At 67.6% G+C, this 55,450-nt stretch carries 51 protein-coding genes (2 of these 51 running past the window's edge); 19 read left to right on the top strand and 32 right to left on the bottom strand.

Annotated elements, in window-relative coordinates; translation table 11 throughout:
- Both YWC_RS31565 and YWC_RS0112220 read left to right on the top strand, forming a co-directional pair.
- Positions 1–1,088 carry the end of a bifunctional diguanylate cyclase/phosphodiesterase gene (locus tag YWC_RS31565; RefSeq protein WP_156923623.1) on the top strand. It extends 1,573 nt beyond the left edge of the window, so 1,088 of the gene's 2,661 nt are visible here — the last part of the coding sequence; its start codon lies off the left edge, out of view; the stop codon is at positions 1,086–1,088.
- Positions 1,089–1,183: 95 nt separating this feature from the next.
- Positions 1,184–2,503 carry a DUF2254 domain-containing protein gene (locus tag YWC_RS0112220; protein ID WP_036214194.1) on the top strand — a complete coding sequence of 440 codons (1,320 nt, stop codon included), beginning with the start codon at positions 1,184–1,186 and terminating at the stop codon, positions 2,501–2,503.
- Positions 2,504–2,555: 52 nt separating this feature from the next.
- Here the strand turns inward: YWC_RS0112220 and pcaF are convergent, their stop codons facing one another.
- Genes pcaF through YWC_RS0112275 form a run of 11 tightly spaced genes read right to left on the bottom strand, consistent with a single transcriptional unit; the run spans position 2,556 to position 12,046 of the window.
- Positions 2,556–3,758 (bottom strand): 3-oxoadipyl-CoA thiolase, encoded by a 1,203-nt coding sequence (gene pcaF, locus YWC_RS0112225; protein WP_027865631.1) that lies wholly within the window; start codon positions 3,756–3,758, stop codon positions 2,556–2,558.
- A gap of 8 nt (positions 3,759–3,766) precedes the next feature.
- Complete coding sequence (locus tag YWC_RS0112230) at positions 3,767–4,429, bottom strand: CoA transferase subunit B (RefSeq protein WP_027865632.1); 663 nt, start codon at positions 4,427–4,429, stop codon at positions 3,767–3,769.
- An 8-nt stretch (positions 4,430–4,437) separates the two neighbouring features.
- Positions 4,438–5,103, bottom strand: a complete 666-nt coding sequence (locus tag YWC_RS0112235) for a 3-oxoacid CoA-transferase subunit A (RefSeq protein WP_027865633.1) — start codon at positions 5,101–5,103, stop codon at positions 4,438–4,440.
- A gap of 37 nt (positions 5,104–5,140) precedes the next feature.
- The gene (gene pcaD / locus YWC_RS0112240; RefSeq protein WP_027865634.1) at positions 5,141–5,917 is read right to left on the bottom strand and encodes a 3-oxoadipate enol-lactonase; all 777 of its coding nucleotides are present in this window, start codon (positions 5,915–5,917) and stop codon (positions 5,141–5,143) included.
- A gap of 10 nt (positions 5,918–5,927) precedes the next feature.
- Positions 5,928–6,713 carry a 1,6-dihydroxycyclohexa-2,4-diene-1-carboxylate dehydrogenase gene (locus YWC_RS0112245; protein WP_027865635.1) on the bottom strand — a complete coding sequence of 262 codons (786 nt, stop codon included), beginning with the start codon at positions 6,711–6,713 and terminating at the stop codon, positions 5,928–5,930.
- The gene (gene benC, locus YWC_RS0112250) at positions 6,710–7,735 is read right to left on the bottom strand and encodes a benzoate 1,2-dioxygenase electron transfer component BenC (RefSeq protein ID WP_027865636.1); all 1,026 of its coding nucleotides are present in this window, start codon (positions 7,733–7,735) and stop codon (positions 6,710–6,712) included. The genes YWC_RS0112245 and benC overlap by 4 nt, the downstream gene beginning before the upstream one ends.
- A 38-nt stretch (positions 7,736–7,773) precedes the next feature.
- Complete coding sequence (benB, locus tag YWC_RS0112255) at positions 7,774–8,277, bottom strand: benzoate 1,2-dioxygenase small subunit (protein ID WP_371846288.1); 504 nt, start codon at positions 8,275–8,277, stop codon at positions 7,774–7,776.
- Positions 8,274–9,644 carry a benzoate 1,2-dioxygenase large subunit gene (benA, locus tag YWC_RS0112260; RefSeq protein ID WP_027865638.1) on the bottom strand — a complete coding sequence of 457 codons (1,371 nt, stop codon included), beginning with the start codon at positions 9,642–9,644 and terminating at the stop codon, positions 8,274–8,276. The genes benB and benA overlap by 4 nt, the downstream gene beginning before the upstream one ends.
- Positions 9,645–9,654: 10 nt before the next feature.
- Positions 9,655–10,575 carry a catechol 1,2-dioxygenase gene (gene catA / locus YWC_RS0112265; RefSeq protein WP_027865639.1) on the bottom strand — a complete coding sequence of 307 codons (921 nt, stop codon included), beginning with the start codon at positions 10,573–10,575 and terminating at the stop codon, positions 9,655–9,657.
- Positions 10,576–10,604: 29 nt separating this feature from the next.
- Positions 10,605–10,895 (bottom strand): muconolactone Delta-isomerase, encoded by a 291-nt coding sequence (gene catC / locus YWC_RS0112270; RefSeq protein ID WP_027865640.1) that lies wholly within the window; start codon positions 10,893–10,895, stop codon positions 10,605–10,607.
- A 32-nt stretch (positions 10,896–10,927) separates the two neighbouring features.
- Positions 10,928–12,046 (bottom strand): muconate/chloromuconate family cycloisomerase, encoded by a 1,119-nt coding sequence (locus YWC_RS0112275; protein WP_036214197.1) that lies wholly within the window; start codon positions 12,044–12,046, stop codon positions 10,928–10,930.
- A gap of 101 nt (positions 12,047–12,147) precedes the next feature.
- Between YWC_RS0112275 and YWC_RS0112280 the strand changes: the two genes are divergently transcribed.
- The gene (locus YWC_RS0112280; RefSeq protein ID WP_027865642.1) at positions 12,148–13,062 is read left to right on the top strand and encodes a LysR family transcriptional regulator; all 915 of its coding nucleotides are present in this window, start codon (positions 12,148–12,150) and stop codon (positions 13,060–13,062) included.
- On the opposite strand, the gene YWC_RS0112285 is transcribed toward YWC_RS0112280, so the two are convergent.
- The 3 genes from YWC_RS0112285 to YWC_RS0112295 form a co-directional block, all read right to left on the bottom strand.
- On the bottom strand, positions 13,059–14,150 hold the full coding sequence (locus tag YWC_RS0112285) for a porin (RefSeq protein ID WP_027865643.1): 1,092 nt from the start codon (positions 14,148–14,150) through the stop codon (positions 13,059–13,061). The genes YWC_RS0112280 and YWC_RS0112285 overlap by 4 nt on opposite strands.
- Positions 14,151–14,260: 110 nt before the next feature.
- Positions 14,261–15,616: an MFS transporter gene (locus tag YWC_RS29190; protein WP_036214199.1), complete on the bottom strand. Its 1,356-nt coding sequence runs from the start codon at positions 15,614–15,616 to the stop codon at positions 14,261–14,263.
- A gap of 27 nt (positions 15,617–15,643) precedes the next feature.
- Positions 15,644–16,882, bottom strand: a complete 1,239-nt coding sequence (locus tag YWC_RS0112295; RefSeq protein ID WP_051306420.1) for a benzoate/H(+) symporter BenE family transporter — start codon at positions 16,880–16,882, stop codon at positions 15,644–15,646.
- A 210-nt stretch (positions 16,883–17,092) separates the two neighbouring features.
- On the opposite strand from YWC_RS0112295, the gene budC reads away from it, so the two are divergent.
- The gene (budC, locus tag YWC_RS0112300) at positions 17,093–17,854 is read left to right on the top strand and encodes a meso-2,3-butanediol dehydrogenase (RefSeq protein WP_027865645.1); all 762 of its coding nucleotides are present in this window, start codon (positions 17,093–17,095) and stop codon (positions 17,852–17,854) included.
- On the opposite strand, the gene YWC_RS0112305 is transcribed toward budC, so the two are convergent.
- Positions 17,832–18,761, bottom strand: coding sequence for a LysR family transcriptional regulator (locus tag YWC_RS0112305; protein WP_027865646.1), 930 nt, complete (start codon positions 18,759–18,761; stop codon positions 17,832–17,834). The two genes, budC and YWC_RS0112305, sit on opposite strands and share 23 nt — an antisense overlap.
- A gap of 118 nt (positions 18,762–18,879) precedes the next feature.
- Here YWC_RS0112305 and YWC_RS0112310 point away from each other — a divergent pair, with 118 nt between their 5' ends.
- Positions 18,880–19,290, top strand: coding sequence for a RidA family protein (locus YWC_RS0112310; protein ID WP_027865647.1), 411 nt, complete (start codon positions 18,880–18,882; stop codon positions 19,288–19,290).
- Between the two features lie 66 nt (positions 19,291–19,356).
- Positions 19,357–19,869: a hypothetical protein gene (locus YWC_RS0112315; RefSeq protein WP_156923625.1), complete on the top strand. Its 513-nt coding sequence runs from the start codon at positions 19,357–19,359 to the stop codon at positions 19,867–19,869.
- Positions 19,870–19,892: 23 nt separating this feature from the next.
- On the opposite strand, the gene YWC_RS0112320 is transcribed toward YWC_RS0112315, so the two are convergent.
- The 3 genes from YWC_RS0112320 to queC form a co-directional block, all read right to left on the bottom strand.
- Positions 19,893–20,099 carry a hypothetical protein gene (locus YWC_RS0112320; RefSeq protein ID WP_027865649.1) on the bottom strand — a complete coding sequence of 69 codons (207 nt, stop codon included), beginning with the start codon at positions 20,097–20,099 and terminating at the stop codon, positions 19,893–19,895.
- A gap of 114 nt (positions 20,100–20,213) precedes the next feature.
- A complete protein-coding gene (locus YWC_RS0112325) occupies positions 20,214–20,675 on the bottom strand; it encodes a hypothetical protein (RefSeq protein ID WP_027865650.1) in 462 nt (153 codons plus the stop codon).
- A gap of 71 nt (positions 20,676–20,746) precedes the next feature.
- Positions 20,747–21,457: a 7-cyano-7-deazaguanine synthase QueC gene (gene queC, locus YWC_RS0112330; RefSeq protein WP_027865651.1), complete on the bottom strand. Its 711-nt coding sequence runs from the start codon at positions 21,455–21,457 to the stop codon at positions 20,747–20,749.
- A 149-nt stretch (positions 21,458–21,606) separates the two neighbouring features.
- On the opposite strand from queC, the gene YWC_RS0112335 reads away from it, so the two are divergent.
- The 3 genes from YWC_RS0112335 to YWC_RS0112345 are packed head-to-tail and all read left to right on the top strand — an operon-like array spanning position 21,607 to position 28,317.
- A complete protein-coding gene (locus tag YWC_RS0112335) occupies positions 21,607–23,457 on the top strand; it encodes an autotransporter assembly complex protein TamA (RefSeq protein ID WP_036214205.1) in 1,851 nt (616 codons plus the stop codon).
- On the top strand, positions 23,457–27,905 hold the full coding sequence (locus YWC_RS0112340; RefSeq protein ID WP_027865653.1) for a translocation/assembly module TamB domain-containing protein: 4,449 nt from the start codon (positions 23,457–23,459) through the stop codon (positions 27,903–27,905). Before YWC_RS0112335 ends, YWC_RS0112340 begins: the two co-directional genes overlap by 1 nt.
- A gap of 28 nt (positions 27,906–27,933) precedes the next feature.
- On the top strand, positions 27,934–28,317 hold the full coding sequence (locus tag YWC_RS0112345) for a hypothetical protein (protein WP_027865654.1): 384 nt from the start codon (positions 27,934–27,936) through the stop codon (positions 28,315–28,317).
- Positions 28,318–28,344: 27 nt separating this feature from the next.
- Here YWC_RS0112345 and YWC_RS0112350 read toward each other — a convergent pair whose 3' ends face one another.
- Together YWC_RS0112350 and YWC_RS0112355 are read right to left on the bottom strand one after the other, a co-directional pair.
- Positions 28,345–30,414 carry a catalase gene (locus YWC_RS0112350; protein WP_027865655.1) on the bottom strand — a complete coding sequence of 690 codons (2,070 nt, stop codon included), beginning with the start codon at positions 30,412–30,414 and terminating at the stop codon, positions 28,345–28,347.
- 98 nt (positions 30,415–30,512) lie between these two features.
- Positions 30,513–31,406, bottom strand: coding sequence for a LysR family transcriptional regulator (locus YWC_RS0112355; protein WP_027865656.1), 894 nt, complete (start codon positions 31,404–31,406; stop codon positions 30,513–30,515).
- Between the two features lie 92 nt (positions 31,407–31,498).
- On the opposite strand from YWC_RS0112355, the gene YWC_RS0112360 reads away from it, so the two are divergent.
- Positions 31,499–32,497 (top strand): sodium-dependent bicarbonate transport family permease, encoded by a 999-nt coding sequence (locus tag YWC_RS0112360; protein ID WP_027865657.1) that lies wholly within the window; start codon positions 31,499–31,501, stop codon positions 32,495–32,497.
- A 3-nt stretch (positions 32,498–32,500) separates the two neighbouring features.
- On the opposite strand, the gene YWC_RS0112365 is transcribed toward YWC_RS0112360, so the two are convergent.
- Positions 32,501–32,698, bottom strand: coding sequence for a hypothetical protein (locus tag YWC_RS0112365; protein WP_036214207.1), 198 nt, complete (start codon positions 32,696–32,698; stop codon positions 32,501–32,503).
- A gap of 121 nt (positions 32,699–32,819) precedes the next feature.
- On the opposite strand from YWC_RS0112365, the gene YWC_RS0112370 reads away from it, so the two are divergent.
- Positions 32,820–33,341, top strand: a complete 522-nt coding sequence (locus YWC_RS0112370) for a CcdC protein domain-containing protein (protein WP_027865659.1) — start codon at positions 32,820–32,822, stop codon at positions 33,339–33,341.
- Here YWC_RS0112370 and YWC_RS0112375 read toward each other — a convergent pair whose 3' ends face one another.
- The 4 genes from YWC_RS0112375 to YWC_RS33335 are packed head-to-tail and all read right to left on the bottom strand — an operon-like array spanning position 33,342 to position 39,739.
- Positions 33,342–36,659: a CHAT domain-containing tetratricopeptide repeat protein gene (locus tag YWC_RS0112375; RefSeq protein ID WP_027865660.1), complete on the bottom strand. Its 3,318-nt coding sequence runs from the start codon at positions 36,657–36,659 to the stop codon at positions 33,342–33,344.
- Positions 36,656–38,491 (bottom strand): caspase family protein, encoded by a 1,836-nt coding sequence (locus YWC_RS0112380; RefSeq protein ID WP_027865661.1) that lies wholly within the window; start codon positions 38,489–38,491, stop codon positions 36,656–36,658. The genes YWC_RS0112375 and YWC_RS0112380 overlap by 4 nt, the downstream gene beginning before the upstream one ends.
- Positions 38,491–39,126: a hypothetical protein gene (locus YWC_RS0112385; RefSeq protein ID WP_156923627.1), complete on the bottom strand. Its 636-nt coding sequence runs from the start codon at positions 39,124–39,126 to the stop codon at positions 38,491–38,493. Before YWC_RS0112385 ends, YWC_RS0112380 begins: the two co-directional genes overlap by 1 nt.
- Entirely contained in the window at positions 39,119–39,739 is a 621-nt protein-coding gene (locus tag YWC_RS33335; protein WP_027865663.1) for an RNA polymerase sigma factor, read from the bottom strand. Before YWC_RS33335 ends, YWC_RS0112385 begins: the two co-directional genes overlap by 8 nt.
- A gap of 235 nt (positions 39,740–39,974) precedes the next feature.
- Here YWC_RS33335 and YWC_RS33340 point away from each other — a divergent pair, with 235 nt between their 5' ends.
- The 5 genes from YWC_RS33340 to YWC_RS31575 all read left to right on the top strand — a co-directional run bounded on the left by YWC_RS33340 (position 39,975) and on the right by YWC_RS31575 (position 42,998).
- Positions 39,975–40,775, top strand: a complete 801-nt coding sequence (locus YWC_RS33340; RefSeq protein WP_027865664.1) for a hypothetical protein — start codon at positions 39,975–39,977, stop codon at positions 40,773–40,775.
- Positions 40,776–40,807: 32 nt separating this feature from the next.
- Positions 40,808–41,578 (top strand): hypothetical protein, encoded by a 771-nt coding sequence (locus tag YWC_RS0112400; RefSeq protein ID WP_156923633.1) that lies wholly within the window; start codon positions 40,808–40,810, stop codon positions 41,576–41,578.
- Positions 41,579–41,636: 58 nt separating this feature from the next.
- On the top strand, positions 41,637–41,942 hold the full coding sequence (locus YWC_RS0112405; protein WP_027865666.1) for a hypothetical protein: 306 nt from the start codon (positions 41,637–41,639) through the stop codon (positions 41,940–41,942).
- Between the two features lie 123 nt (positions 41,943–42,065).
- Positions 42,066–42,602 (top strand): DUF4755 domain-containing protein, encoded by a 537-nt coding sequence (locus tag YWC_RS31570; protein WP_051306421.1) that lies wholly within the window; start codon positions 42,066–42,068, stop codon positions 42,600–42,602.
- An 81-nt stretch (positions 42,603–42,683) separates the two neighbouring features.
- Positions 42,684–42,998, top strand: coding sequence for a hypothetical protein (locus YWC_RS31575; RefSeq protein ID WP_156923635.1), 315 nt, complete (start codon positions 42,684–42,686; stop codon positions 42,996–42,998).
- A 70-nt stretch (positions 42,999–43,068) separates the two neighbouring features.
- Here YWC_RS31575 and YWC_RS0112420 read toward each other — a convergent pair whose 3' ends face one another.
- The 5 genes from YWC_RS0112420 to YWC_RS0112440 form a co-directional block, all read right to left on the bottom strand.
- Positions 43,069–45,891 carry an ATP-binding protein gene (locus tag YWC_RS0112420; protein WP_027865667.1) on the bottom strand — a complete coding sequence of 941 codons (2,823 nt, stop codon included), beginning with the start codon at positions 45,889–45,891 and terminating at the stop codon, positions 43,069–43,071.
- A gap of 9 nt (positions 45,892–45,900) precedes the next feature.
- On the bottom strand, positions 45,901–46,605 hold the full coding sequence (locus tag YWC_RS0112425) for a hypothetical protein (protein WP_027865668.1): 705 nt from the start codon (positions 46,603–46,605) through the stop codon (positions 45,901–45,903).
- Positions 46,598–47,968, bottom strand: coding sequence for a hypothetical protein (locus YWC_RS0112430; protein WP_027865669.1), 1,371 nt, complete (start codon positions 47,966–47,968; stop codon positions 46,598–46,600). Before YWC_RS0112430 ends, YWC_RS0112425 begins: the two co-directional genes overlap by 8 nt.
- A gap of 165 nt (positions 47,969–48,133) precedes the next feature.
- A complete protein-coding gene (locus YWC_RS0112435) occupies positions 48,134–48,886 on the bottom strand; it encodes a DUF3108 domain-containing protein (protein WP_027865670.1) in 753 nt (250 codons plus the stop codon).
- Between the two features lie 2 nt (positions 48,887–48,888).
- On the bottom strand, positions 48,889–49,995 hold the full coding sequence (locus tag YWC_RS0112440; protein ID WP_027865671.1) for a DUF3108 domain-containing protein: 1,107 nt from the start codon (positions 49,993–49,995) through the stop codon (positions 48,889–48,891).
- Between the two features lie 124 nt (positions 49,996–50,119).
- Between YWC_RS0112440 and YWC_RS29205 the strand changes: the two genes are divergently transcribed.
- Entirely contained in the window at positions 50,120–50,827 is a 708-nt protein-coding gene (locus YWC_RS29205) for a PhaM family polyhydroxyalkanoate granule multifunctional regulatory protein (protein ID WP_051306423.1), read from the top strand.
- Between the two features lies 1 nt (position 50,828).
- The gene (locus YWC_RS0112450) at positions 50,829–51,242 is read left to right on the top strand and encodes a GFA family protein (RefSeq protein WP_027865672.1); all 414 of its coding nucleotides are present in this window, start codon (positions 50,829–50,831) and stop codon (positions 51,240–51,242) included.
- Here the strand turns inward: YWC_RS0112450 and YWC_RS0112455 are convergent.
- Entirely contained in the window at positions 51,220–51,519 is a 300-nt protein-coding gene (locus YWC_RS0112455; RefSeq protein ID WP_027865673.1) for a hypothetical protein, read from the bottom strand. The two genes, YWC_RS0112450 and YWC_RS0112455, sit on opposite strands and share 23 nt — an antisense overlap.
- Before the next feature lie 163 nt (positions 51,520–51,682).
- On the opposite strand from YWC_RS0112455, the gene YWC_RS29210 reads away from it, so the two are divergent.
- Positions 51,683–54,946: a patatin-like phospholipase family protein gene (locus tag YWC_RS29210; RefSeq protein WP_084416412.1), complete on the top strand. Its 3,264-nt coding sequence runs from the start codon at positions 51,683–51,685 to the stop codon at positions 54,944–54,946.
- Position 54,947: 1 nt separating this feature from the next.
- Here YWC_RS29210 and YWC_RS29215 read toward each other — a convergent pair whose 3' ends face one another.
- Positions 54,948–55,450, bottom strand: the final stretch of a protein-coding gene (locus YWC_RS29215; RefSeq protein WP_036214210.1) for a tetratricopeptide repeat protein. It continues 1,198 nt past the right edge of the window; the window shows 503 of its 1,701 coding nt (coding positions 1,199–1,701); its start codon lies off the right edge, out of view — the gene reads right to left on this strand; it ends in the stop codon at positions 54,948–54,950.

The following is a 55,450-nucleotide window of genomic DNA, read 5'->3' on the forward strand; positions in this document are numbered from 1 at the left end:
CCTGCGGCCAGGGTGACGAGGGCGCCGTGGCGGCGCGCATCCGCGGCGGCGAGTTCGCCTTCGTGCTCGATGCCGGCGGCGGGAGCCAGCAGGTGGAAAGCTTCGCCCTGAAGCTGCACGCACTGATGTCGGGACCGCTGCACGTGGACGGGCGAGATTTCTTCCTCGACCCGGTGCTGGGCGTGGCCCTGTATCCGCACGACGGCCGCAACGCGGACGAGCTGTACCGCAGCGCGCAAGGCGCCGCCAGCGGCGCCGGCATCGAGCTCGACGAAGCGGTGCACTTCTTCTCGGCCAGCCGGCACACCGAACTCGGGCAGCGCCTCACCGTCGAGGCGCACCTGCGCCGCGCGCTCGAGCGCGGCGAGCTGCGCCTGGTGTACCAGCCCAAGGTGACAGTGCGCGAGCAACGGCTGGTCGGTTTCGAAGCCCTGCTGCGCTGGACCAACCCCGAACTGGGCGCAGTCTCGCCGCTCGTTTTCGTGCCGATCGCCGAGCGCACCGGCCTGATCATCCCGATCGGCGCCTGGGTGCTGGAGCAGGCCTGCCGCCAGATGGAGGAGTGGGCGGCGCGCTTCGGCCGTCCCGTGAAGGTGGCGGTCAACCTGTCGCCGCGCCAGTTCCACCAGAAGTCCTTGCTCGACACCATCCGGCGCTGCCTGGCCCAGTACCGGGTGCCTGAAGGCAGCCTGGAACTGGAGATCACCGAGACCGCCCTGATGAGCCGCGAGCAGGAAGTGGACCAGCTGATGCGCGAGATCCGCAGGTTGGGCGTGGACCTGGCGATCGACGATTTCGGCACCGGTTACTCGAGCCTGGCTTACCTGAAGCGTTTTCCGGTGTCGCGCCTGAAGGTGGACCGGGCGTTTGTCCGCGACCTCGGGCGCGACGAGGACAGCGCCGCGATCGCGCTCTCGATCGTCAACCTGGCGCGCGGCCTGAAGCTGCAGGTGGTGGCCGAGGGCGTCGAGACCGAGGCCCAGCTGGCGGTGCTGCGCGAGATGGCCTGCGACGAATACCAGGGTTTCCTGTTCAGCAAACCGCTGGAGGTGAACGAGGTGGCGGGGATGCTGGCGCGTGCCGGTTAGCAGCCCGAGCGCCTGCGTGCTCCAGCGTACATTCCCTCCGGTGTTCCTGGACTACAGTAGAGACAAGCTTCCCTTTCCGGCATCAATCGATCCTCATGCAAGCTGCCGCAACAAACAGCCGCTTCCAGCAGTTGTGGGTCCAGGTCCATTCGAGCCTGTGGTTCGTTCCCACCTTCGTCATCCTCGGCCTGATGCTGCTGGCGCTCGGCCTGGTGGAGCTCGACCGGCAAGCCGGCGACGCTTTCCGGCAGCGCTGGCCGGAGCTGTTCATGGTGAAGGCCGAAGAGGCGCGCAGCCTGCTGTCCACCATCGCCGGCTCGATGGCCACCGTCGCCGGCGTCACGTTCTCGATCACCATGGTTGCCCTGACCCTGGCCTCGGCCCAATACACCTCGCGCGTGATGCGCAACTTCATGCGCGACAGAGGGACCCAGGTCGTGCTCGGCATCTTCATGGGCATTTTCCTGTATTGCCTGCTTGTGCTCCGGGCGATCAATGCGGAGCCGGACTCCTTCGTCCCGGCCTGCGCCGTGCTGGGCTCGATCGTGCTGTCGATGCTCGGGAGCGGCGCTTTCATCTTCTTCATCCACCACATTTCAGCGAACATCCAGGCCGCCGAAATGGCCCAGGCCATCACTCGCGAAACCCTGGACATGGTCGACAAGTACTTCCCCGAGCAGGCTGGCGAAGGCAAGCCGTCCCCCGCCGGCCACCTCGATGTCAGCGCCTGGTATCCCGTGCCCGCCCGGCAGTGGGGCACCGTCCAGACCGTCGACGAGATGCGCCTGCTGGCATGGGCGTGCCAACACGACGCGGTCGTGCGCATGGAATACAAACCCGGCGAGTTCGTCGCCATCGGCGAAACCCTGGTGTCGGTGGCCATGCGCGCCCCTCCGGACGAAGGCATGATCGCCGCCCTGAACGGTGCCTACGGCATCGACGCCTTCCGCACGCTCGACCAGGATCCCACCTTCGGCGTGCGCCAGCTGGTCGACATGGCCCTGAAGGCCCTGTCGCCGGGCATCAACGACAGCACCACGACAGAGACCTGCCTCGACCACATCGGGGTGATCCTGGCCTGCTGCGGGCAGCGCAAGCTCCAACCGCGCGACCACTACGACAGGCAAGGCAAGCTGCGCGTACTGTCCATCGACATCGATTTCGCGCAGCTCACCAGGCTGGCCTTCCACCAGGTCGCGGAGAGCGCCGAAGGCAACTCGGCAGTGCTGTTGCGGATCATGGACACGATCTGCAAGGCGGGCAAGGCATGCGCAGGGAGCGCGCAGCGCGGTGCGCTGCTCGACCAGGCCGAGGTGGTGGGCGAGATCGCGCTGCGCACCGCGAAGTCGGACGCCGCACGCGCCGAGCTCGGAGCCAGGCTGAACGCACTCAGGGAACTGCTTGCTTCACCCTGACACGCTTGTTGGAAACGTCGACACCCGCAGCGCTCGGAGCGGCGCCGCCGGCTTACACGCGCTCGATCATCAAGGCGATGCCCTGGCCGACCCCGACGCACATGGTGCACAGGGCGAAGCGGCCCTTGGTGCGCTGCAGCTGGTAGGTCGCGGTCGTCACCAGGCGCGCGCCCGACATGCCGAGCGGATGGCCGAGCGCGATCGCGCCGCCGTAGGGATTCACGCGCGGATCGTCGTCGGCGACGCCCAGTTCGCGCAGCACGGCCAGCCCCTGGGACGCAAACGCCTCGTTCAGTTCGATGAGGTCGACCTGGTCGAGCGTCATGCCCAGCTGGTGCAGCAGTTTCTGTACCGCCGGCGCCGGACCGATGCCCATCACGCGCGGCGCCACGCCGCTCGCGGCCATGCCGACGATGCGGGCGCGCGGCACCAGGCCGTAGGCCTGCGCGGCTTCCGCGTTCGCCAGCAGCAGCGCGCACGCGCCGTCGTTCACGCCCGAGGCATTGCCCGCAGTGACGCTGCCGTCCGCGCGCACCACGCCCTTGAGCCGGCCCAGCGCTTCGAGGCTGGTCTCGCGCGGATGCTCGTCACGTTCGAAGCTGATTGCCTCGCCTTTCTTCTGGGGCACCAGCACCGGCACGATTTCTTCCGCAAACAAGCCGTCGCGCTGCGCCTGGGCCGCCTTCTGCTGGCTCCTGAGGGCGAACAGGTCCTGGTCGGCCCGCGAGACGCCGTAGTCGACGGCGACGTTTTCCGCCGTCTCCGGCATCGCATCGAGGCCGTGCAGCTCCTTCATGCGCGGGTTCGGGAAGCGCCAGCCGATCGTCGTGTCGTAGATCGCCGCATTGCGCGAGAAGGCGCTGTCGGCCTTGCCCATGACGAAAGGCGCGCGCGTCATCGACTCGACGCCGCCGGCGATCATCAGGCGCGCTTCGCCGCTGCGGATGGCGCGCGCGGCGCTGCCTACCGCGTCCAATCCCGAGCCGCACAGGCGGTTGACGGTGGAACCCGGCACCTCTTGCGGCAGGCCCGCCAGCAGGAGCGACATGCGCGCCACGTTGCGGTTGTCCTCGCCGGCCTGGTTGGCGCAGCCGAGGATCACGTCGTCGATGGCGCTCCAGTCCACGCCCGGGTTGCGGCGCATCAGTTCGCGCAACGGCACCGCCCCCAGGTCGTCGGCGCGCACATCTTTCAGGGCGCCGCCGTAGCGGCCGATCGGGGTGCGGATTGCATCGCAGATGAATGCATCGCTCATTTCCGTGCTCATGCTCGTCCTCCTTGTTCGCTGTTCGGCGGCAGCAGGCGGGCCGCGGTCACCGCCTGCAGGTCATTGAAGGTCAGGCCCGGGGCCATCTCGCGCACCTGCAGCCCCTGCGGGGTGACGTCGAGCACCGCCAGGTCGGTATAGATGCGGCTCACGCAGCCGATGCCGGTCAGCGGATAGCTGCAGGACTCGACGATCTTCGGTTCGCCGGTCTTGGTGAGGTGCTCCATCATCACGAACACCTGCTTGGCGCCGATCGCCAGGTCCATGGCGCCGCCCACGGCGGGAATCGCGTCCGGGGCGCCGGTATGCCAGTTGGCCAGGTCGCCACTGCCCGACACCTGAAAGGCGCCCAGCACGCAGATGTCGAGGTGGCCGCCGCGCATCATCGCGAACGAGTCGGCGTGGTGGAAATAGGCGCCGCCGGTCAGCAGGGTCACCGGCTGCTTGCCGGCGTTGATCAGGTCTTCGTCTTCCTCGCCGGGCGCCGGCGCCGGGCCCATGCCGAGCAGGCCGTTCTCGCTGTGCAGGAACACTTCGCGTTCCGGCGGCAGGAAGTTGGCGACCTTGGTCGGCAGGCCGATGCCGAGGTTGACGTAGGCGCCTTCCGGGATGTCCTGGGCGACGCGCGCGGCCATCTGGTCGCGGCTCATTTTATCCATTACGCGGCTCATGCTGCCTCCCGGACGACACGTTGAACGAAAATGCCCGGGGTGACGACCGTTTCCGGATCGATCGCGCCGAGCTCCACGACCTCGGCCACCTGGGCGATGGCGACCTTGGCCGCCATCGCCATGATCGGGCCGAAGTTGCGCGCCGTCTTGCGGTACACGAGGTTGCCCCAGCGGTCGCCGCGCAGCGCCTTGATCAGGGCGAAGTCGGCATGGATCGGCGACTCCAGCACGTAGTGGCGGCCGTCGATGACGCGGGTTTCCTTGCCCTCGGCCAGCAGGGTGCCGTAGCCGGTGGGCGTGAAGAAGCCGCCGATGCCGGCGCCGGCGGCGCGGATGCGCTCGGCCAGGTTGCCCTGGGGCGTCAGCTCGAGCTCGATGCCGCCGGCGCGGTAGAGCGCGTCGAAATGGTGCGAGTCGTGCTGGCGCGGGAAGGAGCAGATCATCTTGCGCACGCGCTTTTCACGGATCAGCGCCGCCAGGCCGGTTTCGCCGTTGCCGGCGTTGTTGTTGACGATGGTGAGTTCGCGCGCGCCCTGGGCCAGCAGCGCGTCGATCAGCGCGGACGGCATGCCGGCGTTGCCGAAGCCGCCGATCATGATGGTGGCGCCGTCGGGGATGCCGGCCACGGCCTGCTCCAGCGATGCGCATGTCTTGTCGATCATGGTGTCCTCTGTATGGTTGGTCGGGTGACGCGCCGGGTCAGGCCGCCAGGAAGCGGCGTAGGCAGGCGCTGAAGTCCTCGGGGCATTCGATGTTCGAAAGATGCGAGGCCGCCAGCTCCTCGACCTGCGCGTCCTGCGCCTGCGCGGCCAGCCAGTTGGCGTCCTCCACGGTCGTGACGGGGTCGTAGCGGCCGGCGATCACGAGCAGCGGATTGGCGATGGCGGAAACCTCGCCACGCAGGTCGGCCACGGCCAGCGCCTCGCAACAGGCCGCGTACCCATCCGGCGCGGTGGCGCGCAGCCCCTGCACCAGGCGGTCGACCGCGGCCGGCTCGCGGTCCATGAAGCCGGGGGTGAACCAGCGTCCGGCGGCGCTGCCGGCCACGCCCTTCATGCCATCGGCGCGCACCTGGGCGGCGCGTGCCACCCAGCCTTCCCGCGTGCCGATGCGCGCGGCGGTATTGGCCAGCACCAGCTTGCCGATCCGGTCCGGGGCATGAATGCCCAGCCATTGCCCGGTCAGGCCGCCCATCGAGATGCCGCAGAAATGCGCGCGCTGGATGTCCAGGTGGTCCATCAGGCCCAGCACGTCGCGGCCGAGCAGGTCGATCGTCACAGGGCCGGCGCTGCCGGAGCGGCCATGGCCGCGGGTGTCGTAGCGCACGACGAAGAAGTGCGCCGCCAGGGCCGTCGCCTGCCGGTCCCACATGCTCAGGTCGGTGCCGAGGGAATTCGACAGCAGCAGACAGGGTTTGCCGCGCTTGCCGTCGAACTGGTAATACAGCTCGATATCGTCGAGGTGTGCGAATGCCATGATGTTCCCCTTAGCCCTGGTCGCCGCCGCCCACGGGCAGCACGGTTCCGGTGATGTACGAAGCTTCGCGCGAGGCCAGGAACAGGATCGCGCCGACCTGTTCGTCGATCGTGCCGTAGCGCTTCATCTGGCTGCTCGAGCGGGTCTGCTCGACGATGCCGGCATACCAGAGCTGTTCCATCTCGCTCAGCGGCTGCGGGTTGCGCGGGACCTTGCGCGGCGGCGCCTCGGTGCCGCCGGTGGCCACCGCGTTCACGCGGATGCCGCTGCCGGCGTGTTCGAAGGCCAGGCTCGCGGTCAATGCATTGACGCCGCCCTTGGCCGCCGAGTACGGAATGCGGTAGATGCCGCGCGTGGCCACCGAGGAGACGTTGACGATGGCGCCCCCACCTCCTTCCAGCATGGCCGGCAGCACCGCCCGGCACCCCCACAGGGTCGGGAACAGCGAGCGCCGGATCTCGGCCTCGATCTGCGCCTCGTCGTATTCCTGGTAGGGTTTGGCCCAGATGGTGCCGCCGACGTTATTGACCAGGATGTCGATGCGCCCGTAATCTTCGAGCGCGCGGGCCGCCATGTGGCTGGCCCCGGCCCAGGTTTCCAGATCGACCTCGACCACCACCACCTGGGCCCCGAGCGCGACGGCTTCCTGCGCCACTTCATGCACCAGCGGCGAGCGGTCGGCCAGCAGCAGCTGGGCGCCTTCGCGCGCCGCCGCCAGGGCGACGCCGCGGCCGATGCCCTGGGCGGCGCCCGTCACGACCATTACCTGGTCCTTGAACCGGTCCGGATGGATCATGCTGCGCCTCCGCTGCTGGCCGAGAATTTCTCGAAGTAGAAGTTGGCCGGCTTGACGCCCAGGCCATCCAGCCAGCCGCGCACTGCCTCCACCATCGGCACCGGGCCGCACAGGTAGACGTCGACGTCGCCCCCGTTGACCCAGCCGGGTTCCACGTGCGCCGTGGCATAGCCCTTGCGCAGGTGGCAGCTGGCGTCGCTCGAGACGCAGGTGAGGTATTCGAACTGCGGATGCGCGGCGGCGATGCGGTCCAGGTGTTCCAGCTCGACCAGGTCGTGGTCGTTGGTGACGGCGTAGACCAGTTTCACCGGCTGGGTGAAACCCTGCTTGTCGAGCACGTCGAGCATCGACAGGAAAGGCGCGATGCCGGTGCCGCCCGCCAGCAGCAGCAGCGGACGCTGGAGCGGACGCAGGTAGAAGCTGCCGAAGGGACCGGCGAAGCTGATTGCGTCGCCCACCTTGGCCGCGCCGCCCAGGTAACCGCTCATCAGGCCGCCCGGCACGTTGCGCACCACGAAACTGGCCAGCGACGCGCCCGGCGCCGAACTGAACGAATACGAACGGGTTTCCTGGGTGCCGGGCACGGTGACGTTCACGTACTGCCCGGGCAGGAAGTCGAGTGCGTCCGGCGCGTCCAGCGCCACCGAGAAGCGGAAGCTCGACGGCGACAGCGCGGTCACTTCAGCGATCTTGCCGCCGAAGCTGTGCACGCCGGTCTTGCAGGCGCTCGAGGTGGCCGGGATGCGCACCACGCAATCCGAGGTGGGACGCATCTGGCAGGCCAGCACGTAGCCGGCTTGGGCATCCTGGGGCTCGAGCGCATCCTCGATGTAGCTCTCCGGCGGCATCTCGTACTGGCCGGATTCGCACAGCCCGCGGCAGGTGCCGCAGGCGCCATCGCGGCAGTCGAGCGGAATGTTGACTTTCTGGCGGTAAGCGGCGTCCGCCAGTTTCTCGTTGGGGTTACAGCTGATGAAACGGGTCACGCCGTCCTCGAACTGCAGTGCGATGGTATGGCTCATCAAGGTCTCCTGCTTATGTGTTGCTGCTTGCTTGTCAATCAGATGTGGTACACGTCGATGACCTGGCTGATGTAGTCGTTCTTCAGGACCACATACTTGTCCAGGATCTTCGGCGTTGCGCCGCCGAACTCGATCACGTAGCGCGACATGCCGAAATGGCTGTAAGTCGTCTTGTAGCGGTGGCTCAGCGTGTGCCAGTTGAAGCGCACCGTCAGGCGCGTTCCCTCAAGCTTCTCGACTTCCACGTTGGCGATGTTGTGGCTGGTGCGGGTGTCCGGCATGGTGGCGCTGGAGCGCTCGGTCTTGATGCGGAACACGCGGTCTTCCAGGCCCTGGCGGGTCGGGTAGTAGATCAGCGAGATCTCGCGCTGCGGGTCGGTGACCAGCTTGCCGTCGTCGTCCCAGGCCGGCATCCAGAACTGCGCCTCCGGGTCGTAGCACTCCAGCCACTCGTCCCACTGCTCGTCGTCGAGCAGGCAGGCCTCGCGGTACAGGAAGGCGCACAGCTTTTCCATGGTGACCGGGTTCATTTCCGTGTTCATTTCGATTCCCCTTCCTTGGCCAGGGCGTCCTTCATCACTTCCAGCCAGTAGCGGTGCTGCACCGTGTACAGGCCCTCGTCCTCGGTGCGCACGCCGCTCATCACCGGCTGCAGGCCGATCTCCTTGGCCGCCTCGTCCGGGCCCTTGATCCAGTGGGTGGCGCCGCGGCACATGTCGTTCCACTGCATGGCGCCGCCGGCATAGCCTTCCTGGCAGGCGCGGAACTCTTCCAGGTCGTCGGGCGTGGCCATGCCGCTGACGTTGAAGAAGTCCTCGTATTGGCGGATGCGGCGCGCGCGGGCTTCATCCGATTCGCCTTTCGGGGCGATGCAGTAGATCGTGACCTCGGTCTTGTTCACTGCCAGCGGACGCAGCACGCGGATCTGCGAGCCGAACTGGTCCATCAGGTAGACGTTCGGATACAGGCACAGGTTGCGCGAGCGCTCGACCATCCAGTCGGCGGTGCTCTTGCCGTACTGCTCGGCGTACTCGGCATGGCGTGCGAAGTTCGGCCGGTCTTCCGGATTCGCCCACTTGGTCCACAGTAGCATGTGGCCGTGGTCGAAGGCATAGAAACCACCGCCCTGGCGGCCCCACTTGCCGGCATCCATGGCGCGGATCTTGTCCTCGCGGATCGCCTGCTCTTCCTTGCGGCGGCTGGTGGTGGCCGCGTAGTTCCAGTGCACCGCGCTCACGTGGTAGCCGTCGGCGCCGTTCTCGGCCTGCAGCTTCCAGTTGCCCTCGTAGGTATAGGTCGAGGAGCCGCGCAGCACTTCCAGGCCATCCGGCGACTGGTCGACGATCATGTCGATGATCTTGCCGGCGTCGCCCAGGAACTCTTCCAGCGACGGCACGTCCGGGTTCAGGCTGGCGAACAGGAAGCCCTTGTAGTTGCCGAAGCGCGCCACCTTCTTGAGGTCGTGCGAGCCTTCCTTGTTGAAGCACTCCGGATAGCCGGCGTCTTCCGGGTCCTTCACTTTCAGCAGCTTGCCGCTGTTGTTGAAGGTCCAGCCGTGGAACGGGCAGGTGTAGGTCGCCTTGTTGCCGCGCTTGTGGCGGCACAGCTGGGCGCCGCGGTGGCTGCAGGCGTTGATGAAGGCGTTCAGCTCGCCCTGGCGATTACGCGCTATGAACACCGGCTGGCGGCCGATGTGCGTCGTGTAGTAGTCGTTGACGTTCGGGACCTGGCTTTCGTGGGCCAGGTAGATCCAGTTGCCCTCGAAGATGTGCTTCAGCTCGAGTTCGAACAGGGCTTCGTCGGTGAAGGCGTTGCGGTGCAGGCGGTAGTCGCCGCTGGCTTCGTCTTCGATCAGGTAGTCGTCGATGCGCTTCGGTGCGAAAGCGCTGACCGGACGGATCGGGATCATGGCGTTCTCCTCAGGCGGCGGCGCGGGCACGCTCCACCAGCGGGCTCGGGGCGCCGGCGGTATCGCGGTACAGGCGGAAATCGAAGTCGATCGAGGCGAAGGGCGCGCTCACGCGTTTCGCATCCATCTGGGCCGGGTCGTCGATGCGGCTGACTGCCGGCACCAGGCCTTCGCGGCTGGCGAAGGCGAAGTCGTCCCACAGGTACTCGTCGCCGTCGATGTTGATCTGGGTGGTCAGCTTGCGGTGGCCGGGCGCGGACACGAAGAAGTGGATGTGCGCCGGGCGCTGGCCGTGGCGGCCCAGCTTGTCGAGCAGCTGCTGGGTGGTGCCGTTCGGCGGGCAACCGTAGCCCTTGGGCAGGATGCTGCGGAAGGCGTAGCGGCCCTGCTCGTCGGTGACGATGCTGCGGCGCAGGTTGAAGTCCGACTGGGTGCGGTCGAAGAAGGAATAGTTGCCCAGCAGGTTGGCGTGCCAGACCTCGACCTTGGCGCCGGCCAGCGGTTTGCCGTCCGCGCCGAACACGGTGCCCTGCATGAACAGGGTTTCGGCCTGCTCGGATTCAGTGCCGTCGTCGAGGCGGGCGAAGCCCACGCTTTCCGGGGCGCCGGCCACGTACAGCGGGCCTTCGATGGTGCGCGGGGTGCCGCCTTCCAGGCCGGCCTTCGCTTCGGCTTCGTCGGCGCGGATATCCAGGAAGCGCTCCAGGCCCAGGCCGGCGGCCAGCAGGCCCAGCTCGTTGGCGGCGCCGGCAGCCGACATGTAGGACACGCCGCTCCAGAATTCGCTCGGGCTGATGTCGAGGTCTTCGATGGCCTTGCACAGGTCGCCCAGCAGGCGCACGACGACTTGCTGCACACGGGGGTCGGCGGGTTTCGATGCGGCGTCCACGACCCAGTTCTTCGCCAGGGTTTCGATGTCTGCGTGGTTCATTTCAGTCTCCTTTAGGTATGGGTGGTGGGTTAGCGATCGTCAAGCCGGATCGAGGACGGGTGCCGGCACAGGGGCGTCACCTCGATCTGCATGTAGGGGAACAGGGGCAGCGACATCAAGAGCGCGTGCAGCGCCTCGTTGCTCTCGACGTCGAAGATGCTGACGTTGGCGTACTGGCCGGCGATGCGCCACAGGTGGCGCCAGGCGCCCTCTTCCTGCAGGCGCTGGGCCAGCGCTTTTTCGTCGGCCTTCAGGCGGGCGGCTTCGTCAAGCGGCATCGATGGGGGCAGCTGGACGTTCATGCGTACGTGGAACAGCATGTCTGGTCTCCTCGTGGCTTATTTAAAACTCGTTAGCGGCGCTGCATCGCGTGCAGCTTGTCCAGGTCGGGCTCGACTCCGAGGCCAGGGCCGGTCGGCACCTGCAGCATGAAGTCGCGGTAGACCAGGGGTTCGGCCAGGATTTCCTGGGTCAGCAGCAAGGGGCCGAACAGTTCGGTGCCCCAGGCCAGTTCGGCGAAGGTGGCGCAGACGTGGGCGGTGGCGGCGGTGCCGATGCCGCCTTCGAGCATGGTGCCGCCGTACAGGCCGATGCCGGCCAGGCGCGCCACGGTCGCCACCTCGAGCGCCGGGGTCAGGCCGCCGGACTGGTTGATCTTGACGGCGTAGACGTCGGCGCCGTCGGCGCGGGCAATGGCCATCGCGTCGTCCGGGCCGTGCAGCGCCTCGTCGGCCATGATCGCCACGTCGAAGCGGGCCTTCAGCCTGGCCAGCGCTCCGACGTTGCCGGCCTTGACCGGCTGTTCGATCAGATCGACGCCGCCGGCTTCCAGCGCGGCGATGCCGCGCACCGCATCGAGTTCGCTCCAGGCCTGGTTGACGTCGACCCGCACGCTGGCGCGATCGCCCAGCGCGCGCTTGATGGCCAACACGTGCTTGACGTCCTGGTCGACCTCGCGCAGGCCGATCTTGAGCTTGAAGATGCGGTGGCGGCGCAGCTCGAGCATCTGCTCGGCTTCCTGGATGTCGCGGCTGGTGTCGCCGCTGGCCAGGGTCCAGGCCACCGGCAGCGCGTCGCGCACCCGGCCGCCCAGCAGCTCCGACAGCGGCACGCCGAGGCGGCGCGCCTGGGCATCCAGCAGCGCGGTCTCGATCGCGCATTTGGCGAAACGGTTGCCCTGCACCGCCTTGCGCACTGTCGCCATCGCCTTGGCCACGCCGCCCGCGTCCATGCCGATCAGCAGCGGGGCGATGTAGGTGTCGATGTTGGTCTTGATGCTTTCCGGGCTCTCTTCGCCGTAGGCCAGGCCGCCGATGGTGGTGGCCTCGCCCCAGCCGGTGATGCCGTCCTCGCAGCGCACCCGCACCAGCACCAGGGTCTGGGTGTTCATGGTGGCAACCGACAGCTTGTGGGGGCGGATCGTCGGGACGTCGACCAGGAAAGTTTCGATGTTGGCGATGTTGGTTTTCATATTCAATGCGTATAATTCTATCGGTAGAAGCACGATAATCCCGCTTGAAAGCGTCGTCCAAGACTAAGTTGGTATCACTTCGATACCTGGGAGGTATAATGTTGGAACTGCGTCACCTGCGTTACTTCGTCGCCGTGGCGGAAGAACGCAACTTCACGAGGGCGGCCGAGCGCCTGCATATCGCGCAGCCGCCGCTGAGCCGCCAGATCCAGCAGCTCGAGGAATACCTGGGCGTGGCCCTGATCGAAAAAGGCACGCGTCCACTGCGCCTGACCGAGGCCGGCCAGTTCTTCCTGGCGCATGCCAAGCCGCTGCTCGACCAGGTGCGCGACCTCAAGAGCATGACCCAGCGCGTCGGCAAGGTGGAACGCATCATCAACGCCGGTTTCGTCGCCTCGACCCTGTACGGCCTGCTGCCGGACATCATCCGCCGCTACCGCGCGGCGCATCCCGAGGTGGAGGTGGTCATGCACGAGATGACCACCGTCGAACAGATGAAGGCCCTGAAGGAAGGCCGGATCGACGTCGGCTTCGGGCGCCTGAAGAGCGAAGACCCGAGCATCCGCCGCATCCTGCTGCGCGAGGAGCGCATGGTGCTGGCGCTGTTTCCCGGCCATCGCCTGGCCTCCGGCGACGCGCCGCTGCGCCTGGTGGACCTGGTGCACGAGCCGCTGCTGGTCTACCCGAGCACGCCGCGCCCGAGCTTCGCCGACCAGGTGCTGGGCCTGTTCAGCGAAGCCCACCTGACCCCGGACCACGTGGTCGAAGTGCGCGAACTGCAGATCGCGATGGGCCTGGTGGCGGCCGAACAGGGCCTGGCCATCGTGCCCGCCAGCGTGCAGGGCATGCACCACCGGAACGTGGTGTACCGCCCCATCGAGGACAAGCATGCGTTCTCGCCGATCTTCTTCAGCGTGCGCCACATGGAGCGCACGCCGGAGCTGGAACAGATGCTGGCGGTGATCTACGAGATCTACGACGATTACGGGCTGCCGCACACGAAGGAGACGCTTTAAAACGCGTGGCGCAAGCCCGCCATGACGCCGTTCTGCGCCCCTCCCGGCGCCACCGTGCCGCCGAGATCCAGGCCCACGGCGGCCACGCCATCGTTGTCCATCCGCCCCACCGCTCCGTACACCGCGGTGCGCTTCGAGAACGCATAGGTGAGCCGCGCCACCGCCATCTTCGTATCGTCCGCCGAGCGCTTGAGGTCACGGCGCGCCACCTGCGCATCCAGGGTCAGGCCGGGCGCCAGCGGATGGCTGATGCCGAGATAGACCAGGTCGGATTCGGCGACGCCGGTGGCGGCGTCGAGTTTGCGGTCGATGATGCCCGCACCGATCCTGGTCGCGCCCAACATGGCGTAGCCGTTGACGGTGACGCGCCGGTCGAAGCGCTCGCTGCTGGTGAGGCCGCCGGCGGCGCCGGCGTTCCCGTACAGCTTGTCGTAGCTCACGTTCACCCCGTAGGCCGCAGCGTCATAGCCGAGCAGCGCCGTCACCTGGCGGCAGGCCTTGCTGTTGCCGGCCACCTCGCCGCCGCAATTGGTGGCCGCGGGACCGCCGGCGGCCGAGGCGTCGCGCCCCAGGCTGTAGGTGGCGCCCACGGTGAAGCCCTGGAAGCTGCCCAGGTAGCCGACCGCATTGTCGCTGCGCGCATTCGGCAGGTAGAGGTCGATGCTGCTGATCGAGAACAGGTTCGGTCCCAGCACGTCGCTCTTTGCGGTGGCGAGGAAGCTCATGTTGACGATGCGTCCGACCTGCAGCGTGCCCCAGTCCCCCTTCAGGCCGATCCAGGCCTGGCGCCCGAACAGCCGTCCGCCCTGACCCGAGACGCCGCTGTCCGGGTTGAAACCGCCCTCCAGCGCGAACACGGCGGACAAGCCGCCGCCCAGGTCTTCGCTGCCGCGAAAACCGATGCGCGAGGGCACGCTGCCGGACAGCGCGGAAACCTTGGTGACGGCATTGCCGGCGGCGTCGGCGTTGGTGGTGCGGGATACGGCGGCATCGACGAGGCCATAGACCGTGACCTGGGCTTGGGCCGCGCCGCCGCACAGCATGGCGGCAAGGGCGGTGGCCAGGGGAAGGCGTGGTATTGCTTTCATGCATGTCTCCTGTATTCGGTGTGCATGGGCGTGCGAGGGCCGCGGCCAAGCGCGGCGGCACGCTGTCGTTGGAATGGTAAGCCCGGCCGCCCGCGCGGCCGGGAGATGGATCAGGCCTTGCTCGGTTCCGCCAGCGAACCGCCGCGCAGCGCCGGCCGCGCCGAGGCCGAGCGGCCGTGGCGGATGCAGGCCACCGCGACCGCGGCGATCGCGGCGGGGATGGCGATCGCGAGGAAGTTCTGCTGCAGCGGAAGGGCCATGCCGACCAGCGTGCCGATCACGATCGGCGCCAGGATCGCGCCGCTGCGGCCGACGCCCGAGGCCCAGCCGATGCCGGTGGAGCGCACCGCCATCGGGTAGAACTGGCCGGCATAGGCATAGGTGACGATCTGGGTGCCGATGGTGGAGGCGCCGGCCAGGCCGACCAGCAGGAACAGCACCGGGGTCGAGACCTTGTAGCCCAGCAGCGTGATCGACACCGCGGCCAGCAGGTACATCCCCACCAGCACGTACTTGATGTGGAAGCGGTCGGCCAGCCAGCCGCCGCCGACCGCGCCGATCACGGCGCCGAAGTTCAGCACCAGCACGAAGGTGAGGGCCGAGCCCAGGCTGTAGCCGGCGCCGGCCATCAGCTTGGCGAGCCAGGAGCTGAGCGCGTAGACCATAAACAGGCACATGAAGAAGGCGATCCAGAACATGATGGTAGAGAAGCCGCGGCCATCCTGGAACAGGCGGCCGATCGGCGCGCCCTCGGCGCGGTCGGCCACCGGCAGCGTGTAGCTGTCGTCCTTCTGCACGCGGTAGCTTGGCTCCATGCGCACCAGGATGTCCTGCAGCTCGGCCTGGCGGCCCTGGCGGATCAGGAAGGGCATCGATTCGGGCAGCTTCTTCAGGATGAAGGGAATCAGGATCACCGGCACGCCGGCGGCCAGGAACACCGACTGCCAGCCGTGGGCTTCGATCATGCCCTTGCCCAGCAGGGCGGCGAGCATGCCGCCCACCGCATAGCCGCTGAACATGAGCGTGACCATGGTGGAGCGGATGCGCTTGGGCGAATACTCCGTCATCTGGGCCACCACGTTCGGCATTACGCCGCCGATGCCCAGGCCGGCCAGGAAGCGCATCACGCTGAAGGTGTACGGGTCGCTGGCGAAGCCGGCGGCCGCCGTGAACACGCTGAACAAGGCCAGGCAGATGACGATCGCCAGGCGCCGGCCGATTTTATCGGCGATGGTGCCCAGGAAGATGGCGCCGAACATCATGCCGAACAGGGCCGAACTGACCATGAAGCCGGCGCTCTGGGCGGTGACGCCCATCTCCTGCATGATCGAGGGCAGCGCGATCCCGGCCACGGCCAGGTCGTAGCCGTCGCAGATGATGATGATCGCGCACCAGGCGAGGATGCCGAAGTGGAAGCGGTTGAAGCGGGCCTCGTCGGCCAGCTTGTGCACGTCGATGTGTCGCATGTTGTTGTCTCCTGTCGTTTGTGGGTGTTATTTGTTGCGGGGGCCGTGCAGCACCCGGCAGGCCACCATCCCGATGACGATGCCCCAGAAGGCCGAGCCCAGGCCGAGGAAGCTGGTGCCGGAGGCGGTGGCCACGAAGGCGATCAGCGAGGCTTCGCGGTGGTCCTGCGCGGCGACCATGGCGCCGAGGTTGGCCAAAATTGGCCCGAGCAGCGCGAGCCCGGCGAGGGTCATCACCAGTTCCTTCGGAAAGGCCGCGAACAGCATCACGATCGAGCCGCCGAACAGTCCCGCCACCAGGTAGAAGACGCCGTTGGCGATGCCGGCGATGTAGCGGCGGCCCGGATCCTCGTGCGCTTCGCGCCCGGTGCACATGGCGGCGGTGATGGCGGCGATGGCGATCGTGATGCCGCCGCTGAAGGCGACCAGCAGCGACACCAGGCTGCTGGTGGCGATGATCGGGCGTACCGGGCTGTCGTAGCCCGAGGTTCTCAGGACCGTCATGCCCGGCAGGTACTGGCCGGTGAGCGTGACCAGCACCAGCGGCAGGGCCAGGCTGAAGGTGCTCGACCAGGACCAGGCCGGCTGGATGAATTGCGGCAGCGCGAGTTCGAAGGCGAGCCCGCCGAAATCGGTGCTCCCGCCGGCCCAGGCGATGGCGGCGCCGGTGGCCAGCAGCAGCGCGATGCAGTAGCGCGGTGTCGTGCGCTTGAAGACGAGGTAGGCGGCGAGCATGCCCAGCACCAGCACCGGCATGGTCTGCAAGCCCGTGAATGCCTTGAGCCCGAACGGAATCAGGATGCCAGCCATCATGCCGCTGGCCACGCCGGGCGGCACCCACGCGGCGACCCGCTCGACCCAGCCGGACAGGCCGATCGCGAGCAGGATCACGGCAGCCGTCAGGTAGGCGCCGACCGCCTCGTTCAGCGACAACGCTGGGAACAGCGTGATCAGGAGCGCGGTGCCGGGCGCCGACCAGGCGGTGATGACGGGGATTTTCAGGCGCCAGCTGAGGAAAATGCCGGCGACGGCCGCGCCGATGGAGATGCCCCACACCCAGGAGGCGAACATCTCGTTCGAAATGCGCGCTGCCTGGGCGGCCTGGAAGAAGATCGCCAGCGGGCCGGAAAACGAGACTAGCACGGCCAGGAAGCCGGCGACGATGGCGGGCAGCATGGAAGCAGTGGAAGCTGCTGCGCCCTGCGTTGCGGACAGCGCGGGAATGGCTTCGCCCGCGCCACGGCTGTGATGGCCCTGACCCTGCATGCTGTCTCCGTAATCGTTTTTTTCTGAAGAGGCGCCGTCGTGGGCGCTTCCTGCATTGCAGAGTAGTCAGGCCCAGGAGCTCAGTCCAACACTGATTTGGTATGCAATCGATACCTCAGGGGTATCAGCGCCGCGAATCGAAAATCCGGGTTCATGGGGCTGTGATATGGTCATTGCGACCATTCAAACCGCTTGATCGAAGGAGGAAGGATGAACCGCTTCAAGGACAAGGTCGTACTGGTGACAGGCGCAGCTTCCGGCATCGGCCTGGCCGTGGCCCGCCGCTTCCTCGACGAGGGTGCCCGCGTCGTGATGCTCGATATCGACGAAGCCTGCCTCAAGGAATCCGCTGCCAAGCTTCCACAAGACCGCATCCTGGTGCAAGTCGGCGACACCGCCGACAAACAAACTGCGGCCAGCGCCGTCAAGGCGGCCGTCGACAAGTTTGGCGGACTGCACGTCCTGGTCAACAACGCCGGCGTGGCGACCGAGGGCGACATCATGGCGACCAGCGAGGAAGACTTCGAACGCGTCATGGCGGTCAATGTGGCCGGCTACTTCCACATGGCCAAGGCGGCGATGCCCGAGCTGGTGAAGACGCGCGGGTCGATCGTCATGACCTCGTCCGTGTCGGGGCTGGGCGGGGACTGGGAGCTGTTCGCCTACAACACCTCGAAGGGCGCCGTCAGCAACATGGTGCGCGCGATGGCCATGGATGCGGCCAAGGATGGGGTGCGGGTGAACGCCGTCAATCTGAGCTTCACGGTTACCCGGATGACCGAGGACATGGTGAACGATCCCGAGCTGGTCGCCGAATTCAACAAGCGCATGCCGCTCGGCGCTCCCGAGGATCCGGAAGGCGTCGCGGCGGCGATGGTCTTCCTGGCGAGCGAGGATGCGCGCCTGATCACGGGGGTGAACCTGCCGGTGGATGCTGGCTTGATGGCGTCTAACGGGCAGCCGCACCAGTAGGAACGCGCACTACGGGCGCATGCTGCCCCATCAGCTCCACGATCCAGTCGATGAACACCCGCAGCGCCTTGCCCAGGTAGCGGTTGGGCGGATAGGCCACGTACAGCGGCATCGGATCGATCTCCCAATCCGCGAACAAGCGCACCAGATCGCCCCTGGCCGCATGCTCGCGCGCCATGTAGTCGGGCAGCCACAGCACCCCCAAGCCCGCCACGCCGGCCGTCAGGTAGGCGTTGCCGTCGTCGATCGCCAGCACGTAGCGTCCGCCGATCTTCACCGTCTCGCCTTCCCTGTGCATGGCGTAGGGCAGGCCGTTGGCCCAGCGGAAGCGCACGATGCGGTGGCGCGGGTCCTGCAGCTCCTTGGGGTGCAGCGGCGTGCCGGCCTGCGCCAGGTAGGAAGGCGCCGCGTACACGCCCAGTTGCAAGTCGCCGACGTGGCGTGCCACCAGCGACAGGTCGGACACCTGGCCGCCGCGCACCACGCAGTCGACGTTCTCGCCGATCAGGTCGACCTTGCGGTCGCTGGCGCCGAGGTCGAACTGGATCTCCGGATAGCGCGTGTGGAAGTCCGGCAGCGCCGGCACCAGGATCATGTTCGCGAAAGGGCTGGGCACGTCCACCCGCAGCAGGCCGCGCGGCGCCGTAGACGAACCGGGGAGGTTGTTCTCGATGTCGTGCAGCTCGGCCAGCAGGCGCACCACGCGTTCGTAGTAGGCAGCACCATCGGCGGTGACGTTGACCTTGCGTGTGGTGCGGTTGAGCAGCTTGAGGCGCAGGTGGGCCTCGAGCTGCTGCACCAGCTGGGTGACGCTGGTGCGGCTCATGCCGAGCGTCTCGGCCGCCTTGGTGAAGCTGCCCGCCTCGACCACCCGGACGAATGCCCGCATGCCGTCAAACCTGTCCATGTTGCCCCCGCTTGAGAATTGTGTAGATTATACAAACAGTCTTGACGCCATTTGATGGTTTATCTGTGCAAATCGGAGCGCTACAGTGCTTGCATTCACCAACAGCAGGAGTGCATCCATGACCACCCGTGACGTCGTTTTCCCCGCCGGCCGCCAGGCCCTGTATGAGAAGAACCGTTATTCGCCCGCTGTACGCTCGGGCGGCTTCCTGTTCGTGTCCGGCCAGGTCGGCAGCCGCGAGGACGGCTCGCCCGAACCGGAACTGGACGCCCAGGTGCGGCGCGCCTTCCAGAACCTGAATGCCGTTTTGGCAGCGGCCGGCTGCACGTTTGGGGACGTGGTCGACGTGACCGTCTTCATCGTCGATCCGGAAGCGAAGTTCGAGCGCATCTGGGAAGTGGCGCGCGAATACTGGGGCGAGGCGCCCTACCCCAACATCACGGCGCTGGGCGTGACCTGGCTGTACGGGTTCCAGTTCGAGATCAAGGTCGTGGCCAGGATGCCGGAACAAGACAGCCCATCAGCGTGAGGATTGGTGCACTTTCAATCGGCTTTTTCGGACATCATGCCAATGTCCCAATTCGAACGCCCTATCATGAAACGTGCACCGACAGCCCTCCTGGTTTCACTGCTCCTGCTGGCCGGCGCCAGCCAGGCCTGCGTGAGCCTGCCGCCCGACCAGATCGAACAAAAGCGCAAGGAACAACTGGCGCAAATGAAGACGGACCTGCGCGCCCTTCAGGACGAGGCGGACACGGTGTTCATCGGCTACCTGGGCAAGCTCACCCATGTCGAGAAAGTCGACAACCCCGAGGCGCGCTTTCCCAATATCCTGCTGGTCCACCAGGCCTATTTCCGCAACGTGCAGCTGATCAAGGGGCATTACCAGCAGGAGCAGCCGCTCGAGTTCACGACCAGCAAGACAAGGATCACGATCAGCTGCCGCAGCGAGCTGCGCGACAGCCAGCCGGGCGAGCATGGCGCCGGCGAGACCTACCTGGTCTATGCGAAGGAAGGCAAGATCATGCGGACCAACCGTATGCCTTACCAGAAAAGCGGCCTGATGGACGGCCAGGAGGAAGCGGACTTCCTGCGCGGCAGCCGATGAGCCGGCCGCCAGGGCATACCCGGCTAGCCGCCGGACCGCATGCGTTCGTTCTCTTCCCGGATGGCGGCCTTGACCCACTTCCGCTGGATCAGGCCACAGCTGTCCAGCATGCCGGCGACGAGCAGGCAGACGCCCGGCGGAATGAGGACGGACACCACCTTTCCATCCAGGCCGAGTTCGAAGCCGGCAAAGCTGCTTCCCAGGACGAGGGCGCCTCCGGCAAATGCCATTGCCCTGGACCGGACGAGCCATTTCGTATAGTTGGTCATTGCATAAAGTCCGGTAGCCTGGTTTGCTGTGTCCCTGGATAGCGCAGCCCTACCCTGGCGTTTCACGCTCAGCCGTCACCACGCACAGGTATTACGCAGCACGACCATGTCGAATCCCCGGCCGTGGTTCGACACCAGGTAGCCGCCACCGAAGTGTTCGACGAAAATCCGCAGGCTGTACTGCCTGCCGCCCAGGCGGATGTCGTGATCGACCCAGCCCTGGCAGTACGGTTCCATGATGCGGGCGCGCACGCGCTCGTTCCGGCTCGTCCACTCGATCCAGACGCGCCGCGAGACATCCGTGTACAGCGTCAGCTGCACGGGGTGCCCGTCGATGAGCAGATCCAGGCGCTGCGCGCTCAGCCGCGTCCGGGCGCACACCAGGACCACGAGCGCGCCGCACACGAGGGCGACAACAGGGTGCTGCTCTGAATAACGCAGCAGCCAAACGGCAGCGAGGATGACGCTGAACAGCCTGAGCCACTTGACCCACGCTTTCCATTTGCCGTCCGGCGCACCTGTACTGACATTGTTCATGCATGCCAGTGTAGGCTGAAAGTATCCGGCCGACAACAAAACCGGGCAGCGCAGGACGCTGCGCGGAGCACTCAGGCCGTCTTGCCCGCCACGTACTGCTCGTAGCCGCGCGCCCGCAACGCACAGGCCGGGCAGGTCCCGCAGCCATGCCCCCAAGGATGCGCCTCCCCGCGCTCGCCCAGGTAGCAGGTATGGGTATCGAAGCGGATCAAATCCACCAGCGCGTCGCCGCCGCAGTCCTGGGCCAGTTGCCAGGTCTGGGCCTTGTCGATCCACATCAGCGGCGTCTCCACCTTCAGTCGCGTGGCCATGCCGAGGTTCAGGGCCACCTGCAGCGCCTTCATGGTGTCGTCGCGGCAGTCCGGGTAGCCCGAGAAATCGGTCTCGCACATGCCGCCCACCAGCACGTTCAGGCCGCGCCGGTAGGCCACCGTGGCCGCCACCATCATGAACATCAGGTTCCGGCCCGGCACGAAGGTGTTCGGCAAGCCGTTTTCCTGCATCGCGATCGCCACATTGCTGGTCAGGGCGGTATCCGAGATCTTGCCGATCAGGGACAGGTCGATCATGTGGTCCTCCCCCAGGCGCGCGTCCCAGTCGGGATTCATCGCGCGCATCTTCGCGAGCAGCGGCAGGCGAACGTCCAGCTCGATGGCGTGGCGCTGGCCATAGTCGAAGCCGATCGTCTCCACGCGCGCATAGCGCTGCAGCGCCCACGCGAGGCAAGTGGTGGAGTCCTGGCCGCCGCTGAAGAGGACGAGGGCGGTGTCGTTGGTTTGCATGGTCGTAGTCCGTGGACGGAAGAAACCGCGAATTCTGGCATAAAAGGGACGCTTGCGTGAACCGGGGGTGGCCGCACTGCTGGGCCAAGAGTTTTTCATCGTTTTTGCCAATCCGTTAAGATTGCCATGAATTTTATCCATGGAGTGTTATGTTTCCTGCAAGATCGATCCCGCGCCGTTTGCGCCCCCTGCCCCGTCTCCTGGCCGGCATGGGCGCATTGCTATTTGCAACGGCGCTGCATGCACAGGGAATCGATTACCAGGTCCGCATCGACGCCCCGCGCCAGATCGAGAACATGCTCGAGGAAAACCTCGACCTGATGCGCTGGCGCGGCAACTCGCGCGTGGATATGGAACAGCTGCAACGCCTGGTCAAGGAAGCCCCGGAACAGGCCAAGACCTTCATCGCCACCGAGGGTTATTACTCGCCCAAGATCTCGGCCGGCCTGGATACCAGCGGCAGCCAGCCGGTGGCGCGCATCATCGTCGATCCGGGCCCGGCCACCGTGGTCGGCGACGTCGACCTGGTGCTGCAGGGCTTCGCCCCGATCGACGAGGGCAGCGTCCCTTTTGACGCCGGCGCCCTGCGCCAGCGCTGGTCGCTGCCGGTCGGCGCGCGCTTCCGCCAGGAGGATTGGGAAGCCGCCAAACGCGGCCTGTTGCGCGAAGTGTCGCAGACGCGCTTCCCGCGCGCCCGCCTGGTGGAAACCAGCGCCACCGTCGACCCGGAAGAACAACGCGCCCTGCTGCGCGTGGTCATCGACAGCGGCCCGGAAATGCGCTTCGGCGAGCTGCGCATCCGCGGCCTGAAGCGCTATCCGCGCGAGGTCATCACCAACCTGAACAAGATCAATCCGGGCGACCAGTACAGCGAGGCGGCGCTGACCGCCCTGCAGTCGCGCCTGCAGGACACCGGCTACTTCAGCAGCGTCGAAGTCAGCGCCGACATGCGCCAGGTGCTCAACGCCGAGCTGCAGGAACTGAAGGAAGGCGACGACGACGCGGACGCCAACCCCGCCACGCCGGAGCCGCCCACCGGTCCCACCGTGCTGCCGGTGCTGGTGCGCGTGGTCGAGAACAAGCGCAAGAACGTCGAGGTCGGCGTCGGCTTCTCGACCGACACCGGCGCCCGCGTCCAGGCCAGCTACGACGACCTGAACGTGCTCGGCAAGCGCATGAAGAGCGACCTCATTTATGAACAGAAGCGCCAGACCGCGCGCGTCGACTTCTTCTGGCCGACCACGCCCAAGGGCTACAACGACAGCGTCGGCGCCGGCGTCGAGCGCAACGACGTGCGCGGCGAGATCACCACCCTGGCCACCGTCGCCGCGCGCCGTTCCTGGGGCTCGCCCCTGCTCGAGCGCAGCCTGACGCTCGAAGCGCTGGTCGAAAGACGCGAAGTGCCGCCGAGCGAGCCGACCACGACGCGCAGCCTGCCGCTCACCTACGCCATCACCAAGCGCAAGCTCGACAGCCTGATCCAGCCCACCAACGGCTACGTGCTGCAGGGCCAGCTGGGCGGCGCGCTGCTGCCGATCCTGACCGACGAAAAATTCCTGCGCCTCTACCTGCGCGGCCAGATGTTCAAGCCGCTCGGCGAAGCCGGCACCCTGGTGCTGCGCGGCGAGTTCGGCGGGGTGGCGGCCAAGGAAAAGCTGGGCGTGCCGTCCACCTTCCTGTTCCGCGCCGGCGGTGACCAGTCGGTGCGCGGCTACGGCTACCGCGAACTGGGCGTGCGCGAGAACGGCGCCATCGTCGGCGGCAAGTACCTGCTCACCGCGAGCGCCGAATACCAGTATTACTTCCGCCCGCCCTGGGGCGTGGCCGTGTTCTATGACGTCGGCAATGCCGCCGACAAGGTCGGCGACCTGAAACCGAAATCCGGCTTCGGCGTCGGCGCGCGCTGGCGCAGCCCGGTGGGTCCGATCAACGTCGACCTGGCCTACGGCCATGCCGTGAAAAAGGCGCGCCTGCACTTCTCCCTGGGATTCACCTTCTGATGGACACGAACGACAACACCCCGACCCAGGCGCCCGCACCAGCACCGCACAAGCGCCGCTGGCCGCGCCGCGTCGCCATCGGCGTCGTCGTCACCGGCGTGATCATCGGCGGCACGCTCTGGTACCTGGGCCGCGAAACCACGCTGCAGATGATCGCGCAGAAGGTCGCCGCCTCCACCGGCGGCAAGCTCACCCTCACCGGCGTGCGCGGCTCCCTGTACGGCGCCATGTACATCGAACGCGCGGTGTGGCGCACCGACGAGCAGCTGGTCATCGCCAACAAGATCAACCTGCATTGGTCGCCGGGGCAGATCGTCTCGCGCGGCATCCTGGTGGACAAGCTGCACGCGGCCAACCTGCGCGTCGAGACCCTCAAGGAGACCGAGGAACGTTCGCCGATGCCGGCCAAGCTGGCGCCGCCCTTCACGGTCTCGATCGACGATGCGCGCCTGAACCGGGCCACCTTCGTCAACCAGGGCGCGGAAACCCACATCGACAACATCCGCCTGCGCGTCGAGGGCAACAAGCAGCGCTGGCAACTGCGCGACGCCGCCGCCGTGACGCCCTGGGGCATTGTTGCCGGCGCCGGCAGCATCGGCGCCCAGCGCCCGTTCAAGCTGGACGCCACCGCCAGCCTGACGCAGTCGCAGGCCAAGGCCGAAGGTGGGGTAACTTCGCGCGCCGCCCAGCTGCGCCTCAAGCTCGGCGGCGACCTGCAAACCACCCTGGTCGACGCCACCGGCCAGGCTGGCCGCGCCGTGGGCGACGCCCATTTTGTGCTCTCGCCCTATGCCGAGATCCCGCTGCGCGAGATGCGCATCAATGGCCGCAACGTCGACCCGGGCTTCTTCAACCCGGCGCTGCCGACGGCCGACCTGACTTTCGCCATCAGCGGCAAGCTGGACGACAAGCGCAACATCAGCGGCCGGGTCGACATCAGCAACGACGGTCCCGAGGGCACCATCGACCAGCAGCGCCTGCCCCTGCGCCTCATGCGCGGGCAGCTGGGCGGCAACCTGGACGCCCTGCAGGTGTCCGACGTGCTGATGGATTTCGGCGCCGCCGGCCGCTTCACCGGCACCGGCGGCGTGCAGCGCGAGAAAGACGAGGACGGCCTCGGCACCGCGCGCTTCACCCTGCACACCGACCGCTTCGACCTGAAGGGCATCTACTCCACCATGAAACCGACCGCGATCCGCGGCGACATCCAGGTGACGAATGCCGGCGATACCCAAACCCTGCAGGCCAACCTGGCCGACAAGGCGCTGCGCCTGGCCGCGCTGGCGACGCTGCAGGACAACGTGGTCACGGTGCGCGAAGCGCGCCTGTCCAGCGGCAGCAGCCGCGTGGACGTCAGCGGCAACATGAACCTGCTGGAAGACAAGGCATTCAAGGCCAGCGCCAGCGCCAGCCGCTTCAACCCGGCCGATTTCGGCGACTTCCCGGCAGCCGACATCAACGCCAGCGTCAACGTGGCCGGTGCGCTCGCCCCGGCCTGGCGCGTGGATGCCGACTTCGCGGTGCGCCGCAGCCGCCTGATGAACCAGGCGCTGTCGGGCGCCGGCAAACTACACGCCGACGCCAAGCGCATCAGCGGCATCGACGCCGACCTGGCGCTGGGCCAGAACACGGTGGCCTTGAACGGCGCCTTCGGCGCGGCCGGCGACAAGCTCCAGTGGCGCCTCGACGGCCGCCAGCTGTCGGCCGTGCGCAGCGACCTGTACGGCGCGGTCACGGCGAACGGCGTCGCCACCGGCACCATGGCAGCGCCGCGCACCACTTTCGAGGTGAATGCGAACGGCCTGGGCTGGGTGGCCGCCCAGCGCAAGAACGCCAACGGCAGCCTGCGCGCCAGCGGCGACGCCTGGCTGGCCGGCAGCGAAGGCGCGCGCTTCGTGGAAGCGAAGATGAGCGGCGCGATGCAGCGCTTCAACCCGGCCGCCTTCGGCTCGCCCCTGGCCGGCTCGATCAATGGCGCTTTTGACGCCAGCGGCCGCAGCGGCGCCGACTGGCGCGGCGCGGTCGACCTGCGGGTGCAGGAGTCGACCTTGTCGAATTCGCCGCTGTGGGGCCATGCCAAACTCACGGCCGACCGCCGCCACGTCTCCAACGCCGACGTCGACCTGCACGTGGGCGCCAACGTGCTCGCCGCCAAGGGCAGCTTCGGCGCCGGCAAGGATCAACTCGACTGGCGCATCGACGCCCCGCAGCTGGCCGCGCTCGGCCCGGACTTCGCCGGCGTGCTGCGCGGCCAGGGCACGCTGTCGGGCACCATGGATGCGCCATCCTTCAGCGCCGCGCTGGAGGGCCAGAACCTGCGCCTGCTCGGCGCCCACAGCATCCGCGCCTTGCGCGCCAGCGCCAACCTGGGTTCCGGCCGCGGCGCCAACGACGCGCTGGCGACCGACATCCAGGTCACCGAATACGCCAGCGGCGACACCCGGGTAGCCTCGGCCAGCCTGAAGACCGAAGGCACGCGCGGCGCCCACACCCTGCGCGCGGCCGCGGTCGGCGACGCCTTCGATGCCAACCTCGAGGTGCGCGGCGGCCTGGCGCGCGACACCTGGAGCGGCACCCTGGCCGCGCTGCAGAACCGCGGCCGCTACGCGATGACGCTGCAGGCGCCGGTGCCGCTGCGCATCAACGGCGCCCCCGGCAGCGGATTCATGGGCCTGGCCAAGCCGCAGAGCATTGCCTTCAACGGCGCCGTCATTCGCCTGCCGGCCGGCAGCATCACGATCGACTCGCTGGTGAAGAACGGCCCGCGCTGGGCCAGCCGCGGCCATGCGGGCAACGTGCCGCTGACCTATCTCTCGCAGTTCTCGCCCGCCATCCGCGACAACGCGCGCGGCGACCTGACCCTGGGCGCCAAGTGGGAACTCGACCTGCGTACCGCGACCGCCACCGGCGGCGCACCGGCGCTGGACGGCATGGTCCACGTATTCCGCGAAAAGGGCGACGTGATCGCCGGCGGCGACCGTCCGGTGCCGCTCGGCCTGCGCACTTTTGAGGCGCGCGCCGACGTCGTCGGCAGCTCGCTGAAGGTCGCCCTCGACCTCGACGGCGCCCGCACCGGCAGCGTCGAGGTCGACGCCACCGCCCAGCTGCTGCAAGGCCGCCTGGACGGCGACAGTCCGCTGCGCATGACGGCCAGGGCCAACATGGATTCGATCGCCTGGCTGGCCTCGTTCGCGGGACAGTCCGGCCTCGAGCTGGACGGCGCGCTGCGCCTGGCCCTGACCGGCAGCGGCACGATCGGCACGCCGCGCCTGGACGGCAGCGTGCAGGGCGACAAGCTGGCGGTGCGCTGGCCCGAACAGGGCGTGCGCCTGCAGAACGGCGAGCTGCGTGCCAGCCTGGCCGGCGACCGGCTCGAGCTGCAGCGACTGTACCTCCAGGGCCGCCAGGGCAGCGCCTCGGCCGACGGCTTCCTGCGCTTCTCGAGCGGCCTGGCCGCGGCCGACCTGCGCCTGACGCTGGACAAGCTCGAAGCGCTGTCGCGCCCGGACCGCACCGTGGTCCTCAGCGGCAAGGCCTCGCTGGTGCGCGACGCCGAACGCTTCGCGATCGAAGGCAACGTGCGCGCCGACCGCGCCCTGATCGAATTCGCGCCGCAGGGCCGGCCGACCATGTCCGACGACGTCATCGTGCTGGGCCAGGGCGGCACCAGGCCGCAGCCCTCGAACAAGAAGGAAGAACTGCCGCTCACCATCGACCTGCGCGCCGACCTGGGCGACGAGTTCAGGCTGCGCGGCCTGGGCATCGACGCCACGCTGGCCGGCAACGTGCGCATGCGCAAGGTCGGCGCCGGCGCGCCGCGCGTGAACGGCACCATCCGCGCGGTCGAGGGCGACTACGCCGCCTATGGTCAAAAACTCGATATCCGGCGCGCCGTCATCACCTTCAGTGGCCCTTACGACAACCCGGCGCTCGACGTGCTCGCGGTGCGCGCGCGGCCCGAGGGCGAGCAGCTGTCGGAAACCAACGTGGAAGCCGGCGTGCAGGTGCGCGGCACGGCCCAGGCGCCGGAAGCGCGGCTGGTGTCGACGCCGAACGTGCCGGACAGCGAGAAACTGTCCTGGCTGGTGCTCGGCCACGGCATGGAAGGCACCAGCGGCAACGAGAAGGACGTGCTGGCGACGGCCGCCAGCGCCCTGCTCGGCGGCAAGGGCGGCACCGGCGGCATCACGCAAAAGCTGGCGACCTCGCTCGGCGTGGACGAACTCGGGCTGAAGCAGGCGAACGGCGGTAACGGCGGCCTGGCGGACACGGTGGTGACGGTCGGCAAGCGCATCTCTTCGCGCACCTACCTCAGCTTCGAGCAGGGCGCGACCACGGCCTCGAGCCTGGTGCGCCTGCGTTACAAGTGGACCCCGCGCATCACGCTGCAGTTCCAGACCGGCACCAATACCGCGCTGGACGTGCTGTACGCCTGGGCCTTCGATTAACGGGACCAGTCACCCGGAGGCAGACCTGATGACAGAACAGTTCATCCCCTTGCTGCTGATGCTCGTCAGCCTCGACGGCGCTGCACAGCCCCAGCAGAAGATCCCGCGCGCCTGGCAGGGCGAATGGAACATGCACGTGCGGGACTGCGGCACGGCGCGCAACGATTCGCTGCTGCGCCTGCAGGGCAACACCGTCACCTACTTCGAAAGCACGGGCCCGGTACGGGCCGCGGTGGCGCGCGACCGGGAGCTCGTCCTGATCGCCGAACTGAAGGGGGAAGGAGAAACGCGTCTGCATCCTGCGCACTTCCTGCTGGCGCGCGACGGACGCACCCTGACCGACGTCAGCAGCACGCCGCCGCTGGTGCGCTACCGCTGCCCGCAGCGACGCAATCAGGGCCGGCCCGGCTGAATCCAGCGGACCGGCCCTGCGGGTGCGTCAAGGCAGCATGCGTACCATGGGCTCGCGCGTCCACAGGCGCTTGCCGGCCGAGGCCACGAAGTCCTGCGCATTCGACGCGGGCATGACGCCGGCATCGGACTGGATGCCGGCCGCGCGCAGCAGCCCGGCGGCGCCCGTGTCATGGGCGATCGCCTTGAGGTGGCCGAAGGCGTCGCGCACGAAGTCGATCGCCGCCGACTCGCCAAGCAGCTTCTTCGCGCCTTCCTCGCTCAGCACCAGCGCCACCGCATCGACCAGCACCGACGGGGTGCCGGACAGCTGGCCATCGGCCTCCTGCCAGCTGCCGTCGTCCAGCGTGGCGCCGCCCACCTTGGGCGCCACCAGCTTGACCTTCACGCCCGCCGCCTCGGCGGCTGCGCGCAAGGCCTTGATGGCGGCGGCATCCGAGCCGTCCGAGAACAGGATGCCGATGCTGCGGCCTTCCGGTGAGCCGGTCATCTTGCCGATCAGCTGCAAGGCCGGGGATGGCGGCAAGTCGCGCACCGGGGCGGCCGTGGGCGGGGCCGGCGGCAGCTGCCGCATGCCCAGATTGTCGGCGACCCGCTTGGCGAGCGGCTCGTCGATGTGGCGCAGGTGGCCGACCATCGCTTCACGGATATGGACGTGCTCCACCTTGGACAGTTCGAACACCAGGGCCGAGGCCAGGTGGGCCTGCTCGAGATCGGTCTGGCTGATGTAGAACTGGCGCGCCTGGCTGTAATGGTCGGCAAAGCTTTCCGGACGCACCCTGCCCTTGTTGCCGGCATCGGCAGGCGTGGCATGGCTGCGGAAGCCGCGCACCGGATCCTCGCGTACCGAGTTCGGATCGAGCGAGCTCGGTTCGTAGCTGACCCGTCCCTTGGGCACCTGCATCTGCATGTGGCCGTCGCGCTGGTGGTTGGCGAAGGGGCACTTCGGCGCATTGATCGGCAGCTGGTGGAAGTTCGGCGAATTGTGGCGCAGGATCTGCGTGTCGAGGTAGGAGAACAGGCGGCCCTGCAGCAGCGGATCGTTGCTGAAGTCAATGCCGGGCACCACATTGGCCGGGCAATAGGCAACCTGCTCGTTCTCGGCAAAGAAATTGTCCGGATTCCGGTCCAGCACCATGCGGCCGACGACTGTCAGCGGCACCAGCTCTTCCGGAATGAGCTTGGTGGCATCCAGGTGGTCGAAAGGGAAGCCGTCGGCCTGTTCCTGGGTGAACAGCTGGACGGACAGCTCCCATTCCGGAAACTTGCCGGCCTCGATGGCTTCGTACAGGTCGCGCCGGTGGTAATCCTGGTCGGCGCCGGCGATCTTGACCGCCTCGTCCCAGATGGTGGACTGCATGCCCAGCTTGGGCCGCCAGTGGAACTTGACGAAGGTGGACTCGCCCTTGTCGTTGAGCAGCCGGAAACTGTGCACCCCGAAGCCCTCCATCATGCGCAGCGAGCGCGGGATGGTGCGGTCGGACATGGCCCACATAATCATGTGCATCGACTCGGGCGTGAGCGTAATGAAATCCCAGAAAGTATCGTGGGCCGCGGTCGCCTGCGGATAGCCACGGTCCGGCTCCATCTTCACGGAGTGCACCAGGTCGGGGAACTTCATGGCGTCCTGGATGAAGAACACAGGAACGTTATTGCCGACCAGGTCCCAGTTGCCTTCCTTGGTATAGAACTTCACCGCGAAGCCGCGCACATCGCGCGGGGTGTCGATCGAACCGCGCCCGCCCACCACCGTGGACAGGCGGGTGAACACCGGCGTGCGCACGCCGACCTCGGTCAGCACGCGCGCCGTCGTGTAGTCGGCCAATGAATGGGTCAGCTCGAAATAGCCGTGCGCCGCGGCGCCGCGGGCATGCACGATGCGCTCCGGGATGCGTTCGTGATCGAAGTGCATCATCTTTTCGCGGAAGACGAAGTCTTCCAGCAGGGTCGGGCCCCGCATGCCGGCCGGTCTCAGGGAATTCTGGTTGTCGGCGACCGGCACGCCCTGGTTGGTGGTCAGGGGCGGATGCGCGCCCCCTGCGTGCTGGTGCAACTCGCCTCCCTGGCCGATCTCGTCTTGGCCTTTGGTGTCGCTCATGGTACCTCTCCTTGCTGATCAGGACGGAGGGGTCATGGTGGGCGATGCAAGGGGCATACTTCTGTTCGCTATGGAACATAGCGGCCCGATCCGTTCAATTACCTCTTGTCACCAAACTGGCCGAGATGCGCTAGGAAAGCCGCGGCGACCGGCGTCAGTTTCTTTCCTTTCCGATACAGCGTCCACCAATTGGACTGCACCGGAAATCCTTCGACATCGAGCACGGCGAGTCCGTCTTCGCCCGGTTGCCCGGCCAGCGCATGGCGCGACACCACCCCGAGCCCCAGGCCGGCCGCGACCGCCTGCTTGATCGCTTCGTTGCCACCCAGTTCCATGCGCACGTCCGGCCGAAAACCGAGGGATGCGAAATGCCGGTCGCCGGCGAGCCGGGTGCCGGAGCCGCGCTCGCGCAGGATGAAACGCATCGGCGCCAGTTCGGCCAGGGGAAGATGGCGCCGTCCGGCCAGCGGATGACCGGCCCTGGCGACGATCTCGAGCGGGTTGGACAGGAAGGCATGCCGCTCCAGGTCCAGGTCCTCGGGCGGCATCGACATGATGTAGAGATCGTCGAGGTTGTCGCGCAGGCGCCGCACCACGCCGTCGCGGTTGAGCACTTCGAGCGCGACATCGATGTCGGGCAAGGCGGCGCAGAAGCTGCCGAGCAGGCGCGGCACGAAGTACTTCGCGGTACTGACCACCGACAGGCGCAGGCGCCCGCGCGTCATGCCCTTGATGCCGTCCATGTGCTGCTCGAAGGCGCTCCACTCGTCCATCATGGCGCGCGCCGTGCGCGCCAGCGCTTCGCCCGCCGGGGTCAGGTACAGGCGCTTGCCGACCTGCTCGTAGAGCGGCATGCCGACGCCCTCGGCCAGCTCGCGCAATTGCATGGACGCGGTCGGCTGGGTGACGTGGCAGGCCCGGGCGGCGGCGGTGACGCTCAGGTGTTCGCTGAAGGCAAGGAAGAGGCGCAGCTGGCGGAAGGTGGCATTCATAGATAAATCCCTATGCTCACCATCATCATAATCGATTTTTCTTTATTGCCGCGAGCGCTTAGGATGCAGGACCTTCTGTTGAGTCCGAACACATGAACAACTTCCTCGATCCTGCCATCCTGTTTTTTGCCTTCGGCATCCTGGCCGGCTGCGTGAAATCGAACCTCGAGATCCCGCAGCCGATCGCGCGCTTCCTGTCGCTCTACCTCCTGATGGCGCTCGGCCTGAAAGGCGGTTTCGCCCTCGCGCAAACCGGCCTCACCGCGGAAGTCGTGGCCGGCCTGGGCGCCGCCGTGCTGCTGGCGGTCGCGATTCCGCTGGCCGCCTATCCCTTGCTGAAGCGCTTCGTGTCCGGTTTCGACGCGGCCGCGGTCGCGGCCACCTACGGTTCGGTCAGCGCGGTCACCTTCATCACGGCGACCCAGTACCTGGACGTCCACGGGATCGCCTATGGCGGGCACATGGCGGCGGCGATGGCCCTGATGGAGTCGCCCGCCATCGTGATCGCCGTGGTGCTGGCCAATTCCTTGCGCCAGGCCGGAGCGCCGGCAGTGCTGCCGGCTGCGAACGGCACGGCCACGCTGGGAGCGCCGGGCCCGCGCGTCGGCCTGGGGAAAATCCTGCACGAATCCTTTACCGACGGCACCCAGCTGCTGTTGATCGGCGCCATGGCCGTGGGCATCCTGACGGGCGAGGCCGGCAAGGCGGCCATGGCGCCGTTCTCGATCGACCTGTTCAAGGGCATGCTGGCCTTCTTCCTGCTCGACATGGGCTTGCACACCGCTCGCAACCTGGGCAAGCTGCGCGGTCAGTCGCGCTGGCTGCTGGCCTACGCGGCCGCTGCGCCGGTGGTGCATGCCGGCCTTGCCCTGGGCCTGGCGGCCCTGCTCGGGCTATCGGTGGGCAACGCCACCCTGCTGATGGTGCTGGCCGGCAGCGCCTCGTACATCGCCGTCCCGGCAGCGCTGCGCTATGCGATCCCGGAAGCCAACCCGTCCGTGTACTTCAGCATGTCGCTCGGGGTCACCTTCCCCCTGAACATCCTGCTGGGCATTCCCGCCTATGCCTGGCTGGCCGGCGCGGTGCTATAGGAATCAAGAGAACAGGCTGGGCTTGTGGTCGGGCACCGGCTCCTCCTCGCCCTGCGGCAGGTGCGGGTGGCCGGGCTGGTGCTGCGGATGGGGCGTGTCGAAGGGCTCGGGCGCCGGTTCCTCGATCGGGGCCGGGTCCGGTGCGCGGTGCGCCTCTACAGGAAACCGGGCAGGAACATTCGCGAACAGCTCTGCATTCATGGCGGGAATCTCCTCGTCAAAGCGGAGTGGACACCTTACCATGATGGCCCGCAGGCCGCCGTTTGCTGCCTCTCGCGTGCGAGGCGGCTACAATGGCAGGCTTGAACCAACTCATCGCGCCATGCAAGAACTTTCGATCACCACCCTCGCCCTGCTCGTCCTGACCCCGCTGCTGGTCTGGCGCGTCTACCAGCGCATCAAGGCCCGCATGCTCCGCCAGCGCTCGATCGTCTCGCGCCACTACACCGGCGTGCTGGTGTTCGGCGCCATGATCCTGGTGCCGCTGGCGCAGCTGTTCGACCGGCCGACCCAGCTGGCTGCGCTGCTGGCCGGTTCGGCCTTCGGCCTCGGCTGGGGCCACTACGCCCTGAAGCGCACCCGCTTCGAGGACACCGAACAGGGCTACTACTTCACGCCGCCGGCGCAGCTGGGCATCCTGTTCGCGATGATCCTGGTGGCGCGCATCCTCTACCTCGGGGTCGAGATCTATGCCAACCAGGGCAAGGGCATCCCGGCGCCGCGCCTGACCGACGACATGCTGAGCATGCTGTGCGTGGGGCTAACCGCAGGCTATTTCGGACGCTACTCGGCCGGCCTGTTGCTGTGGCGGCGCAAGCTGCGCAAGGCGATCGACCTCGCGTGATCAGAGGCCGAGCAGTGTGAAACCGGCCCAGTAATAAGGATGGCCATGCGAGGGCGCCGGCGCGGGGCCGTCGATCGCTTTCAGGCCGCGCGCGCGCGTGGGCCCCGCCGACGCGGCACGGCGAATCTGACGCAACTGGGCCGCGCGTAGCGCCTCCGGTTTATCAGCGCCGCTCTCCAGCGCGCGGTAGAAGTCGGCCATGAGCGTCGCGGTGGAACGGTCGGATACGCGCCACAGGCTGGCCAGCACGTGACGCGCGCCGCGCTCGCGCGCCAGCCATGCCAGCCCGGCCAGCTCGCGGCCCGTGGCATCGACACCTGCCGGCACCGCCGTTTCGCAGGCCGACAGCGTCAGCAGGTCCAGGCCGACGAAGCTGAAACGCGCCTGCGCCAGTTCCGCCAGGCTGAGCTGCCGCCCCCCTCCCAGCACCAGATACGAGCCGTCGTCGCGCCCCGGGCGCAGCACGAAATGACTGGCGATGTGCACCATGCTGTTGCGTTGCAGGGCGCGCTCCAGGGCGGCGGCGGTGAACCCGGCATCGAGGTAAGTGTGACTGGGAATACGGCCCGTCCTGCCTATTGCGCCGACCGCCTGCAGCTCGCGCGCCACGAAAGGAAGCGCCGGCAAGTCTCCACTGGCCTGGCTTTGCCCGAGCAGCGCGATCGACCTGGCTCTCGGCGGGAGCGGGGCTCTGGCGCCGCCGTCGACGTCGGCGCTGCCCGCCACCTGCAGCGGCAGGCGCTCGACCAGCCAGCGCCTGCCATCGTGCAGCATGGCGAACGGCAGGTAGCGCAGCACGCCGCCCAGCGACACGCTCAGGGTGCGCGCGCGCGCCAGCTCGGGCAGCACCGGTTCGAGCAGCTGGCGGAACAGGCGCCGGGCCTGGACACGCGGATCCCTGCCCGGGTCTTGCGCCAGGCTGCGCAGCAGGGCAATGTCGCGCGCCAGGCCGGCTTCGTCGACATCGAGCGTGAGGACACGGGCGATACTGCCATGCTGGACCACCACGCGCACCGCGCGCTCGCCAAGCAGATAGGTCAGGTGCAGGCGGCCCGGAGGCAACGCGGCGCGTCCGGTGTCCGTCCATTCGGCACTGCCGGAGGCGGCATCGGCGCCGGCCGCCTCCGGCCCGTCCGGCTGCGCCGTCCGGCTCCACGCCTCCGTGGCGGCGTCCAGCAGGCGCTGCAGCGCGGCCTGCGCCGCGGCCAGTTCCGCCGCTGCGCCGGAGATGCCCTGCGCGTGACGCGCGCGCGCCAGGGCAAGCGTTTGCGCACCCTGTTCCAGGGCGCCGGCCCGCAGTGCGAACTGCCTCTCGGCAGCTTCGTCGATCCCGTCGAACGGCAAGCGCGCCACGCGCAGATCCCGAGAGCCGCCGCCATCGGCGCTGTCGCCACGCACCAGGTCATGGAATTCGTTTTCCTCCACCATCGCCAGCACGCGCTCGGCTTCGCCGATGCGGTGCCGGTTCAGCAGTTGGTCGACCAGCCGCTGGTATGCCGCCTTCTTCAGCTGGAGGAAGCTATGCTGCTGCTCGACCGGCAAGCCGGTCGTGTTTTCGCGGGCGGCCTGCAAGGCGTTGACGGCCAGTTTGCCAAGGAAGACGGCATGCGCGCTGTCTTCGAGTTCGCTCAGCTGGGCAGCGGCCCGGGCCTGCAGCAGCGTGGCGCGGTTGGCCAGGCCGATCGCCATCGCGCGGGCGGCCTGCGCACGCGCCAGCGCCCGCTCGGCGCGCCGTGCGTTGAGCGCTGCAGCATCGAGCAGCGCGCTCGCGTAGGCAGCGTGCGACAGTCCGCGCTGTTCGCCGACGCGCTGCGCGAAGGCGCCGCTGCGTTCGGCCAGCGCCGCCAGGTCGGCGCTGCCGATGCCGTCCCGCTCGGCACGGACGGCATCCAGCGCCAGCTCGACCTCGAGCTGGCCGTTGGCGACCGGATCGGGCTGCGCCGCGACCCTCCGGGCCAGCTCGGCCAGGGCGCTCTCGGCCTGCGCCTGGCGTCCCAGCGCGCGCAGCGCCTGCGCGACCAGCATGATGGCGCCGTATTCATCTCCCCCCATCTCGCCATGGCTGCGCGCCAGCGCCGCCGCGCGCTCGGCCTGGACCAGCGCCTCGCTTGCCTGTCCAAGCGCCAGCAGCGCCCTGGCATGGTCGAGCTGGTGCGCCACGCAGGAGGCGGCGATCCCGCCCGGCATGGCCTGGCAGGCCCGCAATGCCGCCTGGGCCGCAGCCGCCGAACGGCCCAGCCGGTTGTTGGCGAGCTGGGTCTTTGCCACGTCCTGCCAGGCATTCACGGTCTGGGCATTGTCTTCGCCCAGTATGGCGCGGCGAATCTGCAGCACCCGTTCGGCCTCGCTGGCCGCCTGTGCGGTCTCCCCCAGGCGCAGGTGGATGCGGGCCACCCGCGCCAGCGCATAGCTGGTGTCGAGCGCATCCGGGCCCAGCCGCCGCAGCGCGCTGGCCAGCCCCAGTTCGGCAAAGCGCAGCGCCTCGGCGTCGTTGCCGGCCTGGGTGTGCCATGCCGCCAGGTCCTGGGTGCTGGTCTGGGTCTCGGTGCTGTCCTGTCCGAATGCCGCCAGCCTGATCCGGTAGGCACGCTCCAGGTAATGATAGGACTCCTGCATCCTGCCCTGCCCGATGAGCAGCGCACCGACGTCGCGCATGCCCCAGGCATGGTCGGTACTGTCCGTGCCGGAAGTGCGCTCCCAGATATCCATCGCCTCGCGCGCATACGGCAGGCCGCGCGCATAGTCGCGCGTCACGAGCGCGATGCCGGACATGTTGGACAGACTGGTGCCGTAGGAGCTGGACGCGGTGCCCACCAGTTGCGCCTTGGCGCGCAGGGCCTTCTCACCCCACTCCCAGGCCAGGTCGTAACGGCTCCACTGGCGGTAGAGGTACATCAGTTCGGCCGGGTAATACATGCCCTCGCGCTCCGGATCGCCGTCGGGCGAAGGGCCGCTGTCGATCTGCTGGCGCAGCGCCCAGCCTTCCAGCAGGGCCGACTCGCTCTCGGCATAACGGTTCAACAGATGCAGCACCGAGCCATACTCGAGCAGGCTTGCCGAGATGCCGCGCCGGTCGGCGGCCGCGCGGCACAGGCGCAGCGCCTGCTCGAACGGCGCGATCGCCTCCTGGGGGCGCCCCTTGTCGACGGCCTGCGCACCCAGCTTGATCAGCTCGCCGGCGGCGGGTTGGCAGCCGGCTGCAGCGGCGGGAACGGCATCGGGCGCGGCATGCACCTGCAGCGAGCCCGCCGCAACGGACAGCCACGCGGCCCATGCGAAGCTGCGTACGCGGGCGCCGAAGCGCGGATGCCGCTTCACTTCTCCGCTCCGGACGCCACCTGCCAGCTGAGGCGCGCCACCTGTGCCCGGTCGGGACCATGGCGGCTCGGCAGTGCGGCGCCACGCTCGCTGTCGTCGCCGGCGGTCTTGCGCAGGGCGTCGAAGACCGCGAAGCGGCGCGGCAGCGCGCCGTCGACGGCCGGCGCGGCCACCATCGCCAGCCATTCCGGTGCGCCGGCGGCGCCTTGTGCCGTGACCTCGAACTCGCGTTCGAAACGGCTCACCTGCGGCGGCGCCGCGGGCGGCAACCGGCTGCTGTCGCCGGAGAAAGCAGGAAACACGCGGGTGGCCGGCCCTGTCAGGGGAAGGTGCACGATGCCGGCGTCGACCGATGCTTCGCGGTTGCCTTCGACGATCACGCGCAAGCGCGTGCCCGGCGCCAGCGAGCCCAGGTCGCGGTCGACGAAGGGCAGGCTGAGGACGGCCTTGCCGGGGGCCTGAATCTCGATGCGCGCCTGCAGCAGCGGCGCCACGCCGGCCGTCGAAGGCAGCGCCAGCACGGCAGCGATGCTGGCGGCCCGGGCACGCAGGGCCGCCAGTTCGCCATCCGGGACGCGCAGCCGTACGGTGCCGCGGCCAGGCAGGGACAGGTCGACCGTGCGCGTGCCGCGACGCCGCTCCAGCACGGCCAGGCGCGGCGCCGCGCCTGGCGCCGCCGCCGCTGGCAGGCGCCGGGCCCAGCCACCACCGTCGGCGCCCTTGTCCGGCGGCGCCAGCCGCGCTTCGTTCCAGCCCACCTCGGTCACGCGCCAGGTGCCGGCGCCGCGCTGCAGGACGTCGCCTGCCTGCAGGCCGTCGAGACGGCCATACGGCACGTGCCAGCCGCGTTCGTCCTGGCGCACCGGCCACAATACCGGTGTATCGGCAGCCGTCCAGAGCGCCTGTTCCAGTGCGCCGGCATACACCGGCGAAGGACGCGCGCTGGCTGGCAGCTGCCGGCCGTCCAGGGCCTGGCGGTAATACTGGTTGGTGAGGCTGGCCCAGGCCAGATAGCTGGCGGGATTGTCGCGCAGGCCGGCAATCAGGGCGCGCGTGAACATGCCGCGCGCCTGGCCGGGGTAGTCGCTGGCGAGCGCTTCGGCGCTGCGTTGCTGCGGCTCGGCAGCGAAGAAGCCGATGAACAGCGGCCGTTCGCGCGGCCCCGCCGCATTCTCCGGCGGCGCAACTGCCGTGCTGGCGGCGGGCGCGGTCCTCCCCGGTATGCTCGCCGTCCGAGGCGACCAGCCCAGCGCGGTGCCGGCCAGGCCGCGCCAGACCAGGCCCGCATCGCCACGCGTGCTGCCGGCCGCATGGCAGCTGTCGAACAGGGCCACGACCTGGATGCGGCGCGCCGCGAGCGCGTCGATCGCCCGGCCGATGTCGGCGCTGCTGACGCTGCCGGAGAGTTGCCGGCTACGGGCATCGATGCGGGCGTCCTGCGCCAGCAGGTGCACCTGCTGGCCGGACGGCGTTTGCCACAAGCCCGGCTGGCCCGGCATCAGGATTCCGTGGCCTGACCAGTAAATGACCAGCACGTCGTCCGGCCGCAGCATCTTGCCGAAGCGCGCCAGCTGGGCCAGGATGGCGCCGCGGGTCGGCGCGGACGCGCCGTCGACGCCGTCGGCAAGGCTGACGATGCGCGAAGCCGGGAAGCCCTGTGCCAGCAGCGCATTGCGCATGGCCGGTACGTCGTGGCGCGGCCCGTCCAGCCAGGCGCTGCGCGGCAGCGCCGGCAGGCTCGAGACGCCGATCAGCAGCGCATGGCGCTCGGCCGCCGCGGCCGGCAGGACCGCCGCGAAGGCGAGCCACAGTGCGAGGAACCGGCGGCGCATCAGGGCGAGGGCGCGGCCGCGAGGACGGCGGCCTCGACCACGGCGCTACTGTCGCGCAGCTGCGCCAATGCGGCGGCGGGATCGTCTGCCTGCAGCAGGTAGCGCTGGCCGCCCTGCGGCCCGGTGACGATGCGTGCTCCGGCCTGGATCAGCACCGCTTCCACCTGCGCCAGGCTGGCGTCGGCGGCAAAACGCACCTCCAGGTTGGCCGCCGGCGCGGCGACGCTGAGCGGCGCGCCGCGCCAGGCCACGCCGGCGTCGGGCGCGCTGTACAGCATCCAGCCCTGCACCACGCAAACGCCGGCCAGCGAGGCCATGACAAGCGGCGTCCACGCGGGCGCGAGACGGATGCCAAGCATGCGCCGCCACCATCCGGCCATCGGCGGCGAGACCTTCGATGCCGCGTCCCGGGGCGCGACCGCAATGCGGCGCTTCAACTCCTCCAATCCGGCTTCGCTGTCCATGGCTGCCATCTGCGCACCGACGGCGGCGCGCACGTCGGCTAGCACGGCGGCCTGGTCCTGCCATGCCGCATCATTCTCCAGCAAGGCAGCGATGCAGCGCGCGTCGTCGCCCGCGACATGGCCGTTGAGGTAGTCGGGCAGTCGCTCCAGCAAGCGTTGTCGTTCATCCATGGCGTCCGCCTTCCTGTGCAAACCAGCGCTCCATGCACTGGCGCAGATTGATCCGGCCGTGAAACAGCCTGGTCTTGACCGTCCCCTCGGCCACGTCCTGGATGCGGGCGATGTCGCACACCGACATATCCTCCAGCGCCCACAAGGTCAGGCTTTCGCGCTGCAGCGGATTGCGCAGGCGCTGCAGGCAGCGCTGCACCGCCGTCCGACGTTGCGCGTTTTCCTGGAGCGCCAGCGGATCGGGCGCAGTCTCGGCGTCCACGCTGGCCTCCTGATCGGCGTCGCCGTCTTCGTCGAAGGATTCCTCGATGGCCTGGCGCTTGCCGTGGCGGCGGATCTGGTCGATGGTCTTGTTGCGCGTGAGCGTGAGCAGCCAGGTGGCAAATGCCACCCGCCCGTCGTAGCGCAAGGGGTCGCGCCACAGTTCATGAAAGACGTCGACCGTGACCTCGCCGGCGATGGCATCGGCATCCAGTCCGCAGCGCAGCAGCCTGGCATGGGCAAAGACCCTGACCTTGCGCGACCACTCCCGGTACAGCAACTCGAGCGCACGATGATCGCCCCCGGCCATGGCCGCCAGCAGTTCGCCGGGGGTGAGCGTCTGCGTACTCATTCCCTCCTCCGCCTGGGCGTCACGGAAGGCAGTCGGGGCGTGAGGATGGTAACCATAAGAAATATTATGAGTCAGCCGATCAGGTTTTGTCGACCGTAAGGATGCAAAAAATGCACAAGAAATAATTTTCAAAAGAAATTGAAAATATTTTGAACCGCTGGATCCCATGCAACGAATAACACGGTGACAGGCTGCGCCCGCAGTGCTGAAGAACTGGAGAGGGATACCAATCATCATGAAACATCGCGGCAAGATTTTGCGTGACACCAACACCGGCCCGGGCCTGCTCAGCAGCAACGGGACGCAGCATCCGTTCACCCTGGAAACCCACTGGAAATCGGACACGCCACCCAAGGTCGGGATGGTGGTCGACGTGACGCTCGATGGCGCGGGCAGCCTGGCCGCGGCAATGCCGGTGGCCGAGTCGCAGCTTGCCAAGGAACAGGCGGAACTGGCCGTGCAGGCCGCCAGGGCCAAGGGCGGCGAACTGGCGGCAAGCCTGACGGCGCGTTTCGGCCTGCCGACCCTGGTGGCGATGGCGGTGCTGCTGGTGGGGTGGTTCTTTCTCAACACGATCGCGGTCCAGGTGTCGTCCCAATACAGCGTCGGGATGTCGTTCTGGAAGCTGCTTGGCGTGCTCAACTCGCCGAATGGCCTGATCAATGGGCTCAACGGCGCCAATGCCGGCAGCGGCATCTATGGATTCATGTGCGTCGTCGCCCTGCTGGCGCCCCTGGCGCCGCAGGTCTGGAACGACAAGCGCGCGCATCTCGGCGGCCTGCTGCCGCTGGCCTTCATGCTGATCGTTGCGCTGATGGCCTACCTCGGCGTCAACGACAGCCTGAAGCAGGCGCAGGGCGCGGCGAGCTTCTTCGGCGGAGAACAGGCTGCACGCATGGCGGAAAGCGTCAGCAGCATGATGCTGCGCGAAGCCATGCGCGCCATCTCCATCGGCGCCGGCGCCTACCTGTCGCTGCTCGCGAGCCTCTACCTGGCCAGCCGCAGCACGATGAAATTCCTGGCCGCGAAAGCCTGAACGACCCCGACCAATCTTTATCAAGGAACATCATGTCCCATCACGCACTTCCGTTCGTTCGCCATCCCCTTGGCGCCATGCTGGCGCTCGTCCTGCTGGCCGGTCTGGCCGGCTGCAAGGACAAGGCGCCTGCCGATGCTGCCGCCACCCCGAATCTGGCCGACGCCGCCACACCGGCCGCCATGGCGGAACAGGTCAAGGCACAGGCACAGGCCACCCTGCCCAAAGGCGATCCGGCGACCCCGGCCAGCAGCTACGTCGACATCGACAGCGGCAACCAGATCATGTTCGCCTACCTGAACAGCGCCGGCATGCCGATCGACTACAACGAAGTGGCCGGCAGCTATTCGCGCGACTACATGATGGCCGCCGACGAATTCAAGAAAAATGACCTGCTCAAGGCGCTCAAGGTGAAAATCGACGCCGGCGTGGCGCAAGCGGCGCAGCAGCGCTACGTCAGGCTGGAAATCGGCGACTCGATCGAGAAATATGACTTCGAGAAAAAAGGCTTCCCGCTGGCTTCTTCGGTATGGGAAAAAGGTTCCTATCGCTATTTCAACGACAACAGCAGCTACAAGATCGGTTTCAACAATGGCGCCGACTTCCGCTACCTCGGCGTTCCGGACGAAGACAAGGCACGCCTGATCGAGGGCCTGCGCAGCAAGTACGAAGACATGCGCACGGTGGTGTACGGCTACGTGCAGGACGCCGACGTCAGCAAGAAACTGGTGCTCGCACAGATTCTCAAGATCGAACTGCTCGACAAGAAAGGCAACGTCCTCGCCACCCGGACCGCGCAGTAACACTTTGCCGGAGCGCGACGCCGCTCCGCTTTTCCTTTACACGATATTTTCCAGAACCATGAAAAAACTGATCCTTGCCCTCGCCTGCCTTTCCAGCCTCGCCATGCTCACCGCTTGCACCACGGTCCAGCCGAACACCATCCGCGAAGTGAATGACGCCGACGTGAAACGATGCAAACTGGCCGGTCCGGTCCAGGGCTCCGATGCCATCTTCGTCGGGCTGAGCGCCAGCGTCGGTTCGAAAAACGCCAAGGCCAAGGCCATGAACCAGGCCGTGCGCCTGCAGGCAACCGACGTGGTCTGGTCGCAGCAGGGCACCAGCATGACGAGCGAGTGGGTGGGCAAGGCCTACGTCTGCCAATAAGGCAGGCGAGGCATTGTCCGGAATACGTCGAGGATGTTCGGGTGGCGCAAGCTGCTTCCGCCAGCCGTCTCGCCCGGCATCCTTGTACGTGACTATTTTTACTGAGGCTTTACTGAGGCGACCATGTTGAAATTCGTCGTATTGTTCTTTGTCGGACTGTTCCTGTTGAACTCCGACGAGTGGGGAGTCCTGAGCCTGATTCTCAAGCCAGCAGGCATCGTTCTGATCGTCTGGTCTGCCGTGAGCATGTACAAGACCCTCAAAGGCAAGGAAAAGTCCGCGCCACCGGGCCTGCCCGATTTCGTCAAGGACTTGAGGTTCAAGCATTTCTACGCCAAGACCGGCATCGCAGTAGACACTGAGAAACGCGAAGTGCACCTGAAGGATAGGGGGAACTACAAGGTCTACAAGTTCGACGAGATCCGCTCCTGGGAAGCGAACACGCAGTCGGGCGGCATGATTTATGGCGGCGGCATGAATGTCCTTGCGGCGAACCTGGCAAACCAGCGTGCCAACAAGGAAAACACGGGACTCTTCATCAAGGTCAAGGATGTCGACTATCCACAGTGGAAGATCGAGTTCCCGCCTGCGAAGGCGAAGCAGGAACTGACGCGCTGGATGGAGATCCTCCAGCAAACCTTGAACGAATCGACGATCTGACATCGTCGTTTTCCAGCCAATCCCGGCGGACAGCGATGATGTCGCCGACACCGCCACTCACACCGACAACCACGACGATATATGAAGAGTAGCTTACGGCTGATATCCGTTTCCGCCACCATTCTCCTGGGAGTGGCGCTTGCAGGATGCAGTAGCGAACCGTCCGAACAGGACATCCAGGCCGCAGTCGCAAAGGAGCAGAAGTCGACGCCCGAAATCCTGGAAGGACTGGCGCCGGAGATCACAAGCGTCAAGAAAATCGGCTGCAAATCGGATAGCGACAAAGCCTATCTGTGCGACGTCGAGCTTGAAGTAAAGCAGTTTGGTTCCGTCACAAAAGGCATCAGCCCGGTGCGTTTTGTGAAGGCAAGCGATGGGTGGGCAATCTCCAAGTAAGTGTCTTGCCGCTGCAGAAATACTGGCGCGGCAACAGTCATGAAAAAGGGAGCCATCGGCTCCCTTTGTCTTACGCGGCCTTCGCCTCGTCCTTCCTTCGCTGCAGCACGAAGATCGGCTGCGCCCACTGCACGTCCTTCTTCTTCTTGCTGGTGATCAAGGTCAGCTCCGACGGATCGTACACGTCGGTGTTGTGCGTCAGCGGCGTGGTCATCAGGTACTGGGCGTCGGTGTTCTTCAGGAACTCGCCGACCAGCTGGATGTTGCGGATGTCCAGGTGGGCGAAGGGTTCGTCGATGAACACGAAGCCGCCCGAGCCTTCTTCCGACTTCAGCAGGCCGATCAAGAGCACCAGCGACTTCATCACCTGCTGGCCGCCGGAAGCCTCGCCGTCGTTCATGCCGATCTGGTCCTTGCCGTCGAACTTGAAGCGCACGTGCAGGCCGGCCTGGGCCAGCTGCACGTCGTCGTTCTCCAGGCGCACCGGATCGGCCTGCACGTCGATGCCCGCCAGCTCGCCCAGCTCCTTGATGTTCTTGGAGTAGGTCTTGATGGTATAGCGCAGGCGCTCGATGTAGGCGCCGCGCGCGTTGGCGGTGGCCTCGATCGCGCGGTTGTTCTGGTAGCGGCGTTCCTCGGTCTCGCTCTGGCGGCCCGACAGCTGGTCGTTCAGGCGCGCGTACTGGTCGATGACGGTGTTGTCCTGTTCCCAGTCGTCGCGCGCCAGGGCGTGCTCCAGCGAGGACAGGCGCAGGTTGACCTGGTGCGCGTTCTGGTGCTTGGCCACCAGGTCGCCGCGCCAGCCGGCGTTCTTCCAGTTCGTCGGCAGGTCGCGCCAGCTCTTGCGCAGCGCCAGCAGGGCTTTCGCATGTTCAGTGCGCTGCTCGATGGTGCGGCGGTTGTTCAGGCGCATGCCGGCTTCCGCTTCGGACAGGGCCATGCGCGCGTTCTGCCACACGGTGTCGGCGCGGGTGCGCGCCACCGTCGCGTTCTTGGTCAGCATCGACAGCTCGCCCAGGCGCGCGCCCACTTCCAGGCGCTCGGCCTTGAGCGGCTGCAGCGCACGCGTGGCTTCCTCGAACTCGGCCTGGCGCGCCGCCAGTTCCTTGGCGGCGTCCACGCCGGCGATGCGGCCCTTCAGCGCGCCCACTTCGGCGGCCAGCTTGCTGATCGCCAGGGTCAGCGCGTCTTCCTGGGCTTCCAGGGCCGGGAGCGACTTCTGGATCGCTTCCAGGCGCTGGGTCTTGCCGGCGGAACCGAAGCGGTAGCGCGATGGTTCCACGAACAGCGAGCGCCCGCCGCGGCGTTCGCGGTGGTAGGCGTCCGGGGTGATCCATTCGTCGCAATCCGACTTGAAGCCGGCGTCCACCGAATCGACGCGCTCGATGCGTTCCAGCTGGTCGATCAGCCAGCCCGGCGCCTTTCCGGAAAAGCGCACCACCGACAGCAGGCTGGCGTCCTTGACCACCGGCGCCTCGACGCAGTCGGGCACGATGAAGTGGCGATAGCGTTCCTTCTCGGCCAGGCGGTAGGCCGCCGGCGCATCCTTGGCTTTCTCGAGCAGCACCACCGAGGCGTAGCCGCCCAGCACACCCTCGACCGCGCCCTGCCACTTCGGATCGGTGACTTCGACGATGTCCGACAGCATGGCGTGGGCGATGCCCTCGTCGCGCAGCGCACGGCGCATCTGGCGCTGGGCTTCGGGCTCCGGCATCGCGCTCTTGCCCTGCAGCGCCGAGATGGTGGCCAGCTCGCCGGCGATTTTTGCGGCGATGTTGTCGCGCTGCTGCTTCTGCTTGGCGAGTTCCGCTTCTTTTTCGTTCAGCTGGTTGGCGACTTCCGCCAGGTCGGCGCCCGCGTCCGCGGCCAGCTTCTGCAGGCGATCCTTCTGCTCGATCAGGCTTTCCAGCGGCTTGAGCTTCTGGTTGACCTGGGTGAGGCGGCTCGCCAGCTCGGTGGCTTCCTGCTCCAGCTGGGTTTCCTGCTTCTGCGCTTCCGTCAGCGCGCGCTGCTGGGCTGCCAGCTGCTGGCGCTTCTCGGCCAGGATCGAGTCGGCGGCAAGCAGCGGCTTGCGGGCTTCCTTGAGATTGCGGCTGATGTTGGCCGCCTTTTCGCGCGCCTCGTGGTATTCGAGGGCCGGCAGCACGTCTTCCTGCAGCTCGCGCTTTTCCTTGTGCAGGCCTTCCCACTGGTGGTAGTTGGCCACGCGCAGGCGCAGGCCTTCCAGGTTGATGCGCGAGGTTTCCAGTTCCGCCTCGAAGCGCTTCAGTTCCGTCTCGGTGTCGCGCTGGTGGCGCTTGGCTTCGTCGTAGGCGTCCAGCACTTCCTTGTCGCCGAAGACCTGGAACACCAGGTCCAGCAGCTGGCGCGGCGCGTATTCGCACAGTTTATCGGTCTCGCCCTGCTCCAGCGCGAGCACCTTCGACATGGCCGGCGACAGGCCGGCCGAGGCCAGGCGCTTCTTGTAGTTCTCCACGCCCAGCCAGTCGGTGGCGTCGGTGACTTCCTCGATCTCGACGTTCCCGGGACGCATCAGGTACTGGCGCTTCCAGTCGCCGCCGTTCTTCTGCACCTGGCAGAACAGGGTCACCTCGTCGTCGGCGAAGAAGCCCGAATGGCGGAACGGGCGGTTCGACAGCTGGCGGCCAGACGGCTTGTTGTCGACCACGGCGCGCAGCCAGGCGCTCTGCTGGCCCGAGTGGCGCGCATAGTGCTTGTAGGTGCGGCCCATCGAGCAGTCCAGGCCGAACAGGGTGCGCAGCGCGTCGAGCAGCGTGGTCTTGCCGGAGCCGTTCTGGCCGGCGATCGTGATGATCTTGGCGTCCAGCGGGATGTTCTTGATCCGCTGCCAGTAATCCCAGTGGACCAGTTCGAGTGATTTGATATGGAACATGGGCTTACCTTAGTTCGGAGTTTCTTCGTCGGCGGCGGCTTCCACCACGGCGTCGTTGGCGGCATCGATCTTGCGCGGGGCCGCGGCCAGCGGCGCGCGCTTGAACACCTCGGCCAGCGCGCCGTTGATGATGCGTTCCTTCAGCAGGTCGGTGTCCATCATCAGGTCCAGCAGCGGGCCTTCCAGGATCACGTCGCCGCGGCGCTCGATGAAGCCGAGCTTCGACAGGACGCCCAGGTTCATGTCCATGCGGGTCTTCTTGCCCAGCTTGTCGCCGAAGTCGGACAGCAGCGCGGTGTAGGAGATGCCGATGGAGGTATCCTCGGCGCGCGGGATCGGCGCGTCTTGGCCGAACATGTCGGTCTGGTCGTCCGCCACCGTGGTGTGGGTTTCCTGGCGCTCGCGCTTGGGCAGGATGATCTGCGCCCACAGCACCACCAGGAGGGCCACGCCGTCGCGGGTCAGGCCGAAGTTGTTGTTCTGCCAGATGTCCTTGGCGCCGAAGATCTTCGGCTCGACGTTACGGTGCAGGGCGATCGTCACGTGGTCGGCGTAGACGTTGTCGAGCAGCTTCAGGCCGCATTCCAGCAGGCGCTTGTCGACTTCGATGCGGAACTGCTCGTCCGACAGCGCGCGCTTGACCATCTTGTCGTCGCGGCGCAGGGTCTGGTGCGTCAGCATGCGCGCGATCAGGATTTGTGCGTCGTCATTCATCGGGTGTTCCGCTTTCAAGATTCAGTGAGAGGGAGGCGATCGACATCGCCGCCACTTCCGGGTCGTCGAGCTGGATCATCTCGTCCGTCGGTTCGAATTTCACGGGCAGGCGCGCCAGCTCGGCGGTCGCGCCCTGCAGGCTGGCCTCGGACGCATCGCCCAGCAGCGGCAGCAGCGAAGCCCGGTAGGAAGCAACGGCAAAGCTGGCCGGCAGCAGCGACTCGTGTAGCGCCACCTTCTTCGGGCCGCTGTCCGAGAACTCGGGGAAGTTGCCGAGGTTGGCGAAGTCGGCCAGCTTGTTGATCCAGTCGTTCAGTTCGGCCTGCATCGCCGGGTTGTCGTTGACCGTCAGCGGCGCATCGGTGCCGGTCGGCAGGCCTTTCGGGCCGGTCGAGGTCACGCGCTCGAGCAGCAGCTCGGTCTCGGCCACGTCGATCATCTCGGCCGGGGTGCCGAACAGCGGCACCACCGGGCGGTCGATCGCCTCCTCGGCCAGGCTGGCCAGGTCTTCGTGGGCCAGCAGCCAGCGTTTCACGTCGGTCGTCGACAGGCCGGACTGGCCCAGGTGCACGCGCTGGCGCTCGATCTGGTTCAGGGCGCGCGAGAACATGCCCTGCATGTTCAGCAACGCGCTCTGGGCGCGGCCGATGGCCTGCGCCGCCTTGTGGGTGGCCGCGTCGGCGGCCGGGTCCTGGAGGATGGCGCGCAGGATGACCGAGCCCTTCTCGACCCAGTCGCAGGCCATGTGCCATTTCGCCTGCGAGGTGCGCAGGCGGAATTCGGAACCGGAAGCGATGGCGTCCCGGAACTCCTCGGTGAGTTCGACCAGGCGGCCCAGCAGGTGGCGCAGCTGCTCCACGGTGACCCCGCCCACGGCTTGGGCGCCGGCCACCTGCGACAGCAGGAAGCCCATCTCGGCATCGTCTTCTTCCGGCTTGGCCAGCGCGATCAGGGTGTCGAGCGCGGACAGCACGTTGCGCGCCAGCGGCGTAATGCGGTAAACGGCGCTGGGGCCGTCCCAGGCCAGCAGGCCGTGGCCGCGCAGGCGGTTCAGGACCGTCTCCAGGCTTTCCGCGGTCAGGTAGGCCAGCTTGTTGTTGATGTCGGCCCGCGAGAAGGCCGAGCTGCCGGTATCGCTGGCCAGCTCGCGCAGCACCAGGAGGCGCACCAAGACGCCGTCCTGGGTGCCGTGGAACAGCGCCGTGAAGGCCGACAGCATGGGCTGGGCGCGCTTGAGGTGGTAAACCTGCTCGATCTCGTCGGGCGCGACACCGTCCTGGAAGTGCGCCTGCAGGGGGTCGTCTTCCAGTGGTGTCGAAAGGGATTCTACGGCGAGCGCCGCGCCGCCAAGGTGGTCGATCATATAAGTACCGTTCTCTGGCGCGGACAGGCTCAACCGGTCCGCGGGGGCGCCAGTATAACAGTTTAGGATCGGCAACTAGCTTCCGCGGAGGCCCCCGATTGCAGGAAAGACACACCCATCCATTGCCTTGAAAACAAGACAATGTTGCATTGTGTGAGGTGCAATTTACGGTTTTGTCACCGTCTTCAGGGTCTGTTCGATCTGTTCCTTGTCGCCGTCGGCATAGCGCAGCTTGACCGGATACCACTCGTGCTGCGGCGCCAGCCAGACCTCCAGCACCTGATCCTTCTTGTCCGCCACCGGCTGGCGCGACACCAGCACTGCCTCGACCTCGCCCAGGCCGGTCTGTACTTTTTCGCGCTTGATCACCTTGAACACCCAGGTTTCTGCATCGCGGCGGCCGGCCACGAAAAAGGGCCATTCGGTGCCCGGCTTGAAGCGCTCGCCTGCGCCGCGCGCCACGGCGGCCAGCTGCCAGGTGATCGACACCCGGTCCTGTTCGCCGCCCTTGAGCGGATAGACCTGCTTGCTTTCGCTGAAGCGCAGCGCGCGCGCTTCGCGGTCGAACGTGGCCGTGGTCGGGTCCTTGCGCATGCGCTTTTCGGTGAATTCGGCGGGGGCCAGGCCGAAGGCGTCGATCGTGCCGCTGCTGCGGTCGTGGGTGATGGTGCCCAGCAGAGGCACCTTGGATTCGGCGCTCACGGCGTATTTACCGTCTCCGGCGCGCCAGGTGACGATGGCCTCGCCCTTCAGGCCGAAGCCGCGCTGGCGGGCCTGCAGCTCATAGTGCAGGTCGGCCGAGGGCGGTAGTTCGAACTTGCGCTTGATGGCGGCCGGGGCATCCTGTGCGCCGGCAGTGCCCAGGGTGAGCGCCAGCAGCAGGCCGCAGCCGGCGTGTCGTACGGCAGAGTGTTGCATATCTAGAATCCTGGTTGGGTCATGGCGATGTCGTTCGCCGTTTGCGTGGTTACCGCGCCATTGGCTTCGCTGCTGCGGATCTGCACCGGCAGCCAGCCATGCGCGGGCGAGAGCCAGATGTCCAGCCGCGATTTGTACGAGCCCGGCTTCGGCGGGCGCGTGATACGCACGGTCTGCAGGCGGCCGAGCGGGGTGTCGATCTCCTCCGGTCCCACGACCTTGAAGGTGTACACGGCGCCCCAGCGCTCTTCGCCGACAAAGATGTCGATGTCGCCGCTCAGTTGCGCCTGGTCGCCGCGCGCGATGGCCGCCAGCTGCAACGGCACCGTGGCCTTGTCCTGCGCCCCGGGCTGCAAGGCATAGTTGCCTTCCGAAGCCGAGAACGTCAGCTTGTTGCCGGACCAGTCGAAATGGGTCGCGGTCAGCGAACGGCCGCGGCGCTTTTCCGTCATTTTCACCGGCGCCAGGCCGGTGTTCCCGAGATGGCCTTCGCTGGTGAGCACCGCCAGGTTCACGCGCGCGAACACGATCTTGATGCCGGCCTCGAAGCGCATCCGATAAGCCTGGTCGGTGCGCTTCCAGGACAGCAGGGCCTGACCGCTCCATGTCGTGCCGTCGGCGTCAAGGCGCGCCACCTTGTAGCTGAGTTCGGCCGGCGGCGGCACGTCCACCTTGTAGCGGCGCACCGTGTGCACGATCGGCGCCGGGCCGGGGTCGGGTTCGGCCGGGGCGGGTTCGGCGGCAGCGGTCGGCTGCGGCGCTGGAGCCGGCGCGGCGGATGGCGTGGTGGTTTGCGCGGGCGGACCGGGGCGCACCGGTTCGCCCACCACGTCCTCCGTCACCGTGATCGTGGGCAGCGGTACGAAGTCCGGCAGGGGCGGCTGCACCAGTTTCGGCGCCGGCGGCGGCACGGGCTCGGCTACCGGCGCATCGAGGGGCGCCGGCGGCAGCAGCTGCGCCAGGCTGATCGCAGCTTCGCCCTCACGTCCCGGCAGCGCGATGCCCTGCGTGCCCGCGGTGAGCCAGCCCAGCACCAGCCAGTGCAGCAGCACGATGAGCGTGCCCAGCACCAGGGCGCGCAGCCGCTGAGGAGGAAAAGCGGAACTCATGCCGCTAGTGTAGCCTGAGCGCAGCCGGGGTGCAGGGACGCGGCACATTGGCCCCTTTGCCGTACAGGCTTTGTCGCGTGTTATTTATCTGCTACGCTTGGCGCTTCTAGCCAAGGAGAAGACCATGCTCAAGCCGCCCAACGCTGCCGGAATGCCCGATACGCTCGAATTCGTGAAAAACCTCTGGGGAAGCATGAATATCCCCGGCGTCGGCGTGCCGGGCGTGACCGGCTCCAGCCTGTCCGTGGACGAACTGGACAAGAAGATCGCCGACCTCAAGGCGGTCGAATCCTGGCTCAACCTGAACCTGGGCATGCTGCGCGGAACCATCCAGGCGCTCGAAGTCCAGCGCGGCACCCTCGCCACCCTGAAAGCGATGGGCGACAGCATGGCGCAGGCCATGCAGCGCGCCGGCAGCGACCCGGCCATGGCGGCGCCCTTCACGCAGTTCTTTGCACAGCAGGCCGCCAGCGCCCCGACACCTCCCCCGCCGCCGGCGCCGGAGCCGAAGGCCGACGCTTCTTCCGGCCAGGCGGAACCAGCAGCCCAGTCGGCCGCGAACAGCGCCATGCCGGCTGCGGTCGCGTGGTGGAATTTGTTGCAGGATCAATTCCGCCAGGCAGTCAGCAGCGCCATGCCGGCGGCCGGCGTCACCCCGGAAACCCCTGCCGGCGGCAACGATGGCGCGGCAAAGCCGGCCCCGGCCGAGCCGAAAGCGCGCGGCGGCTCGCCGCTGGACGTGTCCGGCGGCGCGGAACCGGCAGCGCCCGCCAGCCCGGGCGGTTCCGGCCGGGTGGGCCGCAATCCGCGCGTAAAAGCCGACAAAGGCTGAGATGGATGTCCGCGGCGGCTGCCTGTGCGGCGACGTGCGGCTGCTGGCCTCGGGACGGCCGCACCGGGTCGGCCTGTGCCACTGCCTCGACTGCCGCAAGCACCACGGCGCCCTGTTCTACGCCGCCGCGATCTTCCCGCAGGATGCGGTGACGGTCAGCGGCGACACCCGCGATTATTGCGGCCGCCACTTCTGCCCGCGCTGCGGGTCCTCGGTGTTCGCGCGCAGCGGGGACGAGATCGAGGTGCACCTGGGCACGCTCGATGCGCCGGACCAGTTAATGCCGACCTACGAGAACTGGACCATACGGCGCGAGTCCTGGTTGCCGCCGTTTCCGCTCGACAAACACTACCTGCGCAATCGCGATGCTTCCGACCGCGAGGAAGATGGCCTCAACGGTCCTTCAGGCGCGTGAGGCCGGCAGAAATCCACACCACCGCAACCAGGATGGAAATGATGGTCGGGAACAGGAGCGGCACGGCCAGTTCCGGCCGCATGTCGACGATATAGGCGCATCCGGCACTCACGGCCACGGGAAGGAGCAGCCGCGGCGCCGCATGGCGGTTGATGCGAACGACCGCCTCCGGCGCCTCGTAATCGACGAAATTCAGAATCCTGCGCTTCGGTAGGAAGTAGAGCAAGGCGGCAATGCCCAGGAGGAGCACGCCGATCAACAGGTAGATGTTGGCCATACGCTTTCCATATTGCACATCATTGCTTTCACCATAAGCAAGATTACCAGACTTAGTGGAGGGCGCACTCTTGATCTATTCGGTAGCGTCCGCTTACCTGGCGTGCTGAACTGGACTCAGCGGGACCGGTTTCCGATCCCGCCCGTCATCAAGAGGAGTACCCGTGTCCTCGTTCGACCCAGCCAGCCTGGTCCCGGCGCAAATCGCCGACCTGCGCCGTAAACTGGAAGCGGCCGGCTGCCGCCCGCCCGCCCATGCCTGCACGCTGGACGAACTGGCCGAGGCGATCGTCGAGTTCCGCCGGCGCGAGGGCATCGCCGGACGCGGTGTGCTCGACGACGCAACCCTGCAGCGCCTCGACGAAGTCAGCGGCGCAACCTTCCATGACGTCTTCCGCGACGAACTCGAGCTGCTGCACCCGGACCCTGATGCCGCACCAGGCGCCGACCTTGCCGCCCGCGCCCACAAGGCCGGGATGGTCGGGCTGGCGCTGTCCGGCGGCGGCGTACGCAGCGCCACCTTCGGCCTTGGCATGCTGCAGGCACTGGCGAACCAACGGCTGCTGCGCCACCTCGACTACCTGTCGACCGTTTCCGGCGGCGGCTTCATCGGCGGCTGGCTGTCCAAGTGCATCCACGAACAGGGCGGCGACGTGCGCAAGGTCGAGGAGATGCTGGCGCCAGGGGGGACAAATGCAGCCGGCCGCACCGAGGCGCCGGCGATCCGCTTCCTGCGCCAGTACTGCAACTACCTGTCGCCGCGCGGCGGCATGTTCAGCGCCGACACCTGGACCCTGATCGGCACCTATGCCCGCAACACCGGCCTGAACCTGACGATGCTGGTGGCCTGGCTGTGCGCCCTGCTCCTATTGCCGCGCGCAGCCGTGTGGGCCGTGCACCGTATCGTCGACCCCGGCGGGCCGTGGGCCGTGTATGCCGACCTGTCCTGGATGGCCGGTGTGCTGCTGTTCCTGTTCGCCGTGTTCTGCATCGCCCTGAGCGTCTCCAGCAAGCCCACCGGCTCGCGCGGGCGGCGCCGCTTCCCGCTGTCGCAGGGCGCGGTGCTGTGGTGGATCAACCTGCCGCTGCTGCTGGCGGGCTTCCTCGGCAGCCTGGGCCTGTGGCGGCACGGCGGCGAAACGCCTTTCTGGGAATGGACTGCGCTGCCGGCGCAGCTGGCGGGACGCGCCCACTGGCTGCTGGCGCCCGGCTTCGCCTACTTCGTGGTGTGGGCCTGCGGCTGGTACCTGGCGCACGACCGCACCAGCATCTACCGGCGCGCCGGCTACGTGGTGTGCGGCGCATTTTTCGTGGCCGTGCTGGCGGTGCTGTGCGCGGCGGCGCGCGCCTTCGCCCCCGAAACGATGATGCGTTTCATGGCGCGCGAGGCCTGCGACCTGCTGGTCAACGGCCTGCTGGCGCTGTTCGTGGTGCTGCTCATGGTGGCCGCCGCCCTCGCCGTGGTGCCGCGCCTGCTGCATCCGCATCCGCCATCGGCCGACCTGACGCGCGCCGAGATGGTCGAGGGCCTGTCGCACCTGGCCTGCGCCCTCGGCGCCCTCGGAATCGGCACCCTGCTGCTGCTGGCCGGGCTGTCGCTGCTGCCCGACCCGAAGACGCACCCGGTGCTGAACAACGCGATCGCCCTCACCACCTTCGGCATGCCGCTGATGATGGCGCTGTTCGCCGGCACCATGACGCTGATGATCGGCCTGATCGGCCGCATGTACAGCGACGCCAGCCGCGAATGGTGGAGCCGCCAGGGCGCCTGGACCTGGATCTTCGCGCTGGCCTGGGTCTCGATGTTCGGCGTCTCCTTCTTCCTGGCCCCCTTGCTGCACTGGGCCTGGCTGACCCAGAACGTGTGGTCGCACATCACCACCGTGGCCGGCTGGCTGCTCGTGACCTGGTTCGGCCTCAAGGCCGGCAGCGGCAGCCGGACCGGCACCTGGGCCGGCAGCCTGCGCGCCGGCGACACGCGCTTCGAAGTGGCGGCGCGGATCGCGCCCTACGTGTTCACCGCCGGCGTGTTCGCCCTGCTGAGCGCACTGGTGCAGGCGGCGGTGGCGCCGCCGCGCATCGCCTGTCCCGAGCCGATCACGCTGACCTGCGTCTATGGCGCCCATACCAGCGCCACCCTGGCCACCAGCGGCAGCCGGCTGGCGTGGGCCTTCGCGATCTTCCTGGGCGCAGCGCTGCTGCTCGGCTGGCGCGTCGACATCAACAAGTTCTCGCTCTACATGCTGTACCGGAACCGCCTGGTGCGCGCCTACTTCGGCGCCAGCAGCCGCGCGCGCAAGCCCCATCCCTTCACCGGCTTCGATCCCGGCGACGACCCGCTGCTGGCGGACCTGAAGCAGCAGCGCCCCTGCCACATCATCAATACCTCGCTCAACCTGGTCGGCGGCGAGGAGCTGGCCTGGCGCACCCGCAAGGCGGCCTCGTTCACCTTCACGCCGCGCTACTGCGGCTTCGAGCTGGCGGCCGGATCGGTGGGAAGCGCCGCGGTGCACGGCGTGGCCGGCAGCGCGCAGTCCCTGGACGCCGCGCGCGGCTGCTACCGCCCTACCGGCGCCTACGGTGCGCGCTCGGGCGCCGGGGCCGACGACGATGCCGGCGTGCGGCTCGGGATGGCGGTCGCGGTGTCCGGCGCGGCGGCCAGCCCGAACATGGGCGCGCACTCCTCGCCGCCGCTGAACTTCCTGATGACGATGTTCAACGTGCGCCTGGGCCGCTGGTGTCCCAATCCGCGCAAGGCGGCCTGGCAGCAGTCCTCGCCGCGCGTCGGCCTGTTCAGCCTGCTGGCCGAGCTGTTCGGCCTGACCAATGCCGACGCCACCTACGTCTACCTGTCCGACGGCGGGCATTTCGACAACCTCGGCATCTACGAACTGGTGCGGCGGCGTTGCCGCCTGATCATCGCGGTGGACGTGGCCAGCGACGGGGCGCTGGCCTTCGCGGACCTCGGCAATGCGATCCGCAAGGTCGGCACCGACCTGCACGTGCGCATCGACCTCGACGTCTCGAAGCTGGCGCAGCTGGGCGGCGAGGGCTTGTGCGGCGCCAGCTGCGCGGTCGGCACGGTGCGCTACAGCCAGGTGGACCAGGGCGGCGTGGATGGCACGCTGCTGTACATCAAGCCGGCCATCGTCGGCCGCGAGAACGCCGACCTGCTCAACTACCGCAAGGTGCACCCCGCCTATCCGCACGAGAGCTCGGTGGACCAGTGGTTCGACGAGACCCAGTTCGAGAGCTACCGGGCGCTGGGGCAGTACATCGGCGAGTGTGCGCTGGACGGCGCGATGGAGGCGGCGCGCACGCGCGACGGCGGGCTCGACGTGGCGGTGTTGTGCGCGGAGCTGGCGCGGCGGCACGGCAATGCCGCGCAGGGACAGCGCTGCGAGGACGTGCGGGGAAACTGGCGCTGACTCAGGCGGCGGCAGCCGGGCCGGCCACCTCCGTTGCAGCTTCCTCTTCCACCTTCGGCACCAGCGCCAGCAACTGCTCCATCAGCTGGGCAAAGCGCTGCTGCCCGGGCTGCACCCGGTCGACGTGGGCCAGCACCCCGTGCGCTTCTTCCATCAGCTCGGCGCTGTAGCCGCGCTGCTGCATGTGCGAGATCAGGATTTGCGCCGAGTTGAACAGGATGCGCACGTTGTGCGGCAGCGCTGCCCTGGCATTGCGCATCCACTCGACCGCTTGCGGCAGCTTGCCGGTCTTCCACAGCAGCACGCCCTGGTTCATCAGGTCGATCGCTTCCTTGCGCGCGCCGCGGATCAGCTTTTCGCCCTCCTCGCCCATGCGCGCCTTCTCGAAGATCTGCTGCACCTCGTCCTGCAGGAAGCTGTTGTCGTGGTTGTTGCGGATCACGTAGCACAGCAGGTCGACCGGCGCTTCCTTGACGCCTACCGCGAACAGCAGGGTCGCCATCT

Source organism: Massilia alkalitolerans DSM 17462 (assembly GCF_000427785.1).
In the GTDB taxonomy this organism is placed as follows: Bacteria; Pseudomonadota; Gammaproteobacteria; order Burkholderiales; family Burkholderiaceae_D; genus Telluria; species Telluria alkalitolerans.

What these genes read in the sequence shown, in the direction of transcription:
- YWC_RS33340 (WP_027865664.1), top strand. Translation starts at nt 39,975, where the DNA reads ATGAAACATCGCGGCAAGATTTTGCGTGACACCAACACCGGCCCGGGC.
- YWC_RS0112310 (WP_027865647.1), top strand. Translation starts at nt 18,880, where the DNA reads ATGACCACCCGTGACGTCGTTTTCCCCGCCGGCCGCCAGGCCCTGTAT.
- YWC_RS0112430 (WP_027865669.1), bottom strand. Translation starts at nt 47,968, where the DNA reads ATGATCGACCACCTTGGCGGCGCGGCGCTCGCCGTAGAATCCCTTTCG.
- YWC_RS0112370 (WP_027865659.1), top strand. Translation starts at nt 32,820, where the DNA reads ATGCAAGAACTTTCGATCACCACCCTCGCCCTGCTCGTCCTGACCCCG.
- benA (WP_027865638.1), bottom strand. Translation starts at nt 9,644, where the DNA reads ATGATCCCGATCCGTCCGGTCAGCGCTTTCGCACCGAAGCGCATCGAC.
- YWC_RS0112400 (WP_156923633.1), top strand. Translation starts at nt 40,808, where the DNA reads ATGTCCCATCACGCACTTCCGTTCGTTCGCCATCCCCTTGGCGCCATG.
- YWC_RS0112235 (WP_027865633.1), bottom strand. Translation starts at nt 5,103, where the DNA reads ATGATCGACAAGACATGCGCATCGCTGGAGCAGGCCGTGGCCGGCATC.
- YWC_RS0112220 (WP_036214194.1), top strand. Translation starts at nt 1,184, where the DNA reads ATGCAAGCTGCCGCAACAAACAGCCGCTTCCAGCAGTTGTGGGTCCAG.
- YWC_RS0112455 (WP_027865673.1), bottom strand. Translation starts at nt 51,519, where the DNA reads ATGGCCAACATCTACCTGTTGATCGGCGTGCTCCTCCTGGGCATTGCC.
- YWC_RS0112275 (WP_036214197.1), bottom strand. Translation starts at nt 12,046, where the DNA reads ATGAAAACCAACATCGCCAACATCGAAACTTTCCTGGTCGACGTCCCG.
- YWC_RS0112440 (WP_027865671.1), bottom strand. Translation starts at nt 49,995, where the DNA reads ATGAGTTCCGCTTTTCCTCCTCAGCGGCTGCGCGCCCTGGTGCTGGGC.
- YWC_RS31570 (WP_051306421.1), top strand. Translation starts at nt 42,066, where the DNA reads ATGTTGAAATTCGTCGTATTGTTCTTTGTCGGACTGTTCCTGTTGAAC.
- YWC_RS0112360 (WP_027865657.1), top strand. Translation starts at nt 31,499, where the DNA reads ATGAACAACTTCCTCGATCCTGCCATCCTGTTTTTTGCCTTCGGCATC.
- YWC_RS0112315 (WP_156923625.1), top strand. Translation starts at nt 19,357, where the DNA reads ATGAAACGTGCACCGACAGCCCTCCTGGTTTCACTGCTCCTGCTGGCC.
- YWC_RS0112285 (WP_027865643.1), bottom strand. Translation starts at nt 14,150, where the DNA reads ATGAAAGCAATACCACGCCTTCCCCTGGCCACCGCCCTTGCCGCCATG.
- YWC_RS0112425 (WP_027865668.1), bottom strand. Translation starts at nt 46,605, where the DNA reads ATGAATGACGACGCACAAATCCTGATCGCGCGCATGCTGACGCACCAG.
- YWC_RS0112435 (WP_027865670.1), bottom strand. Translation starts at nt 48,886, where the DNA reads ATGCAACACTCTGCCGTACGACACGCCGGCTGCGGCCTGCTGCTGGCG.
- YWC_RS33335 (WP_027865663.1), bottom strand. Translation starts at nt 39,739, where the DNA reads ATGAGTACGCAGACGCTCACCCCCGGCGAACTGCTGGCGGCCATGGCC.
- budC (WP_027865645.1), top strand. Translation starts at nt 17,093, where the DNA reads ATGAACCGCTTCAAGGACAAGGTCGTACTGGTGACAGGCGCAGCTTCC.
- YWC_RS0112335 (WP_036214205.1), top strand. Translation starts at nt 21,607, where the DNA reads ATGTTTCCTGCAAGATCGATCCCGCGCCGTTTGCGCCCCCTGCCCCGT.
- YWC_RS0112450 (WP_027865672.1), top strand. Translation starts at nt 50,829, where the DNA reads ATGGATGTCCGCGGCGGCTGCCTGTGCGGCGACGTGCGGCTGCTGGCC.
- YWC_RS0112230 (WP_027865632.1), bottom strand. Translation starts at nt 4,429, where the DNA reads ATGGATAAAATGAGCCGCGACCAGATGGCCGCGCGCGTCGCCCAGGAC.
- YWC_RS0112420 (WP_027865667.1), bottom strand. Translation starts at nt 45,891, where the DNA reads ATGTTCCATATCAAATCACTCGAACTGGTCCACTGGGATTACTGGCAG.
- YWC_RS0112380 (WP_027865661.1), bottom strand. Translation starts at nt 38,491, where the DNA reads ATGCGCCGCCGGTTCCTCGCACTGTGGCTCGCCTTCGCGGCGGTCCTG.
- catC (WP_027865640.1), bottom strand. Translation starts at nt 10,895, where the DNA reads ATGCTGTTCCACGTACGCATGAACGTCCAGCTGCCCCCATCGATGCCG.
- YWC_RS0112350 (WP_027865655.1), bottom strand. Translation starts at nt 30,414, where the DNA reads ATGAGCGACACCAAAGGCCAAGACGAGATCGGCCAGGGAGGCGAGTTG.
- benC (WP_027865636.1), bottom strand. Translation starts at nt 7,735, where the DNA reads ATGAGCCATACCATCGCACTGCAGTTCGAGGACGGCGTGACCCGTTTC.
- catA (WP_027865639.1), bottom strand. Translation starts at nt 10,575, where the DNA reads ATGAACCACGCAGACATCGAAACCCTGGCGAAGAACTGGGTCGTGGAC.
- pcaF (WP_027865631.1), bottom strand. Translation starts at nt 3,758, where the DNA reads ATGAGCGATGCATTCATCTGCGATGCAATCCGCACCCCGATCGGCCGC.
- YWC_RS0112365 (WP_036214207.1), bottom strand. Translation starts at nt 32,698, where the DNA reads ATGAATGCAGAGCTGTTCGCGAATGTTCCTGCCCGGTTTCCTGTAGAG.
- YWC_RS0112405 (WP_027865666.1), top strand. Translation starts at nt 41,637, where the DNA reads ATGAAAAAACTGATCCTTGCCCTCGCCTGCCTTTCCAGCCTCGCCATG.
- YWC_RS0112295 (WP_051306420.1), bottom strand. Translation starts at nt 16,882, where the DNA reads ATGCAGGGTCAGGGCCATCACAGCCGTGGCGCGGGCGAAGCCATTCCC.
- YWC_RS29205 (WP_051306423.1), top strand. Translation starts at nt 50,120, where the DNA reads ATGCTCAAGCCGCCCAACGCTGCCGGAATGCCCGATACGCTCGAATTC.
- benB (WP_371846288.1), bottom strand. Translation starts at nt 8,277, where the DNA reads ATGAACACGGAAATGAACCCGGTCACCATGGAAAAGCTGTGCGCCTTC.
- YWC_RS0112305 (WP_027865646.1), bottom strand. Translation starts at nt 18,761, where the DNA reads ATGGACAGGTTTGACGGCATGCGGGCATTCGTCCGGGTGGTCGAGGCG.
- YWC_RS0112340 (WP_027865653.1), top strand. Translation starts at nt 23,457, where the DNA reads ATGGACACGAACGACAACACCCCGACCCAGGCGCCCGCACCAGCACCG.
- YWC_RS0112345 (WP_027865654.1), top strand. Translation starts at nt 27,934, where the DNA reads ATGACAGAACAGTTCATCCCCTTGCTGCTGATGCTCGTCAGCCTCGAC.
- YWC_RS0112320 (WP_027865649.1), bottom strand. Translation starts at nt 20,099, where the DNA reads ATGGCATTTGCCGGAGGCGCCCTCGTCCTGGGAAGCAGCTTTGCCGGC.
- pcaD (WP_027865634.1), bottom strand. Translation starts at nt 5,917, where the DNA reads ATGGCATTCGCACACCTCGACGATATCGAGCTGTATTACCAGTTCGAC.
- YWC_RS0112385 (WP_156923627.1), bottom strand. Translation starts at nt 39,126, where the DNA reads ATGGATGAACGACAACGCTTGCTGGAGCGACTGCCCGACTACCTCAAC.
- YWC_RS0112325 (WP_027865650.1), bottom strand. Translation starts at nt 20,675, where the DNA reads ATGAACAATGTCAGTACAGGTGCGCCGGACGGCAAATGGAAAGCGTGG.
- YWC_RS0112245 (WP_027865635.1), bottom strand. Translation starts at nt 6,713, where the DNA reads ATGATCCATCCGGACCGGTTCAAGGACCAGGTAATGGTCGTGACGGGC.
- YWC_RS31575 (WP_156923635.1), top strand. Translation starts at nt 42,684, where the DNA reads ATGAAGAGTAGCTTACGGCTGATATCCGTTTCCGCCACCATTCTCCTG.
- queC (WP_027865651.1), bottom strand. Translation starts at nt 21,457, where the DNA reads ATGCAAACCAACGACACCGCCCTCGTCCTCTTCAGCGGCGGCCAGGAC.
- YWC_RS0112355 (WP_027865656.1), bottom strand. Translation starts at nt 31,406, where the DNA reads ATGAATGCCACCTTCCGCCAGCTGCGCCTCTTCCTTGCCTTCAGCGAA.
- YWC_RS29190 (WP_036214199.1), bottom strand. Translation starts at nt 15,616, where the DNA reads ATGCGACACATCGACGTGCACAAGCTGGCCGACGAGGCCCGCTTCAAC.